We start from the raw sequence: 55,994 nt of genomic DNA on the forward strand, positions 1-55,994 counted from the left end.
CCCAGGCCAGGCCCACCAGCAGCACCAATGCGGTGGCGCCACCCGCCAGCACCGCGTTGTGCCCGGCCGGACCGGCTTGCAGCCACAGGGTTTCGTAGAACAGGATCACTTCGAACAGCTCGCGGTACACCGAGAAGAAGGCCAGCAGCGCAAAGCCGAAACGCCCACCACCGCCCACCAGGCTGCTCTTGATGTAGTCCTGCCAGGCCGCCGCGTGACGCCGGTCGTGCATCCATACGCCCAGCCACAGCACCATCACGCTGGCGAACAGCGCCGTGCAGCCTTCCAGTAATTCACGCTGGGCGCCGCTGACATCAATCACATACGCCGCCAGCGCCCAGGTAGCCAAGCCGGCCAACAGCGCCAGGCCCCAGCCGACGTTGACGCTGCGCACCGCCGATTGCTGGCCGGTGTTACGCAGGAAGGCCAGGATCGCGGCCAGCACCAGGATCGCTTCCAGGCCTTCGCGCAGCAGGATCAACAAACCGGAGATGTAGCTCAACGACCAGCTCAAGCCATCGCCGCCGAGCAAGCCGGCCGACTCGCTGAGCTTGCCCTTGGCCGCGTCCAGGCGCTGTTGCACCTGTTCGATCGGCAGCCCGTCCTGCAAGGACTGGCGGTAGGCCATCAGCGCCTTCTCGATGTCTTTGCGCACGTTGGCGTCGACGTTATCCAGCGAGCTTTCCACCAGCTCGAAGCCTTCCAGGTAAGCGGCTACCGACAAGTCATAGGCTTGTTCGTGGTCGCCGTTACGGAACGCGGCCAGGCTTTTGTCCAGGGTGGCAGCGGTGTAGTCGAGCAACTGTGCCGGGCCACGCTTGACCTGCGGCGGCTGTGCGCGTTGGGCGCGGAAGGTCGCTGCCACTGCCGGGCCATTTGCGGCCAGTACTTCGTTGGGCGTCTGGCGCGCCAGGTCGGCCAGGTTGAAGGTGTGCTCGCTGTTGACCGCAGCCGGGTCAGCCGTGAAACCTGCGATGTAGGTGGCGAGGTCCCAGCGCTGGCGGTCATCCAACTGATCGGCAAAGGACGGCATGTCGGTGCCTTCGACACCCAGGCCCAGGGTGTTGTAGATCGCGTAGAGGCTCAGGCGATCCAGGCGCGTGGCATCGCGCAGGTTAGCGGGCGGCGGGGTCATGCCCATGCCGGCCGGGCCATCGCCAGCGCCGGCCGTGCCGTGGCACACCGAACAATGCTGGGCATACAGCGGCGCACCGCGCGTAGGGTCGGGAGTGATCGCCGGCGCTTGGCTGACTTCATACGCCACCGCCAGCCTGGCGCCCAACTGACGGGCCTGGTGGGCGACAGTTGCGCCGTCTGCATGGGCGGTGACTGCCGCGAGCAGCTCATCGACGCCCTTGATCAACTCGATGCGTTCGGGTTTTTCCGGCAGTTGCGCAACCAGACTCTGCAACACGCCCAAGAACTCCACCTGTTCGCGAAATTCCGATTCGTCCACCACCTTGCCCGCCTCCACAGTAGGCGGATAGTCGGCGCCAATGTAGTCAAGCAGATGCAACGCCTGGGGTGCGCCTTCGGCCGTCGCGGCCAACAGATTGAAGCTGCACGACATCAACGCCGGCAGCACCAGCCAGGCGAGAAAACGGAAGGGGGGAGTCATGAATGAATCTCAAGTGGAAATACGAAGTAACACTATTGTTCAGCTTTAACAGATTTGACTCAAGATGTTATTTGGCATTGCCACAAAACCAATGTGGGAGGGGGCTTGCCCCCGATAGCGGTGGTTCAGCTAGCGATGAGCTGACTGATACCCCGCCATCGGGAGCAAGCCCCCTCCCACATTTTGATCCGGTTTCGTCAATTACGCCGTGGCGCGATGCAGGCTGGCGAGGAAACCTGCGGCGCCGACGAACAATCCGGCGAACGTGCGGTTCACGCGCTTCTGCTGCTTGGGCGAGCGCAACAGGCGCAGGACTTTCGAGGCCAACCCCGTATAACCGGCCATCACGATCATATCGACGCTGATCATCGTTGCACCAATGATCAGGTACTGGACCGCCAACGGTGCCTGTGGATTCACGAACTGCGGCAATACCGCGAGCATGAACACCAATGCCTTCGGGTTGCTGGCGTTGACCAGAAAACCACGGAACATCATGGCCATCGGCTTGCCAATCGGGCGCACCGCAGCGTCATCGGTCATGTCCATGGGCAAGGCGCGCCATTGCTTGATGGCCAGGTAGACCAGGTACGCCACGCCAAACCATTTGATCGCATAAAACGCGGTGGAGGACGTCGCCAGGATGGCACCCAAGCCGCCCGCCACCACGGCAATCTGCATCGCCAGGCCCAGCTGCAGGCCAATGGCGTTCCAGTAACCGCGTACGAAACCGTATTGCAGGCCGCTGGACATCGAGGCGATGGCGCCCGCGCCGGGGGAAAGGGAGATGATCCAACTGGCCAGGAAAAAGGCCAGCCACGTGTCGAGTGCCATTGCACACCTCAGGAAGGAGTTTGCGGTTGTGCCTTAAGCTAACGCTGCCGGCCAAAGGCTGGCTATCAATTTTTGCAGGCGGTGATTTCTAACGGTCGCCAGGGAACACATGGGTACCGGGCCAACGCCGCACCGAGCGCTGGAAGAACAGGCTGTTGGGCACTTGTACCATCGCGCTGTCCGTACCGGCCTCTGCCACCTCGACCAGCGTGGTATAGAGCAGGTTGATCGCCACGACGCGCCCTTTCACACCGGGCTTGTCGACAGTGTCCACCAATTCGACGATGTCGCCGAGGCGGAACGGCCCCACAGTGAAGATCAAGATCGCGCACAGCAGATTGGACAGCACCGACCACATGGCGAAGAACGCCACCGCCGCCACTGCCACAAACCCTGACAGCGCCGTCCACAGCACCGTGGCGGATACGCCCAGACGGCCCAATACGAAGATCAGCGCGCTGCCCATGATCAGCCAACGCAGGCCACCGCGCAGTGGCATCAACAACTGTGGAGGGAACGGATAGCGCTCACCCAGACGGGTCAGGCCCTGGGCGACAAAACGCTGGGCAAGGTAACCCGCCAGCAGGATCAGCAGAATTTGCACGCCGATCCACACAGGCTCAATCCATTGCGCCGGCAAAGGCAGCTGCAACGCTTCCATCAGGACAGCGCCTCCAGCTCCGCTTGCAGGGTTTCAAGCACTTCGAGGGCTTCCATCCAGGATTCCTCCAGTTGCCCTTCTCGCACCTTGAGCCGGGCCTGTTCGGCCAGCAGGTCGCGCAGTTCATCCTTGCGCGCAGCCTCGTACACAGCGCTGTCGCCCAGGCTGGTCTCGATCTTGGCCAGGCGCTCGTGCACCTTGCCCAACTCGACCTCCAGCTTGTCGGCTTCGCGCTTGTGTGGCGCCAACTGCTGACGCAGTGCGGCGGCAGCCTGGCGCTGGGCTTTCTTGTCGGTCTTGTCCGGGTTGATCGGTGTGTTGCTGGCCGGCGCATTGCGCAGACGGTAGTCGGTCAGCCAGCGCGCATAGTCGTCCAGGTCGCCGTCGAATTCCTCGACCTTGCCGTCGGCCACCAGCAGGAAGTTATCAGTGGTGCTTTTGAGCAGGTGGCGATCGTGAGACACCACCAGTACCGCGCCACTGAATTCCTGCAGGGCCATGGTCAGCGCCAGGCGCATTTCCAGGTCCAGGTGGTTGGTCGGCTCGTCGAGCAGCAGCAGGTTCGGGCGGTCCCAGGCGATCAGGGCCAGGGCCAGGCGGGCCTTTTCGCCACCGGAAAAATTCAGCACCGGCTCATCGATACGCGCGCCACGGAAGTCGAAACCCCCGAGGAAATCACGCAAGGTCTGTTCGCGCTCGGTGGGCGCCAGGCGTTGCAGGTGCAACAGCGGGCTCGCCTTGGAATCCAGCGAGTCCAGTTGATGCTGGGCGAAGTAGCCCACCACGGTGTTCTCGCCGCGCGTCAGGCGGCCGGCCAAGGGCTCCAGTTCACCCGACAGGTTCTTGATCAGCGTCGACTTGCCCGCGCCGTTAGGCCCCAGCAAACCGATACGCGCGCCAGGCGTGAGCTGCAGCTTGACCTTTTCGAGGATGGTCTTGTCGCCATAACCCAAGCGTGCATCCGACAGATCGAGCAAGGGGCTGGAGATTTTCACCGACTCACGGAACACGAAGTCGAACGGCGAATCGACATGGGCCGCCGACAGCTCTTCCATGCGCTCCAGCGCCTTGATCCGACTCTGGGCCTGCCGCGCCTTGGTGGCCTGGGCCTTGAACCGGGCGATGTAGCTTTCCATATGCGCGCGCTGCGCCTGCTGCTTCTCGAAAGCTTGTTGCTGCTGGGCCAGGCGTTCGGCACGGGCGCGCTCGAAGGCGGTGTAGCCACCCCGATAGAGCGTGATTTTCTTCTGTTCGACATGGGCGATATTGTCGACCACGGCATCGAGGAAATCCCGGTCGTGGGAAATCAGCAACAGGGTGCCCTGATAGTTCTTGAGGAAGTCTTCCAGCCACAGGATCGCATCAAGGTCCAAGTGGTTGGTCGGCTCGTCGAGCAGCAACAGGTCCGAGGGACACATCAGCGCCTGGGCCAGGTTCAGGCGCATGCGCCAGCCGCCAGAGAAGTCGGCGACCGGGCGATCCATCTGTTCGTTGGTAAACCCAAGGCCTGCGAGCATCTTGCGGGCGCGGGCGTCGGCGGTGTAGCCGTCGGCGCTGTCCAGCTCCGAATGCAGACGGGCCTGGGCGGCGCCGTCCTGGGCTTGCTCTGCGGCGGCGAGGTCGTGTTGCACCTGACGCAGGCGTAGGTCGCCATCGAGCACGTAGTCGATCGCGATGCGGTCCAGGGTGTCGATCTCCTGGCGCATATGTGCGATGCGCCAGTCGGCCGGCAGCAGGCAGTCCCCGGAATCCGGGGTCAGCTCACCCAGCAACAGGGCGAACAACGTGGATTTGCCGGCGCCATTGGCACCGATCAGGCCGGCTTTGTGACCGGCGTGCAGGGTCAGCTCGGCATCTTCAAGAAGACGCTGCGGGCCACGCTGTAATGTTAGGCTTTGAAGTCGGATCATAATGGCGGCGGAGTCTACCAGCTTCGTTGGCCGCTGGCTTGGGTGTGAATATGTGCGCTGACCTGTGGAGCTTTGCCCTCTCGACTTACGCCCGGCCCGGCGTGGAGGCTGCTTGCCTGCGGTTGCAGGCGCAAGGCGCGGATGTGTGCCTGTTGCTGTGTGGTGCGTGGCTGGAGCAACGGGGGGTGGCGCGGTTGCCCGAACGCGTGGTGGCGCTGCAGCAGCTTGCGCGGCCATGGCGCACGCGTGTCGTCGAACCCTTGCGCGAAGTCCGCGTGCAATGGCGGGCGCTGGCACAGCAGGATGCGCAGTTGGCTGAATTACGGCGTCAGGTCAAAGCATTGGAACTGGAGGCCGAGCGAGCATTACTGACACGCCTGGAAGCGCTGGCGAAGACATGGCCGACCAACGAGGGGAAAGGCCAATACGAATGGCTTGAAGACCTGGCAAGCGAAGCCGCCGACCTTGACCACAACGCGCTGCAGCAGCTGCGCGTTGGGGTCACCCGCACTTAGGAAGCGCTGGTTGGGGTGGTGCTTGGCGCTATCGGTGCAGAGGTGCTGCTGGCCGATGCGGTTGGAGCGGAGGACGTTGCCGGGGTAGCGGCAGGTGCTGCAGGAGTTGCTGGCTTTGCAGGGGCTGGTTTTGCCGCAGCTGGCTTGGCAGCAGTGGTTTTAGCAGCTGGCTTCGCGACTGGTTTCGCAGCAACGGTTTTAGCGGCTGGCTTGGCGGCTGGTTTCGCAGCAGCGGTTTTGGCAACTGACTTGGCAGCTGGTTTCGCAGCAGCGGTTTTGGCAACTGGCTTGGCGGCTGGTTTCGCAGCAGCAGTTTTGGCAGCTGGCTTGGCGGCTGGTTTCGCTGCAGCAGTTTTAGCCGCTGGCTTGGCGGCTGGTTTCGCAGCAGCAGTTTTGGCAGCTGGCTTGGCGGCTGGTTTCGCTGCAGCAGTTTTAGCCGCTGGCTTGGCGGCTGGTTTCGCAGCAGCGGTTTTGGCAGCTGGCTTGGCGGCTGGTTTGGCTGCAGCAGTTTTAGCCGCTGGCTTGGCGGCTGGTTTCGCAGCAGCGGTTTTGGCAGCTGGCTTGGCGGCTGGTTTGGCTGCAGCAGTTTTAGCCGCTGGCTTGGCGGCTGGTTTCGCTGCAGCAGTTTTGGCAGCTGGCTTGGCGGCTGGTTTCGCTGCAGCGGTTTTGGCAGCTGGCTTGGCGGCTGGTTTCGCAGCAGCGGTTTTGGCAACTGGCTTGGTGGCTGGTTTCGCAGCAGCAGTTTTAGCAGCTGGCTTGGCGGCAATTTTAGCCGGCGCCTTCGCTGCAACAGCTTTGCTGGCTGGCTTTTTGGCCGCGCTGGCGGTGACGGCTTTTGCCGGCGTACGCGCGCCAAGGGCCTTGGAGACGGCTTCTTTCACACGACCAATGCCCTGGGCCAGTTTCAGGCTTTCCTGAGCGTCTTTTTTGAGCTGGGAAATGTAGGTGCGGGTTTCGGTTTGACGGTCCTTGAGGGCGTCCAGCAGGTCCTCAAGTTCGTTAACTGCGTCTTTGGCCTTGGCTTGTGCCTTGGCTTTACCGGCAGTGGCGGCGTCTTGCAATTTGGTGCGGGATTTGTGCAGCTTTTCTTGCGCTTTGCCGCGTTGTTTTTCCAGTTTGGCGAGCAGTTTTTCTGCATCGGCCAAGGCCTGGGAACAAGCGCTTTCCAGATGTTCGAGCAAGCTGCCCGACAATTGTTGGAGTAAGTGCAACGGGGTATTTACAGGCTTCTGTTTGGCCGACATGGTTTACCTCCTGGCTGACGTGGGTGCGGCTCATACTAGCCCTCTGCTCTTACCGCCGCTAGGCCATGTTGACAGTATCGTTTGCGTTGCGTTGCAACGTACGAAAATTCTTATCGATATAACAGAAAACCACCCCACTGCTCAGCCACTCGCGCTGGCATAATCCGTCGCACTTTCGGCGGAGAACACCCATGTCGCGTTACCTTTTCCTAGTGCTTGGCCTGGCGATTTTCAGCGCCGATGCGAGCGAGCAATCGCCGCCAAAAACCGCTGCGCAAGACCAGCACGACCTCGCCTACAGCCTGGGCGCCAGCCTCGGTGAGCGTCTGCGCCAGGAGGTGCCCGACTTGCAGATCCAAGCCTTGGTCGACGGCCTCAAACAAGCCTACCAAGGCAAACCATTGGCACTGGATGACATCCGCATCGAACAGATTCTTGCTCAGCATGAGGCACAGAACGCCACCGACGCCCAAGTGCCGCAGAGCGAAAAAGCACTCGCTGCCGAACAGCAATTTTTGTCGAAGGAAAAAGCTGCAAAGGGTGTGCGCGAATTGGCGGACGGCATCCTGCTCACCGAGTTGACGCAGGGTACCGGTAACAAGCCGTTGGCAACTGATGAAGTGCAGGTGAAATACGTGGGTCGACTGCCCGATGGAAGCGTGTTCGATCAGAGCGCACTACCCCAATGGTTTCGCCTGGACAGCGTGATCAGTGGCTGGAGCAGTGCATTGCAACAGATGCCGGTGGGCGCGAAATGGCGCCTGGTCATTCCCTCGGCCCAAGCCTATGGCGCGGACGGCGCAGGCGAATTGATTGCGCCCTACACACCCCTGGTCTTCGAAATCGAGTTACTCGGAATCCGCCACTGACGCATAAAAAAACGGTGCGTCAAGCGCACCGTTTTTATCTCATTGCCCCAATCAGACCTGAGTAGCAGGCTCTTCTTTGTGGGCGTTGTGCAGTACTTCGATCAGGCAATCTTCAAGCTCGAAACGCTCATGCAACAGACCACCCAGCTCTTTGAATTTTTCCGCGACACACTTGCCTTCATCGCACAGATCGTTAAAAGCCAGCAGCTTTTCGGTAATCACATCAATGCGCGGGTAAATGGTCTCAGCGAACTCAAGACCACGCTTGTCCTCGAAGGCTTCCGCCTCCTTGGTGAGTTGAGTGTAAATACTCAGGTGACCGGCAGAAACGTAATCGACCAAAACAACGCAGAAATCCTGCAACGGCTCACGCTTCTCGGCCAGCGCTCCAGGCTCGGCGCCCAATTCATCAAAAGCCAGAACCAATTTGCGACGTGCATCCAACCATTTGTCGATCAGTGTGTGCACGCCACCCCAGCGTTCGCGAGCATTCTTACAACGTTCCAACATGATGATCTCTCTTCCCTATAGGGGACGCTGCTGCCCCGTGCCCGCGCAACACTTCAAGGTTAAAGCGGCAGCCGGACAAGGCCACGTCTGACAAGCGGTTTCGATAACGCGTGCGGGCCAGATTATGCCCGCATCACTATGGCTTCAAGGTACGCAGGAGAGAAAGTTCATACAAGCGTTTAATCCCGTCCTACGACATGAACCGTATTTTCCTCGCTTTACGCTAGATAACGCCGACTGAGCAACAAGCGAGAAAGCGGCGTGGCACCCAGAATCAGCATCGCCACGAAAAACAACAGACTCCACTCCGGCAGGCTGAGGTCAAATAGCGTCCAATTGATTTCGACGCAATCGACAGTACCCTTGAAGACTGACCGAGCAGCCTGCCAAAACGACAGGTTTTCAATCATGTAATCAAGGGTTGGCCAGCACTTCGGCATTTGGTCCGACGCAGTGTTCTGCAGCAGCACCTGGCGCCCGGCGGTGACGGCGCCAAACAACGCACACCCCATGCTCGCCAGCCCATACACATACACGCCGGAGCGGCCAGGGTTATGAAGGGCCGCGATCAGGTTGATCAGTACAAAGGCGGCGAGCAACAACCGTTGCACCTGGCACAAAAAGCATGGCTGCAACAGTGCGCCATATTCCAGATAGAAAGACACGCCCAACGTCAGCGCACCGGCCATGAACGCCAGGAAAAACAAGGAGCGTAAGGGGGCCAAAGACATTGTTTATCCGCACCGCAAGAGATAGGTCGCTACGGTAGAGGAAAGGCCCGACCCCTTTCAATACGCCTTGGAGCAGACAATTCCGCTAAAACGCGGGGAGATCCCGCCAGCACACTGAGGAAATCGCCCTTCAAGACGTAAGAATTGGTTACGAGCCCACTTAAGCCGAATGTTTACATAGGGTTAAGGGGTTGGCCTCTAGATCCGTCTGAGCCAACCCGTTGGTCCTTTCCTACTTCAAGCTTGGGCGGGGGCTGGCAACGGTGAGGCCAGCAGACGATTGTCGAGTAACCCCAAGCCTTCCTGGAACAGCTGGTTGCTGCGCTCGGTATCACCCAGTTGGGCCAGCAGGCGGGCCAATTCGGCACAGGCTTCGGGATTGCGCTGCACCTGCAGGCTGCTTTCCAGATAATCACGTGCCTTACCCCACAGGCTGTTCTGCAGGCACAGACGGCCCAGCGTCAGCAATAGGCTAGCATCGCCCGGATGATCCTTCAGCCAGCCTTCGGCAAACTTCAACTGACGGGCCGGGTCGCTGCCGCGCAGCAGGCCGTAGAGCCGAATAAGATGGCTGTCGTAACTGCGCTTGAGCGCACCGCGCAGTGCTTCCTCGGCCTTGGCGTCCGCGCCCAGTCGACGCAGTTGGTCAGCATACGCCAACACCAGTTGCGGCTCCTGGCGCTGGGCTGAAGTCAGTTGCTCCCAGGCGCGGTCAAGAGACCGCAAGCCGGCCTCGCCCGGCTCCTCACGGTGTGCGGCCAGGCTGAGGTTTTCTCCCCAGGCCCGGCGCTCCAGTTCGGCCAGCTCACCGGTCGGCAGCACCTTGTCCTTACGCAGTTCAGGCAACAGGCGAATCACCGCCGACCAATCACCGCGCTGCTGATGCAGCCGCTGCAGCTGACGCAGGACCTGGGCATTGTGAGGATGGCGCTCATGCATCGCCTGCAGGGTGACCAGGGCACCTTCAGTATCGCCACGGTCCATCTGCAATTGTGCATGGCTCAAGGCAATGGCCAGTTCCGCCTGGGGCTGGCGAGCCAGCGCGCGCTCCAGCAAACCATCCGACTCTGCATAACGTCCCAGCTCATTGGCCGCACGCGCCGCACCAAGGTAGTACAGCAGTGGTTGGCGCTCCGCTTCCGCGGCACGGTGCAGGTGGCGTTCGGCACTGGCCCAGCGGCCTTCGGCCAGGTCCATCTGGCCTTGCTCGATTGCAATCTGCACACGGCGGCTGCGATTGCGCCGCGACCAGGGGTTGACCACGCCACCCGAGGCAGTGACCAGGCTCAGCAGGACGCGAATCAGATAGATCGCCAGGCCTATGGCAAACACCGCCACCAATGTGGCCCACAGGCTCGATTCGTAATGCAGCAGATGGGGGTAGGTAATCAGCACGTAGCCGGTGTGTTTCGAAATACCTACGGCCAACGCGAGGGCGATCGCAATTGCCAGCACCAGGATCACATAGAAACGCTTCATCGGCTCTACTCCTGGGCCGCAGGCTTGGCAGCCGAAGCCTTGGCTTCGTCAGCAGACAGATGACGACGCTCAAGGTACGCCTGCACAGCCGCGAGGCTCGCGGCCAGGTCAGGCGTCACCACCGACACGGCCTTGGGCTCGAGCTCGGCGATACGTGCTAGCATCGCCTTGCTCTGCGGGTTGTCCTGGTTGAAGTTATCCTGCAGTACGCTGCGCGCTTCACCCAGCGAGCGGCTATACACTGCCGATTCGCCGTTGAGCGCAGCCCACTGTGCCTGCTCCAGCGCCAGGCTCAGGGCCAGGCGCACCTGATTCAACCCTTGGCCCGCCAGCAGCGGACGAATGTTGTCATCGGGATTGAAGTCGATACGGAAATAACGGGATACCTGCTCCCACCATTGGCTCAATTGATTGCCCGTATCGCTGGTCGGGCGACCCTGGGAAGCGGGCTCAGTGAGTTGATACTCCGGGGCGATCGCCGCCAGTTGCACCACTTGGTCGCGCAACGCGGCCAACTGCAGGTACAACCCGGTGCGGTCCGGCTGTTCGGTGCTGCGCAGCGCCGCCAGGCTCTTGGCCAGTTGCTCGCGCGCCGCGAACGCGCCGGGGTCGCTCTGCTCACGCAGAATCTCGTCGGCACCCTGAACCAGCGACTGAGCGCTGTTGATGTCCTGCAAGGCCGACAGACGCAAGCTGGCCAGACGAATCAGATGCTCGGCCTCGGCCAGGCGCCAATCCTTGCGGCTGGCACCCAGTACGGTTTCCAGGCGCTGGTTCAGGCGTTGCTGGTCACCCTGCAACTGGGCGACCAGGCGTCGGCGCTCTTCCAGCTCATCGGCGCCGGGCAACTGCGCCAGGCGGGCGGCCAACTGTTGCTGGCTCTGCTTGAGGCTCTGGGATTGGTCATCCAGGGTCTGTACCTGACCCAGTTGCTGCTGGCTGCTGGCTTGCAGGGCACGCACCTGCCAGATTCCCCAGCCGCCGGCGGCAACGCCCGCAGCGCCAAGCAGCAAAGCGACGACTGCCAGGCCATTGCCACGGCGTGGCGCGGCGACCGGCGTTCCGACCGGCGCATCAAGCGCGGGCTGAGCTTCATCTTTAGGCAAGGCTGTTTCGCTCACGTATCCGTCCTTTGCGTATCAGAGAGTGGGAACGGGATGACTCCCTAACGCCACTAACAAAGCCGCAGCACTCGCGCCGCGACAATCCACAACTTTTTCTGCGCCAGCGGCCCGCGCCATCTCGTAGACGCGCGGGCTGGGCACGAACAACGGCAGCTGCGCCACCTCAGGCCAATCGGAGCCGGCTAGGGCCTGCAAGTGTAAAAAACCTTGCCCACTGCTGACCACCAGGCCGTTCAAGCGTTCCAACTGGATGCGCTGCGTCAGTGCGCCTGGGTCGTAGGCCGCAAGCAAACGGCGATACAGTTCCAGATAGTCGACACTAACACCTCGCTCGCGCAAACGCTCCGCGAGCAGCTCCCGACCGCCCTCGCCGCGCAGGATCAACACCTTGGCACCGGGGAGCGCGATAGCCTCGCGCAACGCCGGCAATTGAAGCAAGGCCTCGCTGTCGTCACCCGTTGTCGGATAGTGCACGTCCAGACCCTGCTCGGCCAGTATCTGTGCAGTAGCAGCACCGACACTGAACCACGGCAGTCGCGGCCAGGGCGCGCTCAATTGTTGCAGGGCAAGACGCGCCGCCGGCTTGCTCACCACGATCACTGCGCAGTAGCGCTGCAGCGCCCCGAAGACTGCCCGTTGTTCAGGCGTGACCGGCAAGGCTTCGATCTCCAGCAAGGGCAGCTGGCTGCTGAAAACACCCGCATCGGCCAATGTCGCCGCCAAGGCTGCCGATTCTTCGGCAGGCCGTGTGAGCAGCAATCGCCACGGGGTCACTGCGGGCCGGCCTCGCCGTAGACTTTTTGCAGAATGGCGCCAGCGCCCTTGCTCAGCAGTTCCTCGGCGACCTGGATGCCCAGGGCCGTGGCCTCACGTTGTGGGCCGCGCACTTGCGCGGTCAGCAGCGTGCCGCCGTCCGGGTCCCCGACCAGGCCACGCAACCACAGGTTCTCACCTTCGAGCACGGCATAGCAGGCGATCGGTACCTGGCAGCCACCGTTGAGGTGCTTGTTCAGGGCACGCTCGGCGGTGACGCGAACCTCGGTGTCCGCGTGATCAAGCGGTTTGAGCAGTGCATGAATTTCGCTGTCGGCGGTACGACATTCAACGCCGACCGCACCCTGCCCTCCAGCGGGCAAGCTGTCCTCGACGCTGATTGCATGGGTGATGCGGTCTTCGAAACCCAGGCGGATCAGGCCGGCCGCTGCGAGGATGATCGCGTCGTACTCACCCGCATCCAGCTTGGCCAGGCGCGTGTTGACGTTGCCGCGCAGAAAGCGGATCTGCAGGTCGGGGCGACGGGTCAGCAACTGGGCCTGGCGACGCAGGCTGGAGGTGCCCACGATGCTACCCAGGGGCAAGTCATCCAGGGAGGCATAGGTGTTGGAAACAAAGGCGTCGCGGGGGTCTTCGCGCTCGCAGATGCAAAAAAGGCCCAGGCCTTCAGGGAAGTCCATGGGCACGTCTTTCATCGAATGCACGGCGATGTCGGCTTCGTTCTCCAGCAGCGCGGTTTCCAGTTCCTTGACGAACAAGCCCTTGCCGCCAATTTTCGACAGTGGCGAGTCCAGCAATTTATCGCCGCGACTGACCATGGGTACCAGGGTCACCCTGAGGCCAGGGTGGGCCTGCTCAAGGCGTGCTTTGACGTATTCGGCCTGCCATAAGGCCAGGGCACTTTTACGGGTGGCGATGCGGATTTCGCGAGAAGACATGGATCAATCCGTACTGAATAGATACGGCAGATAATAACAGCTCAGGCAAATACGCTTTGATTTGAATCAGCAAGTGCGGGGCCTCCCTGGCCGCGTCGCACCGGGATAAGGACTGCGCAGCTCGCCAGGGCCTCTGGGTTAAAGCTGCTGCATCATCTTGCGCACGCCGGCGACATGGCGCCGACTGACGATCAAGGCATCGCCATTGAGCCCCTTCAGGAACAGCTGAAAGTGCCCCAGGGGCGTGCGTTGCAAGCGTTCGATACGCTCACGGGCCACCAGCGCATTGCGATGGATACGCACGAAGCGGTCGCCGAATTCATCTTCCAGGGCTTTGAGCGGCTCATCGAGCAACACTTCACCGGCTTCGTGGCGCAAGGTTACGTATTTATGGTCGGCGATAAAATAAACCACCTGACCGAGGGGAATCAGCTCGATGCCCTTGCGGGTGCGTGCACTGATATGGCTGCGGGGGCCGTTACCACTCTGGGCGGCAGGCTGGGTCAGGGCTGCGAGCTGAACACGGCTGGGGCGCTCGGCTTTCTTCAAGGCCTTGAGCAATGCTTCGCCAGTCACCGGCTTGACGAGAAAACTGACACCGCTGTCTTCCAGCGTCTGTGCAGAAAACTCTTCCTCGGCCGCGCATAACACCACCGCAGGGGGCGACTCGCGTTCGCTCAGGCGGGCGGCAACTTGCAGACCATCGAGGCCCGGCATACGGATATCGAGCAACACCACATCCGGCTTGAGGCTGTCGATCAACGTCAACGCCTCCTCGCCGCTGGTGGCGCTCGGCTCAAGAACTGTATAACCCTCGAGTTCACTGACCAGACGGCTCAGTCGCTCGCGGGCTTGGGGTTCGTCATCAACGATCAGGACATTCATATAGCGCTGGATTCCTGCGTGAGTCTCGCACAAGGATAGCGTAGACAGGTGCGGTGACTTGCGTCACAGCGATCCACGCTAAGACTAGCGCGAGCGGCAAAAAGTGCCCTGGGAGCGGCACCCAAATTTACCCGGACCTGTTCAATAGCGCCCAAGACCCGCTGCATTCGCGCAGCGTCGTAGGGTTTGCTGATACACAATCCGAATACCCCCCTTTTTTAATGGATAGTCTGGGCTCTGACCGCATGACCCGACTTTGGTGCATTCACACACGCTCAGTCCAACTGTAGACGCTCGCTGAGACGATATTGCTCAATCGTCAAATATCGTTTCAATAAGAACCTGCTCCCAGTCTCGTCCCGGACGCGGTCGGCGGCAAGGCACTTAGCCATCCTTTGCACAAATAAAATTGCCGTCCGCCCACAGCACCGCGTCTGCGGACAACCCTGTTATTATCGGCGGCACACCTCCACGCCTCTTTTAAGCAGATCACGAGCGAATCCATGAGCACCGACAAGACCAACCAGTCCTGGGGCGGCCGCTTCAGTGAACCCGTCGACGCCTTCGTCGCGCGCTTCACCGCCTCCGTCACCTTCGACCAGCGCCTGTACCGCCACGACATCATGGGCTCCATCGCCCATGCCACGATGCTGGCCAAGGTCGGCGTACTGACCGACGCCGAGCGCGACAGCATCATCGATGGTCTGACCACCATCCGTGGCGAGATCGAAGCCGGTACGTTCGACTGGCGCGTCGACCTGGAAGACGTGCACATGAACATCGAGGCTCGCCTCACCGATCGCATCGGTGTGACCGGCAAGAAGCTGCACACCGGTCGCAGTCGTAACGACCAGGTGGCCACCGATATCCGCCTGTGGCTGCGCGATGAAATCGACTTGATCCTGGCTGAAATCACCCGCTTGCAGAAAGGTTTGCTGGAACAGGCCGAGCGTGAATCGGACACCATCATGCCCGGTTTCACTCACCTGCAGACCGCTCAGCCCGTGACCTTCGGCCACCACCTGCTGGCCTGGTTCGAAATGCTCAGCCGCGATTACGAGCGCCTGGTGGATTGCCGCAAGCGCACCAACCGCATGCCGTTGGGCAGCGCCGCGCTGGCGGGCACCACCTACCCGATCGACCGCGAGTACACCGCGCAGCTGCTGGGTTTCGACGCCGTCGGCGGCAACTCCCTGGACGGCGTGTCGGACCGAGATTTCGCCATCGAATTCTGCGCCGCCGCGAGCATCGCGATGATGCACCTGTCGCGCTTCTCCGAAGAGTTGGTGCTGTGGACCAGCGCGCAATTCCAGTTCATCGACCTGCCGGACCGTTTCTGCACCGGCAGTTCGATCATGCCGCAAAAGAAAAACCCCGACGTGCCCGAGCTGGTGCGTGGCAAGAGCGGCCGCGTATTCGGCGCACTGATGGGCCTGCTGACCCTGATGAAAGGCCAGCCGCTGGCCTACAACAAGGATAACCAGGAAGACAAGGAGCCGCTGTTCGATGCCGCCGACACCCTGCGCGACTCACTGCGTGCGTTTGCCGACATGATCCCGGCGATCAAGCCCAAGCACGCGATCATGCGCGAAGCAGCCTTGCGGGGTTTCTCCACCGCGACCGACCTGGCCGACTACCTGGTGCGGCGTGGTCTGCCGTTCCGTGACTGCCATGAAATCGTGGGCCATGCCGTGAAATATGGCGTGGACACCGGCAAGGACCTGGCTGAAATGAGCCTGGAAGAATTGCGCCAGTTCAGCGACCAGATCGAGCAGGACGTGTTCGCCGTGCTGACCCTGGAAGGCTCGGTGAATGCCCGTAATCACGTAGGCGGCACCGCGCCGGCGCAGGTGAAGGCAGCAGTGGTACGCGGCCAGGCCCTGCTCGCCAGCCGCTGAATAAAATGTGGGAGGGGGGCTTGTCCCCTCCCACACTTGATTACTTTTTAGCCGCAATCATCGCCATAAACCCAGGCATCGCCGCCTGCCGGTCCGCCTCGACCTTTTGCGCATTGGGCATCGCATTCAAACGCTCCAGCAGCGCCTTCGCCTTCGGCATTTCAGCCAGCAAGTCCAGCCCAAACAGTTTCTCGCCCACGGCACAGGCGAGATTCATGCTGTACATGAAATACAGATCGGCAATGGTGAAGAGCTCCCCTGCTACATAAGGCGCGAACTTGCCGTGCCGGCCTAAACTTCCTACTCCAAGCAACAATTCAGCTCGGGCTTTCTCCTTGATCGCCTCCGGCACCTGCATGCCAAAGAACGCCTCGGCGAAGCACGCCCGTGCGGGCAATTCAATGTACAACTCGATCTCCCTGCACAACGCCAGCACCTGGGCGCGCTGGAACGGCTCGGCCGGCAGCAGCGCAGGCCCTTCCTGAGTCTGCTCGATGTATTCGAGGATCACGCTGGTTTCATTGATGAAGCCTTGCTTGACGCCGAGCACCGGCACTTTGCCTCGTGGGCTCACCGCCAGGGCTTCAGGCGTTTGTCCTGCATAAAAAGGCACCTCTTCGAAAGGTAGGCCTTTCTCCATCAGCGCCAGCTTGACCATGTTGTAGTAGTTGCTGACCGAAAAACCGTAGAGCTTGAGCATTGCGAACGCCTCCAGGCCGGGTGTGGGGTTGGCTGCAAGCGTTATAGACGCTGAGGCGCGGCCTGACCAGCAGCATCACCCGCCTGAATGGAGTTAGACTGGCGCCCTTTCCTTGAGGAGCCTGCCATGAGCGAGCCGACCGATATCGACAACGACGAAGAAGAATTCACCGAAAACACGCTGATCGAAGCGATTGAAAACCAGATCGAAAGCGACAACCCGCCAGCGGCCAAGGCCACGTTCAACAAACTGACGCTGGTCGGTTATGAGCGCGAAGAGATTCTGAATCTCATGGCCCATGTGCTGGCCTTCGAGATCGATGCAATGCTGGACGAAGACCGCGCTTTTGATACCCAGTGGTATGAAACAGCGCTGCGAGCATTGCCTGAGTTGCCGCCGGAAAAACAATAACCCTCGGGCGCGCAGCAACACGCTGGACAGTTCGGCAAAGTGCGTTCACCTTATGGCCTGCTAGCCTCTAATAAATTTTAGAAAGTCTGGAGTCCTTATGTCGTATACCCCTGAGTTGGTTGCCGAACTGGAAATCCTTGTACTCTTCCCCCTGGACAGCACCAAGGAAGGTCTGAAAGTCCATCAGACCGCCGCCCCCACTGCCATCGCCGCTGCCAAGCGTCTCCATGCGAAAGGGCTCATCGACCAACCGGATGGAGGCTATCTGACCAGTCTTGGCCGGGACGCCGCCGAGCAAGCGCAGACCTTGCTGACTATCTTGACCACCGCCTCCACCAAAGAAGCCGCCTGACACCTGATCCCGCCCATGGAGTCCGCCCCTCTGCGGATTCCACGGGCGTTGCTGTGCAAGGTGCAAAATTCTGGCGCCAACCGCCATTTCCCTCTAAACCTCCTACGCTACTGCCTGTAAACTCCTACACGGCCGCCCACGTCGGGCCCTGCGAGCCACCGAATTCGACATGACCCGCACCCATGAAATCCGCCCCGACCTGGACGAAGGCATCGACCGTAAGGTGCTGACCCAATTGCGCGCGCGTTTCATGGCCCTCAATGAAGGCCGCATGGCCCGGGCCGTCGAAGGGTTGACCCCGCGCCAACAAAGCGTGCTCACCTTGTTGCCGCTGTTTTTCCACGTTAATCACCCTTTGCTGCCGGGCTATGTCTCCAGCGGCACACCGGCCGGGCTTTCGAACTTCGAACCCGATGCCCAGGCTCTGGCCGAAGCCCAGCGCCTGACCCGTTCTTTCTCCTACAAACCGCGCCATGGCAACCCGCCCCGCCCGATCCACGGTCTGTTCCTGATGGGCAGCCTGGGCACGTTGGCCCAGGCGGATCAAAGCGATATGGACGTGTGGGTGTGCCACGCTCCGGACCTGAATGAAAACGAGCTGGCCGAGCTGCGCAAGAAGTGCCAGCTGCTGGAAGCCTGGGCTCAGACCATGGGTGCCGAGGCGCATTTCTTTCTGATCGAACCGACGCGCTTTGTGCTCGGTGAACGGGACACCCAACTGAGTTCCGACGATTGCGGCACCACCCAGCACTATTTGCTGCTGGACGAGTTCTACCGCACCGCCATCTGGCTGGCCGGGCGCACGCCGATCTGGTGGCTGGTCCCGGTGTACGAAGAAAGCCGCTATGCCGAGTTCACCCACACGCTGATCTCCAAACGCTTCATTCGCGCCGACGAAACCCTCGATCTCGGCCATCTGGCGCGCATTCCTCCGGGGGAATTCATCGGCGCCGGGCTGTGGCAACTGTTCAAGGGCATCGAGTCGCCCTATAAATCGGTGCTCAAGCTGCTGCTGACCGAGGTCTACGCCAGCGAACACCCCAAGGTGCACTGCCTGAGCCTGCGCTTCAAGCGCGCGGTGTTTGCCAATCAGCTGGACCTGGACGAGCTGGACCCGTACATCGTGGTCTACCGCCGCATCGAGGAATACCTCAAGGCCCGCAATGAACCCGAACGCCTGGAACTGGTGCGGCGCAGCCTGTACCTGAAGGTCAACCGCAAGCTCAGCGCCGGCCAGCGAACCTCCAGTTGGCAACGACTGCTGCTCGAACGCCTGGCCGATGAGTGGGGTTGGGACCAGCGCCAATTGGCCCTGCTGGACAGCCGCAGCCAATGGAAAGTGCGTCAGGTCGCCTCCGAGCGCCGTGCCCTGGTCAACGAGCTGAACTACAGCTACCGCTTCCTCACCCAGTTCGCCCGTACGGAACAGACCGTCAGCCTGATCAACAAGCGCGACCTCAATGTGCTGGGCCGGCGCTTGTACGCAGCCTTTGAACGCAAGGCCGGCAAGGTCGAGTTCATCAACCCCGGGATTGCCCCGGACCTGGCCGAAGACACCCTGACCCTGGTGCATTCACCCAACCGCAAAGAGCCGGGCCAGCACCATTGGGGCCTGTATAACGGCAACCTCACGGCCCTGGAATGGGAGCACTTCGCGCCGATCAAACGCAGCCGCGACCTGCTGGAAATGCTCACCTGGTGCCATCGCAACGGTGTGATCGACAGCAGCACGCGCCTGGCGCTGCACCCCGGCGCCAGCGACATGACCGAGTTTGAGCTGTTCAACCTGCTGGGCAGCCTGCAACAGACCATCGCCCTGCCCCTGGCCAGCGTCGATGAAGCGCGCCTGTTGCGTTCGGCGGTACCGGAAGAAGTGCTGTTGCTGATTAACGTCGGCGTCGACCCACTCAAGCATCACCGTGACCTGAATATTCTGATGACCACCGAGCGCACCGACTCCCTGAGTTATGCCGGCGTGCGTGAAAACCTGGTATTGACCTTGGACCAGGTCACGCTCAATAGCTGGAACGAGGTGATGGTCAGCCGCTACGACGGCCCCCATGCGCTGCTCGACTGCCTGCGCGACTACCTCAACCAACTGCCGCCGGCTCATTTGCCGCGGTTGCGGGTGCGCTGTTTCTGTCACAACCGAGCGCAGTTCATTGCCCAGCGCGTCGAAGAAATATTCGACACCGCACAGCATCTGCTGCTCGGCCAAAGCAACCACCGCTACCTGCTCCAGGTGCAGCAGCACTATCACGTCATGGAACTGATTCCCGGCCAAGCCACCCACGTGTCACTGCCAACCGAGGACGCCTTGGTCGCCTACCTCAGCGAAGAGCTGGCCAGCTACAGCCCGTGGCACCTGGACGCCATGGCGCTGGAAGACCACGACCTGGCGCTGCTGCTGCCCATGGGCCAGGCCGATTGCATACAAGTGTTCTATCGGGTCAATGAAGGCTTCGCCGAGCTGTATGTGCTCGACGAATTCAACGCGCTCTGGCAGCAGCGCTTGCCGTTCCATGATGAACAGAGCCTGTTGGCACCGCTGCAGCGGTTCCTGCTGTCGATCATCTATCGCCGCGAAGCGCTGTCACCGCTGGACACCCAACAGCCGCTGGGCGAAGTACAAACGCTGTACTACCAACTGTTGCCATCGGGCAGCGCCCGCGCACGCGTTGTCGAACCAAGGCCGGCGCCGCAACACCCGGCCAACAAGCCGTTTTATGACGTGCAGGCGATTATCGGCAAGGCGGCGCCCGGCCAGGTGGGTGTCACGCTGTACTGCAATCAGCGGGAATTTTCCGAAATGGAGTTTGGCGACCAGCTGTTTGCGGTGGTCGCCCGGGAGATCATCGGGCAGCGCCGCGAGTCCGAGCGTTACCGTTGCTACATCACCGACCTGGACCTGTCGGGCCTGCTGGGCGACGTGCAAAGCCCGAGCAATCTGTACCTGCGCTACAAGGCCGAGCTGGAGCTCGCGCTCAATGAAGCGCTGAGCCAGATTTAAAGCGGGAAGGCGCCGCCGTCTTTGGGCTGGCCTTCGACACTCAGCAATTCAAGCTTGAGGGTCTTGCCGCCCGGTGCGGGCCAATCGATGTGCTGGCCCACTTGCAGGCCCAGCAAAGCACTGCCGACCGGCGCCAGGATCGAGATCTTGCCTTCATCGGCATTCGCGTCCTTGGGGTAAACCAGGGTCAGGTGATAGTCCTTGCCACTGCCTTGTTCACGGCAATGCACGCTGGAGTTCATGGTCACGACAGTTGCAGGCACTTCATCGTGACCAACCACGTCTTCGGCGCGGTCGAGTTCGGCCTGCAACGCTTCGACGCCGGGAAACTCGTCGCCCAAGCGGTCGATCAGTTGCTCCAGACGCTGCACGTCAAGACGGGTGAGAATGATGGACGGTGCGGTGGTCATGATTCAGGCAGACTCCTTTTTTCTGCACAAAAAAGCAAAACCCCGCCAGGAAAAGGCGGGGTTCTCACGGGCCTCGATGAGTTGAGGCGTACCCGGACACTACCACAGCGTCACAAATAAACAAGATGGCGTCAGGCTTGGGCCCGGCGCTGCTCGGCCTGCGCGCAGATCACTCGGCGCCGGGCATCGTCGGCGGAGCGCCATTCGCGGATGTCTTCGACATGCCGGAAGCAGCCGAGGCAGACTTTTTGCTCATCCAGGCGACACAAACTGATACAAGGCGACGGCACTGCCGGGCTGACGTTGCTGAACAGCGGCTTGGGCGGGCGTACGAGGGCAGGCTGGGTCACTGTCAGATCTCGTCGAAGTCCAGCTCGGCGCCGGTATATTCCTCGACCAGCCGCGTGAGCATCTCGCCCAACAACTCTTCACTTTTGTCGCACTGCCATTTGCCGCTGTCTTCGTCGTAGTCGAAGTGAACGCCACCGGAGCGCGCCGCCAGCCACAACTGACGCAGCGGTTCCTGGCGACTGAAGATCAGTTGCTGCCCGCTCTCGAATTTGACGGTCAGCACACCGGCCGAGTTTTCCAGATCCACATCCAGGTCGCTGTCGTCGAAAATATCTTCCAGCTTCTCCTGGGTGGCATCCACCAGGTCGTGAAAACGGGCTTCGGTCAAACTCATTGTGGCAACCTCAAAAGTGTCTGGTTCTGCTCAAGCGCCGCACGATACGGACGCGCCCCGCCGATTGCAAAGGATACCGATTTCAACGCGATTGACGGCGTGAAATATCCTCAAACAGCGTAGTCCGCTTCCCGACCCTCTCGGCAAACCCCCGCCGGACGGGTATTCCGGCGCATAGGCAAGCTGGCGGGTGGTCGGTATACTCGGGCGCAATTAATGCACATTCAAGGATTTCGCCATGAAGCGCCTGATCTCTTCCCTTGCTGCGCTCGTCGCGGTCGCTTGCCTCGTTAGTGCCTGTGGTCAAAAAGGCCCGCTGTACCTGCCCGACGACAGCAAAGACCCGAACGAACAGGCGCAGTCGTCGCAAAAGCCATCGAAAGCGCACAAGCACGACACTTACTAAGGGACCCTCATGGACGCTTTTAACTACCGGGACGGCGAGCTGTTCGCGGAAGGCGTGGCGCTGTCTGCGATTGCCGAGCGCTTTGGCACCCCGACGTATGTGTATTCCCGCGCACATATCGAAGCGCAATACCGCTCGTTCACCGACCCGCTGGAAGGCGTGCCGCACCTGGTGTGCTACGCGGTGAAAGCCAACTCCAACCTGGGTGTACTCAATGTCCTGGCGCGTCTGGGCGCTGGTTTTGACATTGTGTCCCGTGGGGAACTCGAACGTGTATTGGCCGCCGGTGGCCAGGCCGACAAGATCGTGTTCTCCGGCGTCGGCAAGAGCCGCGAAGACATGCGCCGCGCCCTGGAAGTGGGTGTGCACTGCTTCAACATCGAGTCCACCGACGAGCTGGAGCGCCTGCAGGTCGTGGCCGCCGAGATGGGCGTTCGCGCGCCGATCTCCCTGCGCGTCAACCCGGACGTCGATGCGGGCACCCACCCGTACATTTCCACCGGCCTCAAGGAGAACAAGTTCGGCATCGCCATTGCCGACGCCGAAGACGTGTACATCCGCGCCGCCCAATTGCCGAACCTGGACGTGTTGGGCGTCGACTGCCATATCGGCTCGCAACTGACCACCCTGCCGCCGTTCCTGGATGCGCTCGACCGCCTGCTGGCGCTGATCGACCGCCTCGGCGATTGCGGCATCTACCTGCACCACATCGATCTGGGTGGCGGTGTGGGCGTGCGTTATCGCGATGAAGAACCGCCGTTGATCGCCGACTACATCAAGGCGGTGCGCGAGCGTATCGAAGGCCGCGATCTGACGCTGATGTTCGAGCCGGGCCGCTACATCGTCGCCAATGCCGGTTTGCTGCTGACCCAGGTCGAGTACCTCAAGCACACTGAGCACAAGGACTTCGCCATCGTCGACGCGGCGATGAACGACCTGATCCGCCCGGCGCTGTACCAGGCCTGGATGAATGTCACCGCCGTTGCCCCTCGCGACAGCGAAACGCGCGCGTACGACATCGTCGGCCCGATCTGTGAGACCGGCGACTTCCTGGCCAAGGATCGTCAGCTGGCCCTGGAGGAAGGCGACCTGCTGGCCGTGCATTCGGCCGGTGCCTATGGGTTTGTCATGAGTTCCAACTACAACACGCGCGGGCGAGCCGCCGAGGTGCTGGTGGACGGTGATCAAGCGTTCGAAGTGCGTCGCCGCGAGACGGTAGCCGAGTTGTATGCTGGCGAAAGCCTGCTGCCGGAGTAAGCCATGCTGCTGCGTTTTACCAAGATGCACGGGCTGGGCAATGACTTCATGGTTCTCGACCTGGTCAGCCAGCACGCACACATCCTGCCCAAGCACGCCAAACAATGGGGCGACCGGCATACCGGTGTCGGCTTCGACCAATTATTGCTGGTGGAAGCGCCGACCAACCCGGAGGTGGATTTCCGTTATCGGATCTTCAACTCTGATGGCTCTGAAGTGGAACAGTGCGGCAACGGTGCGCGCTGCTTTGCGCGCTTCGTGCTGGACAAGCGCCTGACCGCCAAGCGCCAGATCCGCGTCGAGACCAAAGGCGGCGTGATCGAACTGGATATCCGCAGTGACGGCCAGATCAGCGTCAACATGGGCGCGCCACGCCTGGTGCCGGCGGACATTCCGTTCCAGGCGCCCGAGCAGGCCCTCAGTTATGCGCTGGAGGTGGACGGCAACAGCGTGGATATCGCCGCCGTGTCCATGGGCAATCCCCATGCGGTGCTGCGGGTCAATGACATCAACAATGCGCCCGTGCATGAACTGGGGCCGAAGATCGAACATCACCCGCGCTTTCCGGCGCGGGTTAATGTGGGCTTCCTGCAGGTGATCGACCGTTCCCGCGCGCAATTGCGTGTGTGGGAGCGCGGCGCCGGCGAAACCCAGGCCTGCGGCACCGGTGCCTGCGCCGCTGCCGTGGCCGCGATCAGCCAGGGGTGGATGGATTCACCGCTGCTGATCGACCTGCCGGGTGGGCGCTTGTCCATCGAATGGGCAGGCCCTGGCCACCCGGTGATGATGACCGGGCCGGCCTCGCGTGTATACGAAGGACAGGTCCGTCTATGAGCGAGCCAAGCCAATGACCGATAAGCCTCAAGTACCCGCACACGTCACCCCAAGTGAAAGCCTGGAGGCCGCTGCAGTCGCGGCGTACCTTGAGGCGCATGCGGATTTTTTCGTCGAGCACGAGCAATTGCTTCCGGCCTTGCGCATCCCCCACCAACGCGGCGATACCGTGTCGTTGGTGGAGCGGCAAATGCAGATCCTGCGCGAGCGCAATATCGAAATGCGCCACCGGCTCTCGCACCTGATGGATGTGGCCCGCGACAACGATCGCCTGTTCGACAAGACCCGTCGCCTGATCCTGACCCTGATGGACGCCGCCAGCCTGGAAGAAACGGTGATAGCTGTGGAAGACAGCCTGCGCCAGGACTTCCAGGTGCCGTTTGTCAGCCTGATCCTGTTCAGCGACAACCCGATGCCGGTGGGGCGTTGGGTCAGCGGTGGCGAAGCGCAAACCGCCATCGGCGGCCTGCTTTCCGAAGGCAAGACCATCAGCGGCACCCTGCGCGAGCATGAATTGGACTTCCTGTTTGGTGCCGAACAGCGCCAACAGATCGGCTCCACCGCCGTGGTTGCCCTCAGCCATCAAGGCCTGCATGGCGTACTGGCCATCGCCAGCCGCGATCCCGCGCATTACAAAAGCTCGGTGGGCACCCTGTTTTTGACCTACATCGCCGAAGTGCTGGGCCGCGTCTTGCCGCGTTTCACCACTGCCCTGCGCGCGGTGCGCTAGCCATGGAACGGCATCTGGACGCTTACTGCGCTCACCTGCGCAACGAGCGCCAGGTGTCGCCTCATACCCTGGAAGCCTACCGGCGGGACTTGAACAAGGTCCTGGCCTATTGCGAAAAGCAGCAGATCGCCAGCTGGAAAGCCCTGGATATCCAGAGCCTGCGCAGCCTGGTCGCACGGCTGCACCAGCAAGGCCAGTCCTCGCGTAGCCTGTCGCGCCTGCTGTCGGCGGTGCGCGGCCTCTATCACTACCTGAACCGCGAAGGCCTGTGTGACCACGACCCGGCCAGTGGCCTGTCGCCGCCTAAAGGCGAGCGCCGCCTGCCCAAGACCCTGGACACCGACCGCGCTCTGCAACTGCTCGATGGCGCGGTCGAGGATGACTTCCTGGCGCACCGCGACCAGGCGATCCTCGAGTTGTTCTACTCCTCGGGCCTGCGCCTGTCGGAGCTGACCGGCCTGAACCTCGATCAACTGGACCTGGCAGATGGGCTGGTGCAGGTGCTGGGTAAAGGCAGCAAGACGCGGGTGTTGCCCGTCGGCAGAAAAGCCCGTGAAGCCCTGCAACTGTGGTTGCCGTTGCGGGCGCTGGCCAATCCGCAAGACGACGCGGTATTTATCAGCCAACAGGGCCGACGCCTGGGGCCACGGGCCATTCAGTTGCGCGTAAAAGCCGCCGGCGAGCGCGAACTGGGGCAGAACCTGCACCCGCATATGCTCAGGCACTCCTTTGCCAGCCATATGCTGGAGTCGTCCCAGGACCTGCGCGCGGTACAGGAGCTGCTCGGCCACTCCGACATCAAGACCACGCAAATCTACACCCACCTCGACTTCCAGCACCTGGCAACGGTGTACGACAGCGCCCATCCACGGGCCAAACGCATCAAGGGCGGCGACTCATGAGCATCAAGCTGATCACCTTCGACCTGGACGACACGCTCTGGGACAACGTACCCGTCATCATCAGCGCCGAAGCGTCAATGCGCGAATGGTTGGCGCTCAACGCATCCAAGGTCGGCGACTTGCCCCTGGAGCATTTCGCCAGCCTGCGCCAACAGGTGCTGCAACGTCATCCTGAACTCAAACATCGCATCAGTATCCTGCGCCACCGGGTGTTGATGCATGCGTTTGAGGAGGCTGGTTATCCACAGCCTGAGGCCACGGAAATGGCCGACGTGTGTTTTGAAGCGTTCATTCATGCGCGGCATCAACTCACCGTCTTCCCCGAAGCCGAGCCGATGCTCAAAGCCCTGCGCCAGCACTTCCTGCTAGGGGTGATCACCAATGGCAATGCCGACGTACAACGCGTAGGCCTGGCGGACTACTTTCACTTTGCCTTGCGTGCCGAGGATATCGGCATCGCCAAGCCAGATGCGCGGTTGTTTCAGGAGGCATTACAGCGCGGCGGCGTGAAGGCCGAAGCGGCGGTGCATGTTGGCGATCACCCGGGCGATGACATTGCCGGGGCGCAACAGGCGGGGCTGCGAGCAGTGTGGTTCAACCCGGCGGGCAAGGCGTGGGAAGGGGATAAACTCCCGGATGCGCAAATTCGCAGCCTGACGCAATTGCCGGAGTTACTTCGCCGCTGGCAGTAACACCGATGGCCAAATGTGGGAGGGGGCTTGCCCCCGATTACGGTAGATCAGCCAGCCTATTTGGTGATTGATTCTCCGCTATCGGGGGCAAGCCCCCTCCCACATTTTGATCACCACAAGGCTCGAATAAATCAGCAGGCATGAAAAAACCCGCAGCGACGGCGGGCTCTTTCAGCAAGCAGGTGGCTGACCTCAGATAGGACGGCTGCCGTACTTGTTATCCGGCTTCTTCGGTGGATCAGCCACCACGTTGGGCTCGACTTCGACCACTTTGCCGCCTTTGGCGAGGAATTCTTCCATCGCACGGGCCAGGGCATCGCGTTCTTTGTTCTTGGCTTCAACGCTGGGCAGCTCGTCTACCGAAACAGCCGCCTTGGCCTTGCCTTTGGCTTTGGGCGCGACATCATCGCCAGCACTGTCATCGAGGTCTTCGGCAACGTCATCAGCCGCCGCTTCAAGACTTTCCTCAGTGTCGTCTTCGTCACCTACTTCGAGGTCGTCGTTTTCCAGATCATCGTCGCTCATGTTCTACCTCATGACTTGCGAAAAGCAGATTAGTTATAGCCCAGCTTCACCCTCTGTCGAGGTCGCCGGAAAAAAATCAACATCCACTGGATCACCAGTGGCTTATGCCCCTTCACCGTGCAAGGTGGCGAGGACTTTACGAGTACCGCCATGATCACGGTGCTCGCCCAGATAAACACCTTGCCAGGTCCCCATCGCCAAGCGGCCAGCCTTCACCGGCAAACTCAGCTGGCAGCCCAGGAGACTGGCCTTGAAGTGCGCCGGCAGATCATCCGGACCTTCGTCGTTGTGTTCAAACCCTGCATGGCCTTGCGGCACCAGCAAGTTGAAGAAACGCTCGAAGTCACGGCGAACCGCCGGGTCGGCATTCTCGTTGACCGTCAACGAGGCCGAGGTGTGCTGCAGCCACAGATGCAACAGGCCCACGCGACACGCCTTCAATTCAGGCAAGCCGGCGAGCAACTCGTCGGTCACCAGGTGAAAGCCCCGGGGCTTGGCCCGCAGGGTAATCAGGGTCTGTTGCCACATACAGTTCTCCGCCCATCGGCGCGCATTCTAGCGCGCTCTGGAAAAAAACAAAGTGCCGAATACGCCTACATGTCTGTAAGACATTCGCACCCTTAAAAGTGCCGTGTAGATCCCATCACAAAGTTGACGAAAAACCCATGCCACTTATAGGCAGAGACAAACGCCAGACAAAAAAATGCCCGGCAAGCCGGGCATCTTTTTTTCGCGTACTTACAGGTTGTAGCCACGCTCGTTATGTTGCGCCAGGTCGAGACCGACCGCCTCTTCCTCTTCGGTGACGCGCAGGCCCATGACCATGTCCAGCACCTTGAGGATCACGTAGGTGACGATCGCCGTGTAGATCACGGTGAAGCCGACGCCTTTGCACTGGATCCACACCTGGGCGGCGATGTCAGTGGTAGCGGCGTTGAAGCCACCCATCGACGGAGCCGCGAATACGCCGGTCAGGATCGCGCCGAGGATACCGCCGATACCGTGCACGCCGAAGGCGTCCAGGGAGTCGTCGTAGCCCAGCTTGCGCTTGAGGGTAGTGGCGCAGAAGAAACACACCACGCCCGCCGCCAGGCCAATGACCAGGGCGCCCATCGGACCCACGGTGCCAGCCGCCGGAGTGATCGCAACCAGGCCGGCCACCACACCCGAGGCGATGCCCAGTGCGCTCGGCTTGCCGTGGGTGATCCACTCGGCGAACATCCAGCCCAACGCCGCCGCAGCGGTAGCAATCTGGGTAACCAGCATCGCCATGCCGGCCGTGCCGTTGGCTGCGGCAGCGGAACCGGCGTTAAAGCCGAACCAGCCGATCCACAGCATGGCCGCGCCGATCAAGGTGTAACCCAGGTTGTGCGGGGCCATCGGGGTGGTCGGGAAGCCTTTACGTTTGCCGAGCACCAGGCACGCCACCAGGCCAGCCACACCGGCGTTGATGTGCACCACGGTGCCACCGGCGAAGTCCAGCACGCCCCAGTCCCACATCAGGCCGCCGTTGCCGCTCCAGACCATGTGCGCAATCGGCGCATAGACCAGCGTGAACCAGATGCCCATGAAAATCAGCATCGCGGAGAACTTCATGCGCTCGGCGAAGGCACCGACGATCAGCGCCGGAGTGATGATGGCGAACGTCATCTGGAAGGTGATGAACACCGCTTCCGGGAACAGCGCCGCAGGCCCGGTAATGCTGGCTGGAGTGACCCCTGCCAGGAACGCCTTGCCCATGCCGCCGAAGAAGGAGTTGAAGTTGACGACGCCCTGCTCCATACCGGTGGTATCGAACGCAATGCTGTAACCGTAGACGACCCACAGGATGCTGATCAGGCCAGTGATGGCAAAGCATTGCATCATCACCGACAGAATATTCTTGGAGCGGACCATGCCGCCGTAGAACAGCGCCAAGCCAGGAATGGTCATGAACAGCACCAGTGCGGTGGCGGTCAGCATCCAGGCAGTGTCGCCGGAGTTGAGGACTGGAGCCGCCACTTCGTCTGCCGCCATTGCAAGGCTTGGCATTACGATGGACAACAGGGCTCCGAGCCCTGCGAATGTACGCAGAGTCATAGTGTTTTCTCCTGGGGCGTTGGGGTTTGGCGGCTTAGATTGCGTCGGTATCGGTTTCGCCGGTACGGATGCGGATAGCCTGTTCCAGATTGACCACGAAGATCTTGCCGTCACCGATCTTGCCGGTGTTGGCGGCCTTGGTTATCGCCTCGATAACCCGGTCAAGATCCTTGTCGTCAATGGCGACATCAATCTTCACCTTCGGCAGGAAATCGACCACATATTCCGCGCCGCGATACAGCTCGGTATGACCCTTCTGCCGACCGAAGCCCTTGACCTCAGTAACGGTAATGCCCTGCACGCCGATCTCGGACAGTGACTCGCGTACGTCGTCCAACTTGAACGGCTTGATGATGGCAGTGACTAGCTTCATGAAAACTCTCTCCCGAATTGGTGGACTTGCCCCAGGAAAACAAACCCGTCTCAAGTCTAAGCGCAGTGCCTGGCTTTGTAACGCATCGTCGCCTCGGCATTTACCGTGGCGACGCCAGCGAACCACTGGTGACGAAACCTGTACCCCTGATCCGTCGGCGCACTGCATTCGTCACAGCGACTGCATCAGTGCATGGGTCATGATCGTCTAAGCAGAAACCTTGCCAGCTCCGTAAAAATCACTGAAATCAGTCCGTTGCCCACTCATGCCCACCTGCGGGGCGTTCCGGCGGTGGCGATGCGCATCAAAACAGTGCGAGAGCGCCCATCCCGATGCGCGAAAAGCGTGCGCGCCAGGGCCGTGAAAAGACTATAGACGCTGCGTGATACACTGCCGGCCAACTGTTTTCCGGAATATTTCCCATGCTCGCGCCCAAAGACTTCCTCGACGCCCTGAGCGGCCACGCCTCTCGCCTGTTCAGCGGCGACACCCCGCTGCCCCGCAATGAAATCGAAAGCCAGTTCAAGGCACTGCTGCAAAGTGGCTTCAGCAAGCTCGATCTGGTGAGCCGTGAAGAGTTCGACAGCCAGATGGTGGTGCTCGCCCGCACGCGTGCGCGGCTTGAAAGCCTGGAGGCAAAAGTGGCGGAACTGGAAGCGCGGTTGACGCCACCGTCTGCCCAATAGTGTGGGAGGGGGTTTGCCCCCGATAGTGATTTATCAGCTGATGAACGCTTTGCTGACACACCGCTATCGGGGGCAAGCCCCCTCCCACATTAGCCCCGCGTTGTCGCCTGGATACGTTCTGTAAAACCTCCCCCGCTTTGCTTTTCCCACCCTCGTCTACCCTTGAATAACCCGCAGGAAGCGGCCCCATTCAAGGATCGAGCATGTCCCTCGCCATCGTCCACAGTCGCGCCCAGATCGGCGTTGAAGCCCCCGTCGTCACGGTTGAAGTGCATATGGCTAATGGCTTGCCATCACTGACGCTGGTGGGCTTGCCTGAGACGGCGGTAAAGGAAAGCAAGGACCGTGTACGCAGCGCCATTCTCAATTCGGCCCTGCAATATCCGCCGCGTCGCATCACCCTCAACCTCGCGCCCGCCGACCTGCCCAAGGACGGCGGGCGTTTTGATTTGGCGATTGCCCTGGGGATCCTGGCGGCCAGTATGCAGGTGCCGGCGTTGATGCTCGATGACGTTGAGTGCCTGGGCGAGTTGGCACTGTCGGGCGAGGTACGCGCGGTGAAAGGCGTTTTGCCGGCCGCACTGGCGGCGCGCAAGGCCGGGCGCACCTTGATAGTGCCCAGGGCGAATGCTGAGGAAGCGTGCCTGGCATCGGGGTTGAAGGTGATTGCGGTGGACCACTTGCTGCAGGTGGTGGCGCACCTGAACGGGCATGTACCGATCGAGCCCTACCAGTCCGACGGCTTGCTGTATTTGAACAAACCTTACCCGGACCTCAGTGAAGTACAGGGCCAGTTGGCTGCCAAGCGTGCCTTGCTGATCGCCGCTGCGGGGGCGCACAACCTATTATTCAGCGGGCCACCCGGCACCGGCAAGACCTTGCTCGCCAGCCGCCTGCCGGGTTTGCTGCCACCACTGAGTGAGCACGAAGCGCTGGAAGTCGCGGCAATTCAATCGGTGGTCAGCCTGGCACCGCTGAGCCATTGGCCGCAACGGCCGTTTCGCCAGCCGCACCACTCGGCGTCGGGCCCCGCGCTGGTCGGCGGCGGATCGAAGCCGCAACCGGGGGAAATCACCCTGGCCCACCACGGCGTGCTGTTCCTCGATGAGTTGCCGGAGTTCGATCGCAAAGTCCTGGAGGTGCTGCGTGAGCCACTTGAGTCGGGGCATATCGTGATTTCCCGCGCCCGCGACCGGGTGAGCTTCCCGGCACGCTTCCAACTGGTCGCGGCGATGAACCCCTGCCCTTGCGGCTATCTGGGCGAACCCAGCGGTCGCTGTCGTTGTACGCCGGAGCAGATCCAACGCTATCGCAACAAGCTGTCCGGGCCGCTGCTGGACCGGATCGATTTGCACCTGACCGTGGCGCGGGAGGCCACGGCACTGAGCCCGGCACAACAGACCGGTGACAACACTGCGAAAGCTTCCGCAGCAGTGGCCGATGCTCGGGAACGCCAGCACCGACGCCAAGGATGCGCCAACGCCTTCCTCGACCTGCCGGGGTTGCGCGAGTACTGCAAGCTGGCAAAGGTTGATGAAGGCTGGTTGGAAAGCGCATGCGAACGACTGACGCTGTCGCTGCGGGCGGCCCACCGGTTACTCAAGGTAGCGCGTACCCTGGCGGACCTGGAACAAACAGAGAACATCGCTCGCCACCATCTGCAAGAGGCCTTGCAGTACCGTCCGGCGGCGAGCACGTGAGCCCTGCGCCCGCGCATTCTGAATGGCGGTGGCTTAGCGGAACCGGTCTACTTCATGCCGCAGGCCCGCCGCCAGGGTCTCCAGTTCCTTGGCGGTGATCGCCAGGTTCGACACCACTTCACGCTGCTCGCTGTTAGCCAGCGCAATGCTCTGCAGGTTGCTGCTGAGCAAGGTCGCGGTGCTGCTCTGCTCCTGGGTAGCGGTGGTGATGGCGGCGAACTGCTGACCAGCCGAGCGGCTCTGCTCGTCGATGCGCGCCAGGGCCGAGGCCACGTCGGCATTGCGCGACAGGCCTTCCTGCATCAGCACATTGCCGTGTTCCATGGTGCTGATGGCATTCCCGGTTTCCTGCTGGATGCTCTGGATCATGCCGGAAATTTCATCAGTGGCCTGGCGGGTGCGCGAGGCCAGGTTGCGCACTTCGTCAGCGACCACGGCAAAGCCACGGCCTTGCTCGCCCGCGCGGGCAGCTTCGATGGCGGCATTCAGCGCCAGCAAATTGGTCTGTTCCGCGATCGACGTAATCACGCCAACGATGCCGCCGATTTCCTGGGAACGCTGGCCCAAAGTGTTGATCACCGTCGCGGTGCTGTTCAGGGCGGTGGCGATATGTTCCAGGGACGACGAGGCCTCCTGCATCGAGGCACGCCCGATGCGGGTCTGCTGGGCATTTTCCTGGGCCAGACGCTCGGTGCTGCCCATGTTGTCAGCGATATTCAGGGAGGTGGCGCTGAACTCTTCCACCGCGCCCGCCATGCTGGTGATCTCGCCGGACTGCTGTTCCATGCCTTCATAGGCACCGCCAGACAAACCGGACAACGCCTGGGCACGGCTGTTGACCTCTTCAGCCGCCTTGCGGATGTGCGAAACCATGGTCGACAGCGCTTCGCCCATCTGGTTGAAGCTGCGCGCCAGCTGGCCGATTTCGTCATGGCTGGAAACATTCAGGCGCGCGCTCAGGTCGCCTGCACCGAGCGCTTCGGCTTGGCGCACCAGGTCACTCAAGGGCGCGAGCTTGCTGCGCAACAGCCACACGGTGGCGCCCACCGCCAACAGCATGGCCAGCACGCTGCCGATGACCAGGCGCAGGCCGACGTCCCAGGTCACTGCACGAATCTCAGCCTTCGGCATGCTTGCCACCACCGCCCAGGGGCCGCCCTCGAACGGTACCGAAACGCTGTAGAAATCTTCGTTCTTGTCGCTCCAGAAGCGCCCTTCACCCGGCTTCTTCGCCAGGTCGAGCATCACCGGAATGGCTTGATCCAAGGCTTGTACACCGGCCGGCGGCACCAGCCAGTGCTTCTGTTCATCCAGCAACGAGAGGGAGCCGGTCTGGCCGATACGGAAGCGCTTGAGATTGTCGAACTGGGCTTTCTGCTCGTCGGTGTAGTCGAAACCGATGAACAGCACCGCAATGACTTTTCCGCTGGCGTCACGCACCGGGCTGTACTGGGTCATGTACGAGCGATCGAACAACACTGCCCGACCGATGTAGGTCTGTCCGCTGAGCACACGCTGGTAGGCCTGCCCCTGGCGGTCCAGCACAGTGCCGATGGCGCGGTTGCCATCCTGCTTGGTCAGGGACGTGCTGATGCGGACAAAGTCATCGCCGCTGCGCACGAATACCGTGGCCACGCCGCCGGACATGTCCTTGAATTCATCCACTTCGCTGAAGTCGTTGTTCAGCAACTGGCTGCCCAGGTAGAGGCTCGGGGTTTGCACACCGGCCACGGCGACTGGCTCGTCTGCACGCACGCTCAAGCCGGCGCCGAAGCGCTTTTCAAACAGCCCGCTCAAACGCTGGGTGCTCTCGCGCAAGGTGCTGTGGAAGGTATTGAGTTGGTCGGCGAGCAGGCGCGCCTCGCTGGCCAGGTGTTCCTCGCGGGTGGCGAGGTTGGCGGTGTCGAGGGAGCGTAAAGCGAAAACGGTACTGCCGCTGATAACGACAGCAAGAATCACGGCCAATGCGAGGCCTAACTGGGAGGCGATCCGAGCGCGAGGTTGAGACATGACAGCTCCTGAGCCGAGGCCAGGATCATCCTGATCTCTTAGCGCTGCTCGGCGAATTATCTGGTGGGAAACGTAAGTGCACGATAGTTCCAACACCCCTACTTCGGCGGAGTTTTACAATACTTGAGCGATTCACAGGGGTATCGCGCAAACGATTGCCGTACACATGCCAAACCCTTCATTCGAGGCGGGCCACTTCGGGCAAAACCATCGCATGCACCTCGCCCTGGAGAAACTCCGCCAAACGCCGCAAGCGCTCACCACCGGGCCGGGTTTTCGGCCACACCAGGTAATAGCTTTCCCCGCTGGCGACGGCCGTTGGCCAAGGCAGGCTCAGGCGTTTCTGGGCGACGTCCTCGGCCACCATCAGCAGGTCACCCATGGACACCCCGTAACCCCGCGCGGCAGCGATCATGCCCAACTCCAGCGTGTCGAACACCTGCCCACCCTTGAGCGAAACCCGGGACGCCAGCCCCATGCGTTCCAACCAGTAACGCCAGTCGCGACGGTCCGGTGTCGGATGCAGCAGTTCGGCCGTTGCCAGCCGCGTCACGTCCCAGGGGCCGTCATCCAAGAGATTGGGCGCGCCCACCGGAATCAGCATTTCGGCAAACAGGTAACTGGCCTCCCAGTCTGCGGGAAAGTGCCCGTTACTGAGCAATACCGCGCAATCGAACGGCTCCTGGTTGAAGTCCACTTCATCGATGCTCATCCACGCACTGGTGAGCTGCACCTCATTGCCCGGCTGCAAGGCCCGAAAGCGACTCAACCGCGCCAGCAGCCAGCGCATGGTCAAGGTGGACGGCGCTTTCATACGCAAGATGTCATCTTCGGCATTCAGGGTATGGCAGGCACGCTCCAGGGCGGCGAAACCTTCGCGCACGCCGGGCAGCAACAAGCGCGCCGCCTCCGTGAGCTGCAGGGTGCGGCCGCTGCGCTGGAAAAGCCGGCAGGCGAAATGCTCTTCGAGCGTACGAATATGCCGGCTGACCGCACTTTGGGTAATCGACAACTCCTCTGCCGCGCGGGTAAAGGAGTGGTGACGAGACGCGGCCTCGAACGCCCGCAGGGCGTAAAGCGGAGGAAGACGACGGGACATTCTGAAAGCTCCGACAGCGCAATCCGCAAACCCTACCAGAATAGTTCAGGCATGAGTTTTAATCATGCAGACGATCGCTTTTATCCTTTTGTGCAATGCGCCCAAAGCGCCGAGAATCAGCCCTCTCCACCTATCTTACCTGTCGAGAGTGATGATCATGCAGCATCCGGTACGTACCGAACTCTGGGCCATTCTGCGGCTGTCGGGGCCGTTGATTGCCTCACAGTTGGCGCACATGCTGATGGTGCTGACCGACACCCTGATGATGGCTCGCTTGAGCCCCGAAGCCCTGGCCGGCGGTGGCCTGGGCGCGGCGAGCTATTCGTTCGTGGCGATTTTCTGCATCGGTGTAATTGCGGCGGTGGGCACCCTGGTGGCGATCCGTCACGGCGCGGGCGACATCGACGGTGCCACCCGGCTGACCCAGTCCGGGCTGTGGCTGGCGTGGTTGATGGCCCTGGCGGCGGCGCTGCTGCTGTGGAACCTGAAGCCAGTGCTGCTGCTGTTCGGCCAGACCGAAACCAACGTGCAGGCCGCCGGGCAATTCCTGACCCTCCTGCCATTCGCCCTGCCCGGCTATCTCAGCTTCATGGCGTTGCGCGGTTTCACCAGCGCTATCGGCAAAGCCACGCCAGTGGTGGTGATCAGCTTGTGCGGCACGGTGGTCAATTACCTGCTCAACCATGCGCTGATCGAAGGCATGTTCGGCCTGCCGAAGCTCGGGCTGATGGGCATTGGCCTGGTAACGGCCATCGTCGCCAATGGCATGGCGTTGGCGCTGATGTGGTACATCCGCAGCAACCGGACCTACGCCGCCTACCCCCTGAGCACCGGCCTGCTGCGTCTCAATACCCACTATCTGCGCGAGCTGTGGCGCCTGGGCCTGCCGATCGGCGGCACCTATGCAGTGGAAGTCGGGCTGTTCGCGTTTGCGGCGCTGTGCATGGGCACCATGGGCAGTACGCAGTTGGCGGCGCACCAGATTGCCCTGCAGATCGTCTCGGTGGCGTTCATGGTCCCGGCGGGGATGTCCTACGCGGTGACCATGCGTATCGGCCAGCACTATGGCGCCGGGCGGTTGTTGAGCGCGCGCCTGGCCGGGCGGGTCGGCATAGGGTTCGGCGCCATGGTGATGCTGGGGTTTGCCGTGGTGTTCTGGCTGTTTTCCGACCCGCTGATCGGGCTGTTCCTCGACCATGACGACCCGGCCTTTCACGAGGTGATCGTGCTCGCCGTCAGCCTGCTGGCCGTCGCGGCCTGGTTCGAGCTGTTCGACGGTGTGCAGACCATTGCCATGGGCTGCATCCGTGGCCTCAAGGACGCCAAGACCACCTTCCTGGTGGGGCTCGGTTGCTACTGGCTGATCGGCGCGCCATCGGCCTGGTTGATGGCGTTCACGTTAGGCTGGGGGCCGACCGGCGTGTGGTGGGGCCTGGCGCTGGGCCTTGCCTGCGCGGCGGTGAGCCTGACGTGGGCGTTTGAGGCGAAGATGAAGCGGATGATTCGACAGGAGCCGGAAATACAAACTGGTTTCCAGACCGCACAGACGCACTAAGGTCCTACTCGATTAGAAATGTGGGAGGGGGCTTGCCCCCGATAGCAGTGGGTCAGCCAACACATTTGTTGCCTGATACACCTCATCGGGAGCAAGCCCCCTCCCACATTTTTAGATTGTGGTTTATTCAGCCCAACAACGCCTGCTGGCCCTTGCCAAACGTCAGGTACTCCACCAGCTCGGCCAGTGGCAGCGGTTTACTGATCAAGTAGCCCTGGGCTTGATCGCAACCAAACAGCCTCAAAAGCGCAAGCTGCTCAGCGGTCTCCACGCCTTCGGCCACCACTTCCAGGTTGAGGTTGTGGGCCAGGTTGATCATGGCGTGCACCAGTTTGCGATTCTCTTCGCGCTCTTCCATGCCGCCGACGAAGCTCTTGTCGATCTTCAACAAGGCAATCGGCAGGCTGTTGAGGTGCACGAACGATGAGAAACCGGTACCGAAGTCATCCAGGGAAAACCGCACGCCGAGGCGACCGAGGGCGTCCATGGTCTGTTTGACCAGGTCGCTGCGACGCATCACGGCGGTTTCGGTCAACTCGAACTCCAGCCATTGCGCTTCTACGCCACGCTCGGCAATCAGCCGACTGAGTGTCGAGAGCAGTTGACTGTCCTGAAATTGGCGAAACGACAAGTTGACCGCCATGTGCAACGCCGGCAGGCCACGTTCGCGCAGGTCCTGCATGTCGCGCAGGGCACGGGCAATAACCCAATACCCCAACGGCACGATCAGGCCACTTTGTTCGGCCAGGGGCACGAACTCGCTCGGTGGCAACAGGCCACGCTCGCCGTGGCGCCAACGCACCAAGGCTTCCAGGCCCACAATATGCCCATCGTCCAGGTCAAGGCGCGGCTGGTAGTGCAGCTCCAGCTCATCGCGGCGCAACGCACGGCGCAATTCGCTTTCCAGGTCGGCCAGGCTGCGCGCGTTGCGGTTGATGCGTTCGTTGAAGATATGAAAGGTACAGCCCTGGGTGCTTTTGGCCTGCTGCATGGCGATATGGGCGTGCCACATCAACGGGTCGGCCCCGGCGCGGGCGCGGGCATGCGCCACACCCAGGCTGCAGCCGATCAGCAGGCTTTCACCGTCCACCCAGTAAGGCTCGGCCATGACTTCGGTGATGCGCTCGGCCATCCACTCGGCGCGCTGGGGCGCACGGCGGGTGTCGATCAGCAGCGCGAACTCATCGCTGCCCAGGCGCGCCAATTGGTCACCGGCTTCAAGCTGGCTCTTGAGCCGCGATACCACCTGCAGGATCAAGCGGTCGCCGGCCTGATGACCGAGGGCATCGTTGGCGTGACGGAAATTGTCCAGGTCCAGGTGACCGAGGGCCAGGCCGCGACCTTCGTTATCCGCCAGCCGCGCCGCCAGCAAGGTCTGGAAACCCTGGCGGTTGGCGATACCGGTGAGCGGGTCCTGTTCGGCCAGGCGCTGCAACGTGTTCTCCAGTACGCCACGCTCGCGCACATGGCGCAGGCAGCGGCGCAAGGTATCGGCGTCCAGCACGGAATGGACCAGCCAATCGCTGACACCGAGCGGCGAAACCAATGGTTCCTGTTCCAGCAACAATACACACGGCAAGCTGCACCGGCCCGGGCCGGGTTGCAGAGGGGGCGTGGTCAAGAGCACCGCACCGTGGTCATCGTCGAACAGACGACTCACCGAGTCCCAGTTGGGCGCGCTGATCAGCACAGCCCCGTCGCCCATCGGCGCCAGGCACTCGCGCAACAACGCTGCCCACTCAGGCTCATCGGCCAGCAGCAGCAAACGCAAGGGTTCGACAGGCGTAGACAAGCTAGCTCCCTAGACTCTGCAAGAATTCGTTGGCGGTGGCATTATGACGTGCGGTCTGACAATGACCAATGCCTGACAAATGATAGGTGCTATCAAACACGCAGACTGTGAAAAATAGTCGCAATACCCCGCACATCCTGCGGCAAAGTAGCAAAACCGGCAAATTTAGATCGAGTGGTACGTCACACCGTCGATCCAGGGCAGCAGAAACTTGCCAGCCTGTTAAAATGCCCGCCCTTTTGAACGACGACTCCCCGAACTCTGTATGTCCCGACTCAATCCCCGGCAGCAAGAAGCCGTGAACTACGTCGGCGGCCCTCTATTGGTGCTCGCCGGTGCTGGCTCCGGCAAGACCAGCGTGATCACCCGCAAGATCGCGCACCTGATCCAGAACTGCGGCATCCGCGCCCAGTACATCGTCGCCATGACCTTTACCAACAAGGCGGCGCGGGAAATGAAAGAGCGCGTCGGCACCCTGCTCAAGGGTGGCGAAGGCCGTGGCCTCACCGTGTGTACCTTCCACAACCTTGGGCTGAACATCATCCGCAAGGAACATGCGCGACTGGGCTACAAACCGGGCTTTTCGATCTTCGACGAGGCCGACGTCAAAGCCCTGATGACCGACATCATGCAGAAGGAATACGCGGGCGACGACGGCGTCGACGAGATCAAGAACATGATCGGCGCCTGGAAAAACGACCTGGTCCTGCCCGCCGAAGCCCTGGAAGCCGCACGCAACCCCAAGGAACAGACCGCCGCCATCGTCTACACCCACTACCAGCGCACGCTCAAGGCGTTCAATGCGGTGGACTTCGACGACCTGATCCTGCTGCCGGTCAAACTGTTCCAGGAACACAAGGACATCCTGGAAAAGTGGCAGAACAAAGTGCGCTACCTGCTGGTGGACGAATACCAGGACACCAACGCCAGCCAATACCTGCTGGTGAAGCTGCTGATCGGTACACGCAACCAGTTCACCGTGGTGGGCGACGACGACCAGTCGATCTACGCCTGGCGCGGTGCGCGCCCGGAAAACCTGATGCTGCTCAAGGACGACTACCCGTCCCTGAAAGTGGTGATGCTGGAGCAGAACTACCGCTCCACCAGCCGTATCCTGCGCTGCGCCAACGTGCTGATCTCGAACAACCCCCACGAGTTTGAAAAACAACTGTGGAGCGAGATGGGCCATGGCGACGAGATTCGCGTGATCCGCTGCCGCAACGAAGACGCCGAAGCCGAGCGCGTGGCCGTGGAAATCCTCAGCCTGCACCTGCGCACCGACCGGCCTTACAGCGACTTTGCGATCCTGTATCGCGGTAACTACCAGGCCAAGCTGATCGAGCTGAAGCTGCAGCACCACCAGGTGCCGTATCGCCTGTCGGGCGGCAACAGCTTTTTCGGGCGTCAGGAAGTGAAAGACCTGATGGCCTACTTCCGCCTGATCGTGAACCCGGACGACGACAACGCCTTCCTGCGCGTGATCAACGTGCCGCGGCGGGAAATCGGTTCGACGACCCTGGAAAAGCTTGGCAACTACGCCACTGAACGCAAGATCTCGATGTACGCCGCCACCGACGAAATCGGCCTGGGCGAACATCTGGACACGCGCTTCACCGATCGCCTGTCGCGCTTCAAGCGCTTCATGGACAAGGTCCGTGAGCAGTGCGCCGGTGAAGACCCGATCAGCGCCCTGCGTAGCATGGTCATGGACATCGACTACGAAAACTGGCTGCGCACCAACAGTTCCAGCGACAAGGCTGCGGACTACCGCATGGGCAACGTCTGGTTCCTGATCGAAGCCCTGAAGAACACCCTGGAAAAAGACGAAGACGGTGAAATGACCGTTGAGGACGCCATCGGCAAGCTGGTGCTGCGCGACATGCTCGAGCGTCAGCAGGAAGAGGAAGACGGCGCCGAAGGTGTGCAGATGATGACGTTGCACGCATCCAAGGGCCTGGAATTTCCCTACGTGTTCATCATGGGCATGGAAGAGGAAATCCTCCCGCATCGCTCCAGCATCGAAGCCGACACCATCGAGGAAGAACGGCGCCTGGCCTACGTGGGCATTACCCGTGCGCGTCAGACACTGGCCTTCACCTTCGCTGCCAAGCGTAAGCAATACGGCGAGATCATCGATTGTGCCCCCAGCCGCTTCCTCGATGAGTTGCCGCCGGATGACCTGGCCTGGGAAGGCAACGACGACACCCCGACCGAGGTGAAGGCCGTTCGCGGCAACAGCGCCTTGGCTGATATACGCGCGATGTTAAAGCGCTAGAATCGACTACTTTTTAATCTACTTTCGGCGCCTGTTGCGCTAACAGAGGAAGCTTTCCGTGGAAGCACTGCACAAGAAAATTCGCGAAGAAGGCATCGTGCTTTCCGATCAGGTACTCAAGGTTGATGCCTTTCTGAACCACCAGATCGATCCGGCACTGATGAAACTGATTGGCGACGAATTCGCCGCGCTGTTCAAGGACTCCGGCATCACCAAGATCGTCACCATCGAAGCCTCAGGCATCGCCCCGGCGATCATGACCGGCCTGAACCTCGGCGTGCCGGTGATCTTCGCACGCAAGCAGCAGTCCCTGACACTGACCGAAAACCTGCTGTCGGCGACGGTGTATTCCTTCACCAAGAAAACCGAAAGCACCGTGGCAATTTCCCCACGCCACCTGACCAGCAGCGACCGCGTACTGGTCATCGATGACTTCCTGGCTAATGGCAAGGCCTCCCAGGCGCTGATTTCGATCATCAAGCAAGCGGGCGCGACCGTCGCCGGCCTGGGCATCGTTATTGAGAAGTCGTTTCAGGGTGGCCGTGCGGAACTCGATGCCCAGGGTTATCGGGTTGAGTCGCTGGCGCGGGTGAAGTCGCTGGCGGGTGGGGTTGTGACCTTTATCTGATTCAACACAGCTCAAAATGTGGGAGGGGGCTTGCCCCCGATGGCAGTGGGTCAGCCAACCTTTTTGGTGACTGATACACCGCTATCGGGGGCAAGCTGAACTGGTCAAGTAATCCCGGACACCGATTACGGTGTTTATGCCGCTTTTTGCTCCATGGCTATTGGCGACAGGTAGTTGTTGTAGCTGTGGAGCCTGATTCGGTTGTATCGCATGAAGAAGCTGGTCATATCCTGCTTGGCTTCTTCAACTGTCATATAGCCCTTGGTGGGCACCCACTCTGATTTGAGCGTCCCGAAGAAACGCTCTATTGGTGCATTGTCCCAGCACTGCCCTCTGCGGCTCATGCTTTGGGTTATCCCATACTCCAGCAACGCGGACTGAAAGAGCTGGCTGGTGTATTGGCAGCCTTGATCCGAATGAAACATCAAGCCTGCATGTTTGCCTCGAACCTCCACCGCCATTCTCAGAGCCTTGCTAACCAGGTTGGCGTCATTGATCAGAGAAAACGCCCAGCCAACGATTCGGCGGGCGAACAGATCAATGACCACTGCCAAGTGATACCAGCGTTTCCCAACCATTAGGCTGGTAACGTCGCCGCACCAGACTTGATTAATTGCGGTTGGCTCGAAGTTACGCTCAAGCAGGTTCTTGGCCACAAATGCTTCAACGCCTCTAGAGCGATATTGATGGCGGCGGCGCTGTCTGCTGGCCAGATTTGCCTCCGCCATAAGTTTTCCGGCCAGATGCCGACCTACCTTGATCTGCTGGGCCTTCAAGTGCTGAGAGATCATCCGTGCACCTGCACTTCCCCGGCTTTCGTCATGCAGTTGCACGACTTTTGCTCTAAGCGCGTCACGCTTGGTATTTGGCTCTGAGCGACGCTTAAGCCAGTCATAAAACGCGCTGCGGGAAACGCCTAGCGCACTGCAAAGCAGGCTGGTCGGATATAAACTCGACTCCCTCAGTTCCTCGATCAGGAAAAACGATCGGGATCCGACATCAAGAGAGCCGTAGCCTTTTTTAAGATTTCAGCCTCACTCTCCAGGCGCTTGACCTTGGCTCGTAGCTGTTGAAGCTCTCGCTGTTCATCGCTGATAGCCTTGGTACCTGCCACTGGCTGCCCTTTGTGACGCTCTTTACGAACCTGATCAACCCAGCGGCGCAGAGCCGTAGGGCCAACGTCCATCGATGCACAGACGTCGGGAACTGAACAGTTATCATCAAGAACCATGCTTGCAGCACGTTGCTTGAACTCGTGGGTGTAGGTCTTTCGCTGTTGCATGGAACCTCCTGATTGGGCGAATCATATCGCCCTTAAGAGGTGTCCGGGATCATTAGGCCAGTTCAAGCCCCCTCCCACATTTGCCTTGTGTTGGAATGTTAGTGCGCGGTGGCCTGTAGGCCGGCGAGTAACAGGCGCTGGTACAGGTCCTCCTTGAACCCCTCCGGCTGATCCAACCGCATCCGCTCCAAGTGCTTGGGAAACGCCTCCGGCTCCGGCGCATCCAGCGCCGCCTTGCCCAGTTCCAGCATCTCCGTGAGCTTGAATTTGCTCTTGAGCCAATTCAGAGCACGCAACAGGTCCCGCTCCTCATCCGTGAAATCACTGCCCAACGGGTATTCCGGGAACAGTCGCCGATGCTTGGCTTGAATCGCCTGGAGCCGTTGCGGTGTGTTGTCGGCAAAACGCGGGTCCAGCTTGAAATCCTTGGGCAGCTTGCCGGCTTTTTGCGCCTGTTCGATCAAGCCTTCCTGGAAGCGCGAGTCAGTGACATTGAGCAACGCCTCGATCACCTGGGCATCCGTCTGACCGCGCAAATCGGCAATCCCGTACTCGGTAATGACGATATCCCGCAGGTGCCGGGGAATGGTGCAATGGCCGTACTCCCAGACGATATTCGAACTGACCTCCCCCGCCGACTCGCGCCAGCTGCGCAGGATCAGGACCGAGCGTGCGCCTTCCAGCGCGTGGCCCTGGGCAACGAAGTTGTACTGCCCGCCCACGCCGCTGAGCACGCGGCCATCTTCCAATTGGTCGGCCACACCGGCGCCGAGCAGGGTGACCATGATCGCGCTGTTGATAAACCGTGCGTCCTGGCGCTGTAAACGCTTGAGCTCTTCCTGGCCGTACAGCTCGTTGATATAGCTGATGCGGGTCATGTTGAATGCCTGCCGCCTGGCGTGGCTCATCTCCTGCAAGCGCTGGTAGAAACTGCGCGGGCCGAGGAAGAAACCGCCATGGATCGAGATGCCATCAGGCTGCGCCGCATCGTCGAGCAGCCCCGCGTTGGCCTGCTCCTGGGTTGCCACATCCGGGTACACCTTGCGCCGAATGATTCCGGCATCGGCCAGCACCAGCAAGCCGTTGACGAACATTTCGCTGCAACCGTAAAGGCCACGGGCGAATGGCTCAACGCCGCCTTCACGGCTGATCAAGGGCGCCCACTGATACACATCCAGGTCGGTCAGCAACAATCGATAGGCTTCGTTATCGGCCTGGCGCGCCAGCAATGCGGCGGTCAGCGCGTCGCCCATGGAGCCGATACCGATCTGCAAGGTGCCGCCATCACGCACCAGCGTGCTGGCATGCAGGCCGATAAAGTGGTCCTGGAAGCCCACCGGCATATTTGGCGTGGAGAACAGCGTGGTGCTGTCTTTCTCATCGAGCAGGTAATCGAAGGCGTCCATGCCCAACTCGGCATCGCCGGGCATGTAGGGCAAGTCGCTATGGACCTGGCCGACGATCAGGATGGTCTCACCCGCCGCGCGCCGCTTGGCGATCATCGGCAGCAGGTCGAGGGTGATATCCGGGTTGCAGCTCAGGCTCAGGCGGTCGGGGTGCTCGGCGCTGCTGGCAGCCAGTTGCGCCACCAGGTTCAGGCCGGCGGCGTTGATGTCCCGCGCGGCATGGCTGTAGTTGCTGCTGACGTAATCCTGCTGCGCCGAGTCGCTGTGGAGCAGGCTGCCGGGCTGCATGAAGAACTGCTGCACGCGAATATTCTTCGGCAGGCTGTCCGTGTGCAGGTCAGCGAGGAAATCCAGCTCGGGGTAATCGCCGAATACCCGCTCGATAAAAGGTTCGAGAAAGCGCTTCTGCAACCCGTCGCCTATCGTCGGCCGGCCCAGACTCAATGCGGTGTAGATCGTCAGCGCGCGCTCGGGCAGCTTGGCGATACGCCGGTAGAGCGCATTGGCGAAGAGGTTGGGTTTGCCCAAACCCAGGGGCATGCCCATGTGGATATGCGCCGGCAAGCGCGCCAGTACGTCGTCAACTGCTTGCTCGATTGAACACAACTGCACCATCCGACTGCTCCCGAACATTCCATGAATTGGGGTTGGACCGAGCTTGCCGGGTCTTTGCTGCAATGAACAGCCACGAAACGCAAATCGCGGGCACAAAAAAGCCGCTCGTGAGCGGCATTTTTGGCGAAGATCTGCGAGTTAGAGCCCGGACATCTTCTTGATCGCGCCCTTCAGATCGTCATCCGAGCAATCCGCGCAAGTGCCCTTGGGCGGCATGGCATTGATGCCGGTGATCGCCTTAGCGAGGATGCCGTCAAGGCCGCCCTGGTGATCGGCGCGCTCTTTCCACGCGGCGGTATCGCCAACTTTCGGCGCTCCCAACAAGCCGGTGCCGTGGCAAGCATTGCAGTGCTTGGCGATGATCTCGTCCGGGGTTCTCGCCCCACCGCCGCCCGCCGCGACCGCGACTTCCATGCCCTTGCATTCCTGGCCCTGGACACACACCTGGCCCACAGGCTCCAGGCGCTTGGCGATGTCATCGTTGGTCGCAGCTTGAGCGCTGACAGCCCACAGGGCCAGTACGGTTGCTGGTGCAGCCAGCATTTTCATAATTAGGTTCACGCGTTCACCCTCAATGGTGGCTATTCACGCCTGCGGCCACGGTTTCACAGGCGGCGAAAGTATAGCGGTTAGCCCGCCCGGCCGAAACAACCCTATTAAATAAAGGGAGATTCAGCCTCGCGGTGTACAACTGCGCGAACCCCTGCAACGCTGGCAGGGCGCCTCTGTTTTAAAAGTTCGCGGGTGTGGCTGCGCTGATTAGTCGCGCCGGCACGTCGAACGGATTGCGAAAACGATGGGGCTTGGTGCTTTCAAAGTAGTAGCTATCGCCTGCTTCGAGCACAAAAGTTTCAAGACCGACCACCAGTTCCAGGCGCCCCTCCACCAGAATCCCGGTTTCTTCGCCTTCGTGGGTGAGCATTTCTTCGCCCGTGTCGGCGCCTGGCGGGTAGATTTCGTTGAGGAACGCGATTGCCCGGCTCGGGTGCGCTCGGCCGACCAGCTTCATGGTGACGGCACCGTCGGAGATGTCGATCAGCTCATTAGCTTTATAGACGATCTGCGTCGGTATTTCCTGGAGGATCTCTTCGGAAAAGAACTCGACCATGGACATGGGAATGCCGCCCAGGACCTTGCGCAGGGAACTGATCGAGGGGCTGACGCTGTTTTTCTCGATCATCGAAATGGTGCTGTTGGTGACGCCCGCGCGCTTGGCAAGCTCGCGCTGGGAAAGACCTTTGAGTTTACGGATGGATTGCAGTCGTTCGCCGACGTCCAATGCAGGAGCCTCCTAGGATTCAGGCTTTGTTGTAATTGAGCGTTATCATGGCGACAGCGTTCAGTATTTACAACACTTGGGCCTAAATCCCGGACAGCTGTATTCGTACTGGGCGATCAAGCGCCGCAATAGAGCCTTGGCACCCGGCGCAGGTTGCAGAAGATCTGGTAAGGGATGGTGTCAGCAGCGGTCGCGACATCGCTGGCGAGGATGTGCTTGCCCCACAATTCCACTGTGGAACCCAGGCCCGCCTGGGGCACATCCGTCAGGTCGACGCAGAGCATGTCCATGGACACCCGGCCCAGCAACTGGCTGCGCTGGCCGGCGACCAGCACCGGCGTGCCCGTCGGCGCGTGGCGCGGGTAGCCATCGGCATAGCCCATGGCAACCACGCCGATACGCATCGGCTTGGGTGTGACGAACCTGGCGCCGTAGCCTACCGGCTCGCCGGCTGGCAGTTCGCGCACGCAAATGATCTTGGACTCCAGGGTCATCACCGGCTGCAAACGGGCAGCGACGGCCTGGTCGTCACCAAAGGGCGTGGCGCCATAGAGCATGATGCCTGGGCGCACCCAGTCGCTGGGCACACTCGGCCACCCCAGGACGGACGGTGAATTGCGCAGGCTCACCTCCGCCGCCAGCCCTTGGCGGGCCGCTTCGAATACCGCCACTTGTTCGTTGCTGCTCACGCAATCGAGTTCATCGGCGCGGGCGAAATGGCTCATCAACACGATCTTTGCGACGTTGCCGCTGGCCAGCAGGCGCTTATACGCCTCCTGGAAATCCTTGGGATGCAGGCCGACACGGTGCATGCCCGAGTCCAGCTTGAGCCAGAGGGTCAACGGTTGGCTCAGCGTGGCCTGCTCGATAGCCTCGAGTTGCCACAGCGAATGCACCACGCACCACAGGTTTTGCTCGACGATCAGCGACAGCTCGTCGGCTTCGAAAAAACCTTCCAGCAGCAGCACCGGCGCACGTATCCCGGCGGCGCGTAGTTCCAGGGCTTCTTCGATGCACGCCACCGCGAACCCGTCAGCCTCGGCCTCCAGCGCCTGGGCCACGGGCACCGCGCCATGCCCGTAGGCATCGGCCTTGATCACGGCGAGGGCTTTGGCCCCGCTGACTTCGCGGGCCAGTTGGTAGTTGTGGCGCAGGGCTTGAAGGTCGATCAGGGCACGGGCAGGACGCATGGCGGCAGGCTTCTAGGCGGCAGAGTAAAAAAACCGGTGCCGACCAACAACGTCGGCGCCGGGAGAGGGATTCAGGTTAAGGCAGCGCAGCCACGACGGACAGCTCTACCAGAATGTTCGGCTCACACAATTTGGCTTCAACCGTAGCGCGAGCGGGCGCGGCGCCTTTGGGCAGCCACGTGTCCCACACCGCGTTCATACCGGCGAAGTCGGCATCGATGTCCTTCAAATAGATGGTTACCGACAGCAACCGGGTCTTGTCGGTGCCGGCCAGGTCCAGCAGACGCTCGATGTTGGCCAGGGTTTCACGGGTCTGCTGCTCGATGCCGGCATTCATGTCGTCGCCGACCTGGCCTGCCAGGTACACGGTGCCGCTGTGAACGACGATCTGGCTCATGCGCTCATTGGTGAGCTGGCGCTGGATTGACATGTCTTGCAGACTCCTGGTGGTTGCCGTAACGGGAAATAGCGAGGCCTTCGGCGCTGATCTGCGGGGTTTTCTTCGCCATCAGGTCAGCCAGCAAACGACCGGAGCCGCATGCCATGGTCCAGCCGAGGGTGCCGTGGCCGGTATTCAGGAACAGGTTCTTGAATGGGGTGCCGCCGACAATCGGTGTGCCATCGGGTGTGGTCGGGCGCAGGCCGGTCCAGAAACTGGCTTGGGCCAAATCGCCGCCCTGAGGATAAAGGTCGTTGACGATCATCTCCAGGGTTTCACGCCGGCGCGGGTTGAGCGACAGGTCAAAACCGGCTATCTCAGCCATGCCGCCGACGCGAATGCGGTTGTCGAAACGGGTGATCGCGACTTTGTAGGTTTCGTCGAGGATCGTCGAGGTAGGCGCCATTGCCGGGTTGGTGATCGGCACGGTCAGCGAATAGCCCTTGAGGGGATACACCGGCGCCTTGATCCCCAGCGGCTTGAGCAACTTCGGCGAATAACTGCCGAGGGCCAGCACGTAGCGGTCGGCGGTTTCCAACTTGCCGTCGATCCACACGCCATTGATGCGGTCGCCTGCATGATCGAGGCGCTGGATGTCCTGTTCGAAACGAAACTCAACGCCCAACTGGTCGCACATCTGCGCCAGGCGTGTGGTGAACATCTGGCAGTCGCCGGTCTGGTCGTTGGGCAGGCGCAGGGCACCGGCGAGAATATCGGTGACGCTGGCCAGGGCTGGCTCGACCCGAGCGATGCCGGCGCGGTCAAGCAACTCGAAAGGCACGCCGGACTCCTGCAACACGGCGATGTCCTTGGACGCACCATCGAGCTGGGCCTGGGTGCGGAACACTTGGGTGGTCCCCAGGCTGCGCCCTTCGTAGGCAATCCCGGTTTCAGCGCGCAATTCGTCAAGGCAATCGCGGCTGTACTCAGAGAGGCGGACCATGCGCTCCTTGTTCACCGCATACCGGCTGGCGGTGCAGTTGCGCAGCATCTGCGCCATCCACAGGTATTGGTCGATATCGGCAGTGGCCTTGATTGCCAGCGGCGCATGGCGCTGCAGCAGCCACTTGATCGCCTTGAGCGGCACGCCCGGCGCGGCCCATGGCGACGCGTAGCCTGGGGATACCTGGCCGGCGTTGGCGAAACTGGTTTCCATGGCGGCAGCGGGTTGGCGGTCGACCACGACGACTTCAAAGCCGGCCCGCGCCAAATAATAGGCACTGGTCACCCCAATGACGCCGCTACCCAAGACCAGAACGCGCATTTTTATATCCTCACCACGGGCTGAGCCGCTGACGTGTGTTATTCGAGCAATGATGGACGCAGTGTAAAAAACAATCGCCAGTGCATTTCACTATATAAATGCCTATATTTGGCGACAATTCTCGGCACAAACCGTTTTAACAGAGGCGTATCCCCTATGCGTACCAACACCCAGACCAAGCGGGAGCTGGACAAGATCGACCGCAATATCCTGCGCATCCTGCAAACCGATGGGCGCATTTCGTTCACGGAACTGGGCGAGAAGGTCGGGCTGTCGACGACGCCGTGCACCGAGCGGGTACGCCGGCTGGAGCGCGAGGGGATCATCATGGGCTACAACGCGCGGCTCAATCCGCAGCATTTGAAGGGGAGTTTGCTGGTATTTGTCGAGATCAGCCTGGATTACAAGTCCGGCGATACGTTCGAAGAGTTCCGACGCGCCGTGCTCAAACTGCCCCATGTGCTGGAGTGCCATTTGGTGTCCGGGGACTTCGACTATCTGGTGAAAGCGCGGATTTCCGAAATGGCTTCGTACCGCAAATTACTCGGCGATATCCTGCTCAAGTTGCCCCATGTGCGCGAATCCAAGAGCTATATCGTGATGGAAGAAGTGAAGGAAAGCCTGAACCTGCCGATTCCGGACTGACTGACACAACTCATTCAAATGTGGGAGGGGGCTTGCCCTCGATTGCAGTGGTTCAGCCAGCCTGTGTGTGCCTGGTGTATCGCAATCGGGAGCAAGCCCCCTCCCACATTGACTGAGTACACCTGCTATACCAGTACTTGCCGGGTGCTCGCCATGTACTCATGGATCTGCTTTTCCACCCGTGGGTGAATCAGCTCCACAGGGCGCCGACCATTCGGGCATGGCAGGGTCTTGGTGGTGCCAAACAGCCTGCAGATCAACGGGCGCTCGTCGTAAACCGTGCAGCCGTTCGGCCCCAGGTGCACGCAGTTCAGCTCATCCATTGCAGCTTCCTGCTCGGCGGCCGTCTTGCGTGGCAGGCGCGACATTTCCTCGGGCGAGGTGGTGACCGGCCCACAGCAGTCGTGGCAGCCAGGGACACACTCGAACGAAGGAATCTGTCGGCGCAGGGCGCTGACTTTCTGACTGTTGCAACTCATCGACACCTACACCCTACCGCGAACAGGCCTGGATTCTGCCGTAAAACGGCGCGCACAGACAGCTCCGTCGGACCGTTGTATCCTGCGTCAAATTTTCCAAACAGGGAGGCCCCCATGACCGCCAGCGCCCGGCACACCGCGTCCTACTACGCCGCCAGCAGCGTGCCGCACCCCGATTACCCGGCGTTGACGGGCGAGGTGCGCGCCGATGTCTGCGTGATTGGCGGGGGGTATTCCGGGCTCAATACCGCCCTGGAACTGGCCGAGCGCGGCTTCAGCGTGGTGCTGCTGGAAGCGCGCAAAATCGGCTGGGGCGCCAGCGGGCGTAACGGCGGCCAACTGATTCGCGGCGTCGGCCATGGCCTTGACCAGTTCGCCAATGTGATCGGCACCGACGGCGTGCGCCAGATGAAACTGATGGGCCTGGAAGCGGTGGAGATCGTGCGCGAGCGTGTCGAACGCTTCCAGATCCCCTGCGACCTGACTTGGGGCTACTGCGACCTGGCCAACAAACCCCGCGACCTGCAGGGCCTCGCCGAAGACGCCGAAGAGCTGCGCAGCCTGGGTTATCGCCATCCAGTGCGCCTGCTGCAAGCCAGCGAAATGGCCAGCGTGATCGGCTCCGACCGCTATGTGGGCGGGATGATCGACATGGGCTCCGGGCACCTGCATCCGCTGAACCTCGCCCTGGGCGAAGCCGGCGCAGCGCAGCAACTGGGCGTGAAATTATTCGAGCAGTCGCAAGTGACGCGCATCGACTACGGCTCGCAGGTCAAGGTGCACACCGCCCAGGGCCAGGTACACGCCAAGACCCTGGTGCTGGCCTGTAACGCTTACCTCAATGACCTCAACCCACACTTGAGCGGCAAAATATTGCCCGCAGGCAGCTACATCATCGCCACCGAGCCCTTGAGTGAAGCGCAAGCCGCCCGCCTGTTGCCGCAGAACATGGCGGTGTGTGACCAGCGGGTAACGGTGGATTATTTCCGCCTGTCCGCCGACCGCCGCCTGTTGTTCGGCGGCGCCTGCCACTATTCCGGGCGCGACCCGAAAGACATCGGCGCCTACATGCGGCCAAAGATGCTGCAGGTATTCCCGGAATTGGCCGATGTGAAAATCGACTACCAATGGGGCGGCATGATCGGCATCGGCGCCAATCGGTTGCCGCAGATCGGACGCCTGGCGGATCAACCCAATGTGTATTACGCCCAGGCCTATGCCGGCCATGGCCTCAACGCCACACACCTGGCGGGCAGGTTGCTGGCCGAAGCCATCAGCGGCCAGCAGCAAGGGCGCTTCGACCTGTTCGCCCAGGTGCCGCACATGACTTTCCCTGGCGGCAAATACCTGCGCTCGCCGCTGCTGGCCCTGGGGATGCTCTGGCACCGCCTCAAAGAACTGGCCTGATCAATCGCGCCAGAACGGTTTCAAGCCTTCATGGCGCGCCTGTTCTGCCGTCAGGCCCACGTCGCGCAACTGCTCGCGCGTCAGCGTCAGCAACGCCTTGCGGGTATGACGGCGGCGCCAGAACAGGCTCCAGCGATTGTCGGCAGGCATAGACAACCTCCGCTCCTGCGCTGCTTCCAGTTCCTGACCATGTAATGCCAGCCGTACATCGCTCATGCCGTTCATTTACCGCCCCCTCGTTAGCGTGCCGCCTTGAGTGACTAGGATGAGCCCGCGACCAAAACCAATACAGATTCAACCTCCCTTTATTAAATCCATACAGATGCTGCTATGAACGGCTGAATCCTGTATTTTCCATCTATCTGTATTGGTCTGCTGGGAGTGGCCGCCGTGACCCTGTACGTCAACCTCGCTGAATTGCTGGGCACCCGCATCGAACAAGGCTTCTACCGCCCCGGCGACCGACTGCCCTCCGTGCGGGCCTTGAGCGTGGAGCATGGGGTCAGCCTGAGCACCGTGCAGCAAGCCTATCGATTGCTGGAAGACAACGGCCTGGCGATGCCCAAGCCCAAGTCCGGCTATTTTGTACCGGTGGGCCGTGAACTGCCGGCGCTGCCCGAGGTGGGTCGCCCTGCCCAGCGGCCGGTGGAAATTTCCCAGTGGGACCAGGTGCTGGAGTTGATCCGTGCCGTGCCGCGCAAGGACGTCATACAGTTGGGCCGTGGTATGCCGGATGTATTGTCGCCGACTATCAAGCCATTGCTTCGCAGCCTGGCCCGCGTCAGTCGTCGCCAGGATCTGCCGGGGCTGTATTACGACAATATCCTTGGCTGTATGGAATTGCGCGAGCAGATTGCGCGACTGTCATTGGATTCCGGTTGCCAACTGACTGCCGAAGACATCGTCATCACCACGGGCTGCCATGAGGCCCTTTCCACCAGCATCCGCGCCATTTGTGCGCCCGGCGATATCGTTGCGGTGGATTCACCGAGTTTTCACGGCGCCATGCAGACCCTCAAGGGCCTGGGCATGAAAGCCTTGGAAATCCCCACCGACCCGATCAGCGGGATCAGCCTTGAAGCCCTGGAACTGGCGCTGGAACAGTGGCCGATCAAAATCATCCAGCTCACCCCCAACTGCAACAACCCCTTGGGCTACATCATGCCGGAGGCGCGCAAGCGCGCACTGCTGACCCTGGCCCAGCGCTTTGACGTGGCGATCATCGAAGACGATGTGTATGGCGAACTGGCCTACAGCTACCCGCGCCCGCGCACGATCAAATCCTTCGACGAGGACGGCCGGGTGCTGCTGTGCAGCTCGTTTTCCAAAACCCTGGCGCCTGGGCTGCGCATCGGCTGGGTCGCGCCGGGGCGTTACTTGGAACGGGTGCTGCACATGAAATACATCAGCACGGGCTCTACCGCCACGCAGCCGCAGATTGCGATCGCCGAATTTCTCAAAGGCGGGCATTTCGAGCCCCATTTGCGCAGGATGCGTACGCAATACCAGCGCAATCGCGACCTGATGCTCGACTGGGTCAGCCGCTACTTCCCCGCCGGCACGCGCGCCAGCCGGCCCCAGGGCAGTTTCATGCTGTGGATAGAATTGCCGGAGGGCTTCGATACCCTGAAACTCAACCGCATGCTGATGGAACAAGGCGTACAGGTGGCGGTAGGCAGCATTTTTTCTGCATCCGGCAAGTACCGTAATTGCCTGCGCATGAACTACGCTGCCAAACCGACCCCACAGATTGAAGAGGCCGTGCGCAAGGTCGGTGCCGCTGCGCGCATCCTGCTGGCCGAATCGGCGGACTGACCTTTTCCGAGCAATTGCCGTCATATGCCGACAACCGCCCTGACCTGGATGGCGCTTCCTTGATGACTCAACGGCTTTTATCGCTTTTCCTGTTGGGAGCGCTGGCACTGGGTGGCTGCGCGACGGCCCCCACACCGCGTGTGCCCAGTGATGCCCTGCCCGCGGCACAGTCTTCCTTCGGCCGCTCGATCCAGGCCCAGGCGGCGCCGTATCAGGGCCGTTCGGGCTTTCGTTTGCTGCCCAACAGCAGCGAAGCCTTCATGGCCCGCGCCGAGTTGATCCGCAACGCCCAGACCAGCCTCGACCTGCAGTACTACATCGTGCATGACGGCATCAGCACGCGCATGCTGGTGGATGAACTGCTCAAGGCCGCCGACCGCGACGTGCGTGTGCGCATCCTGTTGGATGACACCACCAGCGACGGGCTCGACCAGATCATCGCGACCCTTGCCGCCCATCCCAAGATCGAAATTCGGCTGTTCAACCCGCTGCATCTGGGCCGCAGCACGGGCGTGACACGCGCCATGGGGCGCCTGTTCAACCTGTCGCGGCAACACCGGCGCATGCATAACAAACTCTGGCTGGCAGACAACAGCGTCGCGATCGTGGGTGGGCGCAACCTGGGGGATGAATATTTCGACGCCGAACCCAACCTGAATTTCACCGATATCGACATGCTCAGCGTCGGGCCGGTGGCTGAGCAACTGGGCCACAGTTTCGATCAGTACTGGAACAGCGCGCTGAGCAAACCTATCGATGAGTTTGTCGCAACCATGCCCTCCAAGGTCGACCTGGCTGTCGCACGTGGACGCCTGGAAGCGTCACTGGCCCAATCGCGCCAGCAGAACCACGCCCTGTATAACCGCCTGCGTACCTACCAGACCCAGCCGCGCATGGATATCTGGCGTCGCGAGTTGATCTGGGCTTGGAACCAGGCGCTGTGGGATGCGCCGAGCAAGGTGCTGGCCAAGGCCGACCCGGACCCGCAATTGCTGCTCACCACGCAACTGGCGCCGCAGTTGGCAGGCGTCAGCCGTGAGCTGATCATGATTTCGGCGTACTTCGTTCCGGGCCCGCCCGGGCTGGTGTATCTGACCGGCCGCGCCGACGCGGGCGTGTCGGTGAGCCTACTGACCAATTCCCTCGAAGCCACTGATGTACCAGCCGTGCACGGCGGCTACGCACCCTATCGCAAGGCGCTGCTGGAGCATGGCGTGAAACTCTATGAGCTGCGTCGACAACCGGGCGACCCCAGCGCAAGCAGCGGCCCGCACCTGTTTCGACGAGGCAGCTTGCGCGGTTCCGACTCCAGCCTGCACAGCAAGGCGATGATTTTCGATCGGGAGAAGTCGTTTATCGGCTCGTTCAATTTCGATCCACGCTCAGTGCTATGGAACACCGAAGTCGGCGTGCTGGTGGACAGCCCGGAACTGGCGGAGCATGTGCGTAACCTGGCGCTGCAAGGTATGGCGCCGGCGTTGAGCTACGAGGCGAAGCTGCAGGACGGGCAGATCGTGTGGGTGACCGAAGATAACGGCCAATTGCACACCCTGACCCGGGAGCAGGGTAGTTGGTGGCGCCGGTTCAATGCCTGGTTCGCCACCAGCGTCGGCCTGGAGCGCATGCTCTAGAAACACGCTTATCCCATGTGGGAGGGGGCTTGCCCCCGATTGCGGTGTGTCAGTCACCAGATGCAGCGACTGACACTAAGCTATCGGGAGCAAGCCCCCTCCCACATTTGTTAGAGCTTGATCCAGGTCGCCTTCAGCTCGGTGTATTTGTCGAACGCATGCAGCGATTTATCGCGACCGTTACCCGACTGCTTGAAGCCACCGAATGGTGCGGTCATGTCGCCGCCATCGTACTGGTTGACCCACACACTGCCCGCACGCAGGGCCTTGGCAGTCAGGTGTGCCTTGGAGATATCCGCCGTCCACACCGCTGCGGCCAGGCCATATTGGGTGTCGTTGGCGATAGCGATGGCTTCTTCGGCGCTGTCGAACGTGATCACCGACAGGACCGGGCCGAAGATCTCTTCCTGGGCAATCTTCATGGCGTTGGTCACGCCGTCGAAAATGGTCGGCTCGACGTAAGTGCCACCGGTCTCTTCCAGGGTGCGCTTACCACCGGCGACCAGCTTGGCGCCATCGGCATGACCCGATTCGATGTACGACAGCACGTTGTTCATCTGCTGGGTATCCACGAGCGCGCCCACATTGGTGGCAGGGTCCAGTGGGTTACCTGGCTTCCAGCCCTTGAGCGCCTCGATCACCAGCGGCAGGAAAGTGTCCTTGATCGAACGTTCCACCAGCAGGCGCGACCCGGCGGTGCAGACTTCGCCCTGGTTGAAGGCGATGGCACTGGCGGCGGACTCGGCGGCGGTTTGCAGGTTCGGCGCATCGGCAAACACAATGTTCGGGCTCTTGCCGCCGGCTTCCAGCCACACGCGCTTCATGTTCGATTCGCCGGAACGGATCAACAGCTGCTTGGCGATTTTGGTGGAACCGGTAAACACCAGGGTATCCACGTCCATATGCACCGCCAACGCGTTGCCCACGGTGTGGCCGTAGCCTGGCAGCACGTTGAACACGCCTTTTGGAATGCCGGCTTCAACGGCCAGGGCAGCGATGCGGATGGCGGTCAGCGGAGACTTTTCGGACGGCTTGAGGATGACCGAGTTACCGGTCGACAGCGCCGGGCCGAGTTTCCAGCAGGCCATCATCAGCGGGAAGTTCCACGGCACGATCGCACCGACCACGCCCACAGGCTCACGGGTCACCAGACCCAGTTGGTCATGGGGGGTGGCCGCCACTTCATCGTAGATCTTGTCGATGGCCTCGCCGCTCCAGCTCAGCGCCTGCGCCGCGCCGGGTACGTCGATGTTCAGGGAGTCGCTGATCGGCTTGCCCATGTCCAGGGTTTCAAGCAAGGCCAGCTCTTCGGCATTGGCCTTGAGCAGCGCGGCGAAACGGATCATGACGGACTTGCGCTTGGCCGGCGCCAGGCGCGACCAGACACCGGAATTGAAGGTGGCACGGGCATTTTCCACGGCGCGCTGGGCGTCGGCGGCGT

55 protein-coding genes (2 of these 55 running past the window's edge) are annotated in these 55,994 nt (G+C 61.3%); 21 read left to right on the forward strand and 34 right to left on the reverse strand.

Going from position 1 to position 55,994, the window contains the following annotated elements; all coding sequences use genetic code 11:
* From C4J91_RS26420 to abc-f, 4 genes are all read right to left on the reverse strand, one after another.
* Positions 1-1,618: the 5' portion of a cytochrome c/FTR1 family iron permease gene (locus C4J91_RS26420; protein ID WP_124364924.1), read on the reverse strand. It extends 275 nt beyond the left edge of the window; 1,618 of the gene's 1,893 nt are visible here — the first part of the coding sequence; the start codon lies at positions 1,616-1,618; the stop codon falls past the left edge of the window.
* Between the two features lie 201 nt (positions 1,619-1,819).
* Positions 1,820-2,452 (reverse strand): LysE family transporter, encoded by a 633-nt coding sequence (locus C4J91_RS26425; protein ID WP_124364925.1) that lies wholly within the window; start codon positions 2,450-2,452, stop codon positions 1,820-1,822.
* An 88-nt stretch (positions 2,453-2,540) separates the two neighbouring features.
* A complete protein-coding gene (locus C4J91_RS26430; protein WP_124364926.1) occupies positions 2,541-3,113 on the reverse strand; it encodes a mechanosensitive ion channel family protein in 573 nt (190 codons plus the stop codon).
* Positions 3,113-5,023 (reverse strand): ribosomal protection-like ABC-F family protein, encoded by a 1,911-nt coding sequence (gene abc-f, locus C4J91_RS26435; protein ID WP_124364927.1) that lies wholly within the window; start codon positions 5,021-5,023, stop codon positions 3,113-3,115. The genes C4J91_RS26430 and abc-f overlap by 1 nt, the downstream gene beginning before the upstream one ends.
* 50 nt (positions 5,024-5,073) lie before the next feature.
* On the opposite strand from abc-f, the gene C4J91_RS26440 reads away from it, so the two are divergent.
* On the forward strand, positions 5,074-5,538 hold the full coding sequence (locus C4J91_RS26440) for a TIGR02444 family protein (RefSeq protein WP_177412760.1): 465 nt from the start codon (positions 5,074-5,076) through the stop codon (positions 5,536-5,538).
* On the opposite strand, the gene C4J91_RS26445 is transcribed toward C4J91_RS26440, so the two are convergent.
* On the reverse strand, positions 5,535-6,782 hold the full coding sequence (locus C4J91_RS26445; RefSeq protein WP_124364929.1) for an AlgP family protein: 1,248 nt from the start codon (positions 6,780-6,782) through the stop codon (positions 5,535-5,537). The genes C4J91_RS26440 and C4J91_RS26445 overlap by 4 nt on opposite strands.
* A gap of 191 nt (positions 6,783-6,973) precedes the next feature.
* On the opposite strand from C4J91_RS26445, the gene C4J91_RS26450 reads away from it, so the two are divergent.
* Complete coding sequence (locus tag C4J91_RS26450; protein WP_124364930.1) at positions 6,974-7,651, forward strand: FKBP-type peptidyl-prolyl cis-trans isomerase; 678 nt, start codon at positions 6,974-6,976, stop codon at positions 7,649-7,651.
* Between the two features lie 51 nt (positions 7,652-7,702).
* Here C4J91_RS26450 and rsd read toward each other — a convergent pair whose 3' ends face one another.
* From rsd to C4J91_RS26480, 7 genes are all read right to left on the reverse strand, one after another.
* Positions 7,703-8,161, reverse strand: a complete 459-nt coding sequence (gene rsd / locus C4J91_RS26455; RefSeq protein WP_124364931.1) for a sigma D regulator — start codon at positions 8,159-8,161, stop codon at positions 7,703-7,705.
* A 218-nt stretch (positions 8,162-8,379) separates the two neighbouring features.
* Positions 8,380-8,892, reverse strand: coding sequence for a disulfide bond formation protein B (locus C4J91_RS26460; protein WP_124364932.1), 513 nt, complete (start codon positions 8,890-8,892; stop codon positions 8,380-8,382).
* Between the two features lie 237 nt (positions 8,893-9,129).
* The gene (locus tag C4J91_RS26465; RefSeq protein ID WP_124364933.1) at positions 9,130-10,371 is read right to left on the reverse strand and encodes a heme biosynthesis protein HemY; all 1,242 of its coding nucleotides are present in this window, start codon (positions 10,369-10,371) and stop codon (positions 9,130-9,132) included.
* Between the two features lie 5 nt (positions 10,372-10,376).
* Positions 10,377-11,492 (reverse strand): uroporphyrinogen-III C-methyltransferase, encoded by a 1,116-nt coding sequence (locus C4J91_RS27930; RefSeq protein WP_256658898.1) that lies wholly within the window; start codon positions 11,490-11,492, stop codon positions 10,377-10,379.
* Positions 11,493-11,510: 18 nt separating this feature from the next.
* Positions 11,511-12,269, reverse strand: coding sequence for a uroporphyrinogen-III synthase (locus C4J91_RS27935; protein WP_256681631.1), 759 nt, complete (start codon positions 12,267-12,269; stop codon positions 11,511-11,513).
* Positions 12,266-13,207, reverse strand: coding sequence for a hydroxymethylbilane synthase (hemC, locus tag C4J91_RS26475; protein WP_124364934.1), 942 nt, complete (start codon positions 13,205-13,207; stop codon positions 12,266-12,268). Before hemC ends, C4J91_RS27935 begins: the two co-directional genes overlap by 4 nt.
* A gap of 138 nt (positions 13,208-13,345) precedes the next feature.
* Positions 13,346-14,092 (reverse strand): LytTR family DNA-binding domain-containing protein, encoded by a 747-nt coding sequence (locus C4J91_RS26480; protein ID WP_124364935.1) that lies wholly within the window; start codon positions 14,090-14,092, stop codon positions 13,346-13,348.
* A gap of 503 nt (positions 14,093-14,595) precedes the next feature.
* Here C4J91_RS26480 and argH point away from each other — a divergent pair.
* Positions 14,596-15,990, forward strand: coding sequence for an argininosuccinate lyase (argH, locus tag C4J91_RS26485; RefSeq protein ID WP_124364936.1), 1,395 nt, complete (start codon positions 14,596-14,598; stop codon positions 15,988-15,990).
* Positions 15,991-16,030: 40 nt separating this feature from the next.
* Here the strand turns inward: argH and C4J91_RS26490 are convergent, their stop codons facing one another.
* On the reverse strand, positions 16,031-16,690 hold the full coding sequence (locus tag C4J91_RS26490) for a glutathione S-transferase family protein (RefSeq protein WP_124364937.1): 660 nt from the start codon (positions 16,688-16,690) through the stop codon (positions 16,031-16,033).
* A 126-nt stretch (positions 16,691-16,816) separates the two neighbouring features.
* Between C4J91_RS26490 and C4J91_RS26495 the strand changes: the two genes are divergently transcribed.
* From C4J91_RS26495 to C4J91_RS26505, 3 genes are all read left to right on the forward strand, one after another.
* A complete protein-coding gene (locus tag C4J91_RS26495; protein ID WP_124364938.1) occupies positions 16,817-17,101 on the forward strand; it encodes a hypothetical protein in 285 nt (94 codons plus the stop codon).
* Between the two features lie 97 nt (positions 17,102-17,198).
* A complete protein-coding gene (locus C4J91_RS26500) occupies positions 17,199-17,453 on the forward strand; it encodes a TIGR02647 family protein (protein WP_003195403.1) in 255 nt (84 codons plus the stop codon).
* 169 nt (positions 17,454-17,622) lie between these two features.
* Positions 17,623-20,463 carry a class I adenylate cyclase gene (locus tag C4J91_RS26505; RefSeq protein ID WP_124364939.1) on the forward strand — a complete coding sequence of 947 codons (2,841 nt, stop codon included), beginning with the start codon at positions 17,623-17,625 and terminating at the stop codon, positions 20,461-20,463.
* On the opposite strand, the gene rnk is transcribed toward C4J91_RS26505, so the two are convergent.
* The 3 genes from rnk to cyaY form a co-directional block, all read right to left on the reverse strand.
* Positions 20,460-20,873, reverse strand: a complete 414-nt coding sequence (rnk, locus tag C4J91_RS26510; RefSeq protein WP_124364940.1) for a nucleoside diphosphate kinase regulator — start codon at positions 20,871-20,873, stop codon at positions 20,460-20,462. The two genes, C4J91_RS26505 and rnk, sit on opposite strands and share 4 nt — an antisense overlap.
* A gap of 131 nt (positions 20,874-21,004) precedes the next feature.
* Positions 21,005-21,223, reverse strand: coding sequence for a DUF1289 domain-containing protein (locus tag C4J91_RS26515; protein ID WP_124364941.1), 219 nt, complete (start codon positions 21,221-21,223; stop codon positions 21,005-21,007).
* A gap of 2 nt (positions 21,224-21,225) precedes the next feature.
* Positions 21,226-21,558 carry an iron donor protein CyaY gene (gene cyaY, locus C4J91_RS26520; protein ID WP_124364942.1) on the reverse strand — a complete coding sequence of 111 codons (333 nt, stop codon included), beginning with the start codon at positions 21,556-21,558 and terminating at the stop codon, positions 21,226-21,228.
* 238 nt (positions 21,559-21,796) lie between these two features.
* Here cyaY and C4J91_RS26525 point away from each other — a divergent pair, with 238 nt between their 5' ends.
* The 6 genes from C4J91_RS26525 to C4J91_RS26550 are packed head-to-tail and all read left to right on the forward strand — an operon-like array spanning position 21,797 to position 26,379.
* Positions 21,797-21,964, forward strand: a complete 168-nt coding sequence (locus tag C4J91_RS26525) for a lipoprotein (protein WP_003195417.1) — start codon at positions 21,797-21,799, stop codon at positions 21,962-21,964.
* Positions 21,965-21,973: 9 nt separating this feature from the next.
* Entirely contained in the window at positions 21,974-23,221 is a 1,248-nt protein-coding gene (lysA, locus tag C4J91_RS26530; RefSeq protein WP_124364943.1) for a diaminopimelate decarboxylase, read from the forward strand.
* Between the two features lie 3 nt (positions 23,222-23,224).
* Entirely contained in the window at positions 23,225-24,055 is an 831-nt protein-coding gene (dapF, locus tag C4J91_RS26535; RefSeq protein WP_124364944.1) for a diaminopimelate epimerase, read from the forward strand.
* Positions 24,056-24,068: 13 nt separating this feature from the next.
* Positions 24,069-24,785: a DUF484 family protein gene (locus tag C4J91_RS26540; RefSeq protein WP_124364945.1), complete on the forward strand. Its 717-nt coding sequence runs from the start codon at positions 24,069-24,071 to the stop codon at positions 24,783-24,785.
* A gap of 2 nt (positions 24,786-24,787) precedes the next feature.
* Entirely contained in the window at positions 24,788-25,687 is a 900-nt protein-coding gene (gene xerC / locus C4J91_RS26545) for a tyrosine recombinase XerC (protein ID WP_124364946.1), read from the forward strand.
* Positions 25,684-26,379: an HAD family hydrolase gene (locus C4J91_RS26550; protein WP_124364947.1), complete on the forward strand. Its 696-nt coding sequence runs from the start codon at positions 25,684-25,686 to the stop codon at positions 26,377-26,379. The genes xerC and C4J91_RS26550 overlap by 4 nt, the downstream gene beginning before the upstream one ends.
* A gap of 192 nt (positions 26,380-26,571) precedes the next feature.
* Here the strand turns inward: C4J91_RS26550 and sutA are convergent, their stop codons facing one another.
* The 4 genes from sutA to glnK form a co-directional block, all read right to left on the reverse strand.
* The gene (sutA, locus tag C4J91_RS26555) at positions 26,572-26,904 is read right to left on the reverse strand and encodes a transcriptional regulator SutA (RefSeq protein ID WP_124364948.1); all 333 of its coding nucleotides are present in this window, start codon (positions 26,902-26,904) and stop codon (positions 26,572-26,574) included.
* A 102-nt stretch (positions 26,905-27,006) separates the two neighbouring features.
* A complete protein-coding gene (locus tag C4J91_RS26560; RefSeq protein ID WP_124364949.1) occupies positions 27,007-27,432 on the reverse strand; it encodes a secondary thiamine-phosphate synthase enzyme YjbQ in 426 nt (141 codons plus the stop codon).
* A gap of 210 nt (positions 27,433-27,642) precedes the next feature.
* Positions 27,643-28,983, reverse strand: a complete 1,341-nt coding sequence (locus C4J91_RS26565; protein ID WP_124364950.1) for an ammonium transporter — start codon at positions 28,981-28,983, stop codon at positions 27,643-27,645.
* Between the two features lie 34 nt (positions 28,984-29,017).
* Positions 29,018-29,356 carry a P-II family nitrogen regulator gene (glnK, locus tag C4J91_RS26570; RefSeq protein WP_002555808.1) on the reverse strand — a complete coding sequence of 113 codons (339 nt, stop codon included), beginning with the start codon at positions 29,354-29,356 and terminating at the stop codon, positions 29,018-29,020.
* A gap of 422 nt (positions 29,357-29,778) precedes the next feature.
* Here glnK and C4J91_RS26575 point away from each other — a divergent pair, with 422 nt between their 5' ends.
* Both C4J91_RS26575 and C4J91_RS26580 read left to right on the forward strand, forming a co-directional pair.
* Entirely contained in the window at positions 29,779-30,042 is a 264-nt protein-coding gene (locus C4J91_RS26575) for an accessory factor UbiK family protein (RefSeq protein ID WP_124364951.1), read from the forward strand.
* Between the two features lie 203 nt (positions 30,043-30,245).
* On the forward strand, positions 30,246-31,742 hold the full coding sequence (locus tag C4J91_RS26580) for a YifB family Mg chelatase-like AAA ATPase (RefSeq protein WP_124364952.1): 1,497 nt from the start codon (positions 30,246-30,248) through the stop codon (positions 31,740-31,742).
* Positions 31,743-31,775: 33 nt separating this feature from the next.
* Here C4J91_RS26580 and C4J91_RS26585 read toward each other — a convergent pair whose 3' ends face one another.
* Both C4J91_RS26585 and C4J91_RS26590 read right to left on the reverse strand, forming a co-directional pair.
* Positions 31,776-33,752 (reverse strand): methyl-accepting chemotaxis protein, encoded by a 1,977-nt coding sequence (locus C4J91_RS26585; RefSeq protein WP_124364953.1) that lies wholly within the window; start codon positions 33,750-33,752, stop codon positions 31,776-31,778.
* 178 nt (positions 33,753-33,930) lie between these two features.
* The gene (locus C4J91_RS26590) at positions 33,931-34,851 is read right to left on the reverse strand and encodes a LysR substrate-binding domain-containing protein (RefSeq protein WP_124364954.1); all 921 of its coding nucleotides are present in this window, start codon (positions 34,849-34,851) and stop codon (positions 33,931-33,933) included.
* Between the two features lie 151 nt (positions 34,852-35,002).
* Here C4J91_RS26590 and C4J91_RS26595 point away from each other — a divergent pair, with 151 nt between their 5' ends.
* Positions 35,003-36,406 (forward strand): NorM family multidrug efflux MATE transporter, encoded by a 1,404-nt coding sequence (locus C4J91_RS26595; protein ID WP_124364955.1) that lies wholly within the window; start codon positions 35,003-35,005, stop codon positions 36,404-36,406.
* A gap of 127 nt (positions 36,407-36,533) precedes the next feature.
* Here the strand turns inward: C4J91_RS26595 and C4J91_RS26600 are convergent, their stop codons facing one another.
* A complete protein-coding gene (locus tag C4J91_RS26600) occupies positions 36,534-38,198 on the reverse strand; it encodes a bifunctional diguanylate cyclase/phosphodiesterase (protein ID WP_124364956.1) in 1,665 nt (554 codons plus the stop codon).
* Between the two features lie 265 nt (positions 38,199-38,463).
* On the opposite strand from C4J91_RS26600, the gene rep reads away from it, so the two are divergent.
* Positions 38,464-40,473: a DNA helicase Rep gene (rep, locus tag C4J91_RS26605; protein WP_124364957.1), complete on the forward strand. Its 2,010-nt coding sequence runs from the start codon at positions 38,464-38,466 to the stop codon at positions 40,471-40,473.
* A gap of 58 nt (positions 40,474-40,531) precedes the next feature.
* Positions 40,532-41,101, forward strand: a complete 570-nt coding sequence (locus C4J91_RS26610; RefSeq protein WP_003176890.1) for a xanthine phosphoribosyltransferase — start codon at positions 40,532-40,534, stop codon at positions 41,099-41,101.
* 134 nt (positions 41,102-41,235) lie between these two features.
* Here C4J91_RS26610 and C4J91_RS26615 read toward each other — a convergent pair whose 3' ends face one another.
* The 8 genes from C4J91_RS26615 to dadA all read right to left on the reverse strand — a co-directional run bounded on the left by C4J91_RS26615 (position 41,236) and on the right by dadA (position 48,576).
* On the reverse strand, positions 41,236-42,078 hold the full coding sequence (locus tag C4J91_RS26615; RefSeq protein ID WP_305955275.1) for an IS3 family transposase: 843 nt from the start codon (positions 42,076-42,078) through the stop codon (positions 41,236-41,238).
* On the reverse strand, positions 42,075-42,383 hold the full coding sequence (locus C4J91_RS27940) for a transposase (protein ID WP_256658866.1): 309 nt from the start codon (positions 42,381-42,383) through the stop codon (positions 42,075-42,077). Before C4J91_RS27940 ends, C4J91_RS26615 begins: the two co-directional genes overlap by 4 nt.
* A gap of 98 nt (positions 42,384-42,481) precedes the next feature.
* Positions 42,482-44,404, reverse strand: coding sequence for an acetyl-CoA hydrolase/transferase C-terminal domain-containing protein (locus tag C4J91_RS26620; RefSeq protein WP_124364958.1), 1,923 nt, complete (start codon positions 44,402-44,404; stop codon positions 42,482-42,484).
* 138 nt (positions 44,405-44,542) lie between these two features.
* Positions 44,543-44,953, reverse strand: a complete 411-nt coding sequence (locus C4J91_RS26625; RefSeq protein WP_124365220.1) for a cytochrome c5 family protein — start codon at positions 44,951-44,953, stop codon at positions 44,543-44,545.
* Between the two features lie 181 nt (positions 44,954-45,134).
* On the reverse strand, positions 45,135-45,683 hold the full coding sequence (locus C4J91_RS26630; protein ID WP_003176893.1) for a cupin domain-containing protein: 549 nt from the start codon (positions 45,681-45,683) through the stop codon (positions 45,135-45,137).
* 116 nt (positions 45,684-45,799) lie between these two features.
* Positions 45,800-46,873 (reverse strand): alanine racemase, encoded by a 1,074-nt coding sequence (gene alr, locus C4J91_RS26635; RefSeq protein ID WP_124364959.1) that lies wholly within the window; start codon positions 46,871-46,873, stop codon positions 45,800-45,802.
* Between the two features lie 76 nt (positions 46,874-46,949).
* Positions 46,950-47,303 carry a RidA family protein gene (locus tag C4J91_RS26640; protein ID WP_124364960.1) on the reverse strand — a complete coding sequence of 118 codons (354 nt, stop codon included), beginning with the start codon at positions 47,301-47,303 and terminating at the stop codon, positions 46,950-46,952.
* Positions 47,275-48,576: a D-amino acid dehydrogenase gene (dadA, locus tag C4J91_RS26645; protein ID WP_124364961.1), complete on the reverse strand. Its 1,302-nt coding sequence runs from the start codon at positions 48,574-48,576 to the stop codon at positions 47,275-47,277. Before dadA ends, C4J91_RS26640 begins: the two co-directional genes overlap by 29 nt.
* A 156-nt stretch (positions 48,577-48,732) precedes the next feature.
* On the opposite strand from dadA, the gene C4J91_RS26650 reads away from it, so the two are divergent.
* Complete coding sequence (locus tag C4J91_RS26650; RefSeq protein WP_003176896.1) at positions 48,733-49,221, forward strand: Lrp/AsnC ligand binding domain-containing protein; 489 nt, start codon at positions 48,733-48,735, stop codon at positions 49,219-49,221.
* 125 nt (positions 49,222-49,346) lie between these two features.
* Here the strand turns inward: C4J91_RS26650 and C4J91_RS26655 are convergent, their stop codons facing one another.
* On the reverse strand, positions 49,347-49,700 hold the full coding sequence (locus C4J91_RS26655) for a YkgJ family cysteine cluster protein (RefSeq protein WP_124364962.1): 354 nt from the start codon (positions 49,698-49,700) through the stop codon (positions 49,347-49,349).
* 114 nt (positions 49,701-49,814) lie between these two features.
* Here C4J91_RS26655 and C4J91_RS26660 point away from each other — a divergent pair, with 114 nt between their 5' ends.
* Positions 49,815-51,107, forward strand: coding sequence for an FAD-binding oxidoreductase (locus tag C4J91_RS26660; protein ID WP_124364963.1), 1,293 nt, complete (start codon positions 49,815-49,817; stop codon positions 51,105-51,107).
* Here the strand turns inward: C4J91_RS26660 and C4J91_RS26665 are convergent, their stop codons facing one another.
* On the reverse strand, positions 51,108-51,332 hold the full coding sequence (locus tag C4J91_RS26665; RefSeq protein ID WP_124364964.1) for a DUF1127 domain-containing protein: 225 nt from the start codon (positions 51,330-51,332) through the stop codon (positions 51,108-51,110).
* A gap of 165 nt (positions 51,333-51,497) precedes the next feature.
* Between C4J91_RS26665 and C4J91_RS26670 the strand changes: the two genes are divergently transcribed.
* Both C4J91_RS26670 and C4J91_RS26675 read left to right on the forward strand, forming a co-directional pair.
* Complete coding sequence (locus C4J91_RS26670; RefSeq protein WP_124364965.1) at positions 51,498-52,922, forward strand: PLP-dependent aminotransferase family protein; 1,425 nt, start codon at positions 51,498-51,500, stop codon at positions 52,920-52,922.
* Positions 52,923-52,984: 62 nt separating this feature from the next.
* Positions 52,985-54,553, forward strand: coding sequence for a phospholipase D family protein (locus tag C4J91_RS26675; RefSeq protein WP_124364966.1), 1,569 nt, complete (start codon positions 52,985-52,987; stop codon positions 54,551-54,553).
* A 110-nt stretch (positions 54,554-54,663) separates the two neighbouring features.
* Here the strand turns inward: C4J91_RS26675 and C4J91_RS26680 are convergent, their stop codons facing one another.
* Positions 54,664-55,994, reverse strand: the 3' portion of a protein-coding gene (locus C4J91_RS26680; RefSeq protein WP_124364967.1) for an aldehyde dehydrogenase. The gene runs 163 nt beyond the window's last position; the window shows 1,331 of its 1,494 coding nt (coding positions 164-1,494); its start codon lies off the right edge, out of view; it ends in the stop codon at positions 54,664-54,666.

Origin of the sequence: Pseudomonas sp. R3-52-08 (genome assembly GCF_003851745.1) — a bacterium.
In the GTDB taxonomy this organism is placed as follows: Bacteria; Pseudomonadota; Gammaproteobacteria; order Pseudomonadales; family Pseudomonadaceae; genus Aquipseudomonas.

What these genes read in the sequence shown, in the direction of transcription:
- C4J91_RS26425 (WP_124364925.1), bottom strand. Translation starts at nt 2,452, where the DNA reads ATGGCACTCGACACGTGGCTGGCCTTTTTCCTGGCCAGTTGGATCATC.
- C4J91_RS26430 (WP_124364926.1), bottom strand. Translation starts at nt 3,113, where the DNA reads ATGGAAGCGTTGCAGCTGCCTTTGCCGGCGCAATGGATTGAGCCTGTG.
- abc-f (WP_124364927.1), bottom strand. Translation starts at nt 5,023, where the DNA reads ATGATCCGACTTCAAAGCCTAACATTACAGCGTGGCCCGCAGCGTCTT.
- C4J91_RS26440 (WP_177412760.1), top strand. Translation starts at nt 5,074, where the DNA reads ATGTGCGCTGACCTGTGGAGCTTTGCCCTCTCGACTTACGCCCGGCCC.
- C4J91_RS26445 (WP_124364929.1), bottom strand. Translation starts at nt 6,782, where the DNA reads ATGTCGGCCAAACAGAAGCCTGTAAATACCCCGTTGCACTTACTCCAA.
- C4J91_RS26450 (WP_124364930.1), top strand. Translation starts at nt 6,974, where the DNA reads ATGTCGCGTTACCTTTTCCTAGTGCTTGGCCTGGCGATTTTCAGCGCC.
- rsd (WP_124364931.1), bottom strand. Translation starts at nt 8,161, where the DNA reads ATGTTGGAACGTTGTAAGAATGCTCGCGAACGCTGGGGTGGCGTGCAC.
- C4J91_RS26460 (WP_124364932.1), bottom strand. Translation starts at nt 8,892, where the DNA reads ATGTCTTTGGCCCCCTTACGCTCCTTGTTTTTCCTGGCGTTCATGGCC.
- C4J91_RS26465 (WP_124364933.1), bottom strand. Translation starts at nt 10,371, where the DNA reads ATGAAGCGTTTCTATGTGATCCTGGTGCTGGCAATTGCGATCGCCCTC.
- hemC (WP_124364934.1), bottom strand. Translation starts at nt 13,207, where the DNA reads ATGTCTTCTCGCGAAATCCGCATCGCCACCCGTAAAAGTGCCCTGGCC.
- C4J91_RS26480 (WP_124364935.1), bottom strand. Translation starts at nt 14,092, where the DNA reads ATGAATGTCCTGATCGTTGATGACGAACCCCAAGCCCGCGAGCGACTG.
- argH (WP_124364936.1), top strand. Translation starts at nt 14,596, where the DNA reads ATGAGCACCGACAAGACCAACCAGTCCTGGGGCGGCCGCTTCAGTGAA.
- C4J91_RS26490 (WP_124364937.1), bottom strand. Translation starts at nt 16,690, where the DNA reads ATGCTCAAGCTCTACGGTTTTTCGGTCAGCAACTACTACAACATGGTC.
- C4J91_RS26495 (WP_124364938.1), top strand. Translation starts at nt 16,817, where the DNA reads ATGAGCGAGCCGACCGATATCGACAACGACGAAGAAGAATTCACCGAA.
- C4J91_RS26500 (WP_003195403.1), top strand. Translation starts at nt 17,199, where the DNA reads ATGTCGTATACCCCTGAGTTGGTTGCCGAACTGGAAATCCTTGTACTC.
- C4J91_RS26505 (WP_124364939.1), top strand. Translation starts at nt 17,623, where the DNA reads ATGACCCGCACCCATGAAATCCGCCCCGACCTGGACGAAGGCATCGAC.
- rnk (WP_124364940.1), bottom strand. Translation starts at nt 20,873, where the DNA reads ATGACCACCGCACCGTCCATCATTCTCACCCGTCTTGACGTGCAGCGT.
- cyaY (WP_124364942.1), bottom strand. Translation starts at nt 21,558, where the DNA reads ATGAGTTTGACCGAAGCCCGTTTTCACGACCTGGTGGATGCCACCCAG.
- C4J91_RS26525 (WP_003195417.1), top strand. Translation starts at nt 21,797, where the DNA reads ATGAAGCGCCTGATCTCTTCCCTTGCTGCGCTCGTCGCGGTCGCTTGC.
- lysA (WP_124364943.1), top strand. Translation starts at nt 21,974, where the DNA reads ATGGACGCTTTTAACTACCGGGACGGCGAGCTGTTCGCGGAAGGCGTG.
- dapF (WP_124364944.1), top strand. Translation starts at nt 23,225, where the DNA reads ATGCTGCTGCGTTTTACCAAGATGCACGGGCTGGGCAATGACTTCATG.
- C4J91_RS26540 (WP_124364945.1), top strand. Translation starts at nt 24,069, where the DNA reads ATGACCGATAAGCCTCAAGTACCCGCACACGTCACCCCAAGTGAAAGC.
- xerC (WP_124364946.1), top strand. Translation starts at nt 24,788, where the DNA reads ATGGAACGGCATCTGGACGCTTACTGCGCTCACCTGCGCAACGAGCGC.
- C4J91_RS26550 (WP_124364947.1), top strand. Translation starts at nt 25,684, where the DNA reads ATGAGCATCAAGCTGATCACCTTCGACCTGGACGACACGCTCTGGGAC.
- sutA (WP_124364948.1), bottom strand. Translation starts at nt 26,904, where the DNA reads ATGAGCGACGATGATCTGGAAAACGACGACCTCGAAGTAGGTGACGAA.
- C4J91_RS26560 (WP_124364949.1), bottom strand. Translation starts at nt 27,432, where the DNA reads ATGTGGCAACAGACCCTGATTACCCTGCGGGCCAAGCCCCGGGGCTTT.
- C4J91_RS26565 (WP_124364950.1), bottom strand. Translation starts at nt 28,983, where the DNA reads ATGACTCTGCGTACATTCGCAGGGCTCGGAGCCCTGTTGTCCATCGTA.
- glnK (WP_002555808.1), bottom strand. Translation starts at nt 29,356, where the DNA reads ATGAAGCTAGTCACTGCCATCATCAAGCCGTTCAAGTTGGACGACGTA.
- C4J91_RS26575 (WP_124364951.1), top strand. Translation starts at nt 29,779, where the DNA reads ATGCTCGCGCCCAAAGACTTCCTCGACGCCCTGAGCGGCCACGCCTCT.
- C4J91_RS26580 (WP_124364952.1), top strand. Translation starts at nt 30,246, where the DNA reads ATGTCCCTCGCCATCGTCCACAGTCGCGCCCAGATCGGCGTTGAAGCC.
- C4J91_RS26585 (WP_124364953.1), bottom strand. Translation starts at nt 33,752, where the DNA reads ATGTCTCAACCTCGCGCTCGGATCGCCTCCCAGTTAGGCCTCGCATTG.
- C4J91_RS26590 (WP_124364954.1), bottom strand. Translation starts at nt 34,851, where the DNA reads ATGTCCCGTCGTCTTCCTCCGCTTTACGCCCTGCGGGCGTTCGAGGCC.
- C4J91_RS26595 (WP_124364955.1), top strand. Translation starts at nt 35,003, where the DNA reads ATGATCATGCAGCATCCGGTACGTACCGAACTCTGGGCCATTCTGCGG.
- rep (WP_124364957.1), top strand. Translation starts at nt 38,464, where the DNA reads ATGTCCCGACTCAATCCCCGGCAGCAAGAAGCCGTGAACTACGTCGGC.
- C4J91_RS27940 (WP_256658866.1), bottom strand. Translation starts at nt 42,383, where the DNA reads ATGCAACAGCGAAAGACCTACACCCACGAGTTCAAGCAACGTGCTGCA.
- C4J91_RS26620 (WP_124364958.1), bottom strand. Translation starts at nt 44,404, where the DNA reads ATGGTGCAGTTGTGTTCAATCGAGCAAGCAGTTGACGACGTACTGGCG.
- C4J91_RS26625 (WP_124365220.1), bottom strand. Translation starts at nt 44,953, where the DNA reads ATGAAAATGCTGGCTGCACCAGCAACCGTACTGGCCCTGTGGGCTGTC.
- alr (WP_124364959.1), bottom strand. Translation starts at nt 46,873, where the DNA reads ATGCGTCCTGCCCGTGCCCTGATCGACCTTCAAGCCCTGCGCCACAAC.
- C4J91_RS26640 (WP_124364960.1), bottom strand. Translation starts at nt 47,303, where the DNA reads ATGTCAATCCAGCGCCAGCTCACCAATGAGCGCATGAGCCAGATCGTC.
- dadA (WP_124364961.1), bottom strand. Translation starts at nt 48,576, where the DNA reads ATGCGCGTTCTGGTCTTGGGTAGCGGCGTCATTGGGGTGACCAGTGCC.
- C4J91_RS26650 (WP_003176896.1), top strand. Translation starts at nt 48,733, where the DNA reads ATGCGTACCAACACCCAGACCAAGCGGGAGCTGGACAAGATCGACCGC.
- C4J91_RS26655 (WP_124364962.1), bottom strand. Translation starts at nt 49,700, where the DNA reads ATGAGTTGCAACAGTCAGAAAGTCAGCGCCCTGCGCCGACAGATTCCT.
- C4J91_RS26660 (WP_124364963.1), top strand. Translation starts at nt 49,815, where the DNA reads ATGACCGCCAGCGCCCGGCACACCGCGTCCTACTACGCCGCCAGCAGC.
- C4J91_RS26665 (WP_124364964.1), bottom strand. Translation starts at nt 51,332, where the DNA reads ATGAACGGCATGAGCGATGTACGGCTGGCATTACATGGTCAGGAACTG.
- C4J91_RS26675 (WP_124364966.1), top strand. Translation starts at nt 52,985, where the DNA reads ATGACTCAACGGCTTTTATCGCTTTTCCTGTTGGGAGCGCTGGCACTG.